Below are 57,671 nucleotides of genomic sequence, written 5' to 3'. Positions count from 1 at the left end.
GATAGTCACGGTCACCAACCGCGAACTGTACTTCGCCAGCAAGGATCATTTTGCCGAAGCCAAGATCGCGCACTGCCGCGGGCATTTTCTGCTGGAACCCGAAGGGCGCAATACGGCGCCGGCGATTGCGGTTGCGGCCCTAGCGCTGGCCAAGCGGCATGGCGAGGAGGCTGTCCTGGTAGTCATGGCGGCCGATCACCTGATCCAGGATGTGGAGGCTTTCCGACTGGCGACCGAGCAGGCCGTGCGCCTGGCTGCCCAAGGACACCTGGTGACGTATGGTATCCCGCCGACCGCACCCGAGACGGGCTTCGGCTATATCGAGACAGGCGAGGCACTGGACGAGCAGGAAGCGTGTCGGGTCGCCAGATTCGTCGAGAAGCCGGACCTGCAGACCGCCCAGGAATACCTGCGCAGCGGCCGCTTCCTTTGGAACTCCGGGATGTTCTGCTTCAGCATAGGCAGCATCCTGCGCGAGCTGCGCGCCCATGCCCCCGAGCTTCTGCAACTGGCCGAAGAATGCGTGGCCGCCAGCCCCGCTCACGACAGCGCGGGTGTGCTGTTGCAGGAGCTGGATGCTCGAAGCTTCGCCGAGCTTCCGGATATCTCGATCGACTATGCGGTGATGGAGCACTCCAGTTCCGTCGCGGTGGTGCCCGCGTCGTTCGACTGGAGCGATATCGGCTCCTGGGGAGCCCTGTCGCAACTGATTCCGGCCGATGCCCAGCAGAACCGGGTGCAGGGCGAGGCGATTCTCATCGAGACGCGCAACACCGTGGTGCTGGGCGAAACTCGTCTCGTGGCTACCGTCGGCCTGGACAATCTCATCATTGTCGATACCGCGGATGCGGTGCTGGTCGCCCATGCCGATCGTGCCCAGGAGGTGCGCCAGGTCGCCAAGCGTCTCAAGGCGCAGAGCCATGATGCCTACCGCCTGCATCGCACGGTTGCTCGTCCCTGGGGTACTTACACGGTTCTGGAAGAAGGGCCGCGTTTCAAGATCAAGCGCATCGTGGTCAAGCCAGGCGGCTCGCTTTCCCTGCAGATGCACCACCACCGCAGCGAGCACTGGATTGTCGTCAGCGGCATGGCCAGGGTCGTTAATGGTGAGGGCGAGTTGCTGGTCAATACCAATGAGTCGACATTCATTCCGGCAGGACACAAGCACCGCTTGGAGAATCCGGGCGTGATCGATCTGGTGATGATCGAGGTGCAGAGCGGCGAGTATCTTGGCGAAGACGATATTGTTCGCTTCCAGGATCACTACGGCAGGGTGCGCTAGTGCTGTCCTTGCTTGGCCGTGATCTGTGGATTTATCGCGGCTTTATCCTCAGTAGCGTCAAGCGCGACTTCCAGAGCCGTTATCGCAACTCTCTGCTCGGTGCCTTGTGGCCGTTGCTGCAGCCCCTGGCGATGATCCTGATCTATACGCTGATCTTCTCTCAGGTGATGCGTGCTCGGCTTGCCGGGGTGGACGATAGCCTGGCCTACGGCATCTTCATCTGTGTCGGCATCCTGACCTGGGGTTTGTTCGCCGAGGTGCTGAATCGCAGCCTGACGATGTTCCTTGACAACGCCAACCTCCTGAAGAAACTCAGCTTTCCTCGCCTTTGTCTGCCAGTGATCGTGTTCTTTTCGGCCCTGCTGAACTTCGCGATAACGCTGGGTCTGTTCCTCGTGGTGCTCGCCCTGATCGGCCGTCTACCGGGTGAGGCGCTAGTGGCGCTGCCTCTGTTGTTGGGGCTGCAGCTGTTGCTGGCGCTCGGCCTGGGACTGTTGCTCGGCGTGCTGAATGTGTTCTTTCGCGACGTCGGCCAGCTTTTTTCGATAGGCCTGCAGCTCTGGTTCTGGCTGACCCCCATCGTCTATCCGCTGAACATCCTGCCTGAGGCCTTGCAGCCCTGGTTGGCGCTCAACCCCATGAGCGGCCTGATGCAGGCCTACCAGGGGATCTTCCTGCATGACGCCTGGCCGAATTGGCCGGAGTTGTTGCCGGTAGGCCTGGTGGGTGTTTCCTGCTGGATCTTCGCTTTGCTGCTATATCGCGCCAAGAGCGCGGATATGCTGGATGAACTCTGATGGGTTGGGTGCGCGTACAAGGGCTGGGCAAGGCCTTCAAACACTATCCGACCCGTTGGGCGCGCCTGGCCGAGTGGCTGCTGCCCTGGTGTGGGCCGCGTCACGAACTGGTGTGGGCGTTGCGCGATGTCAGCTTCGAGGTCCGCCCGGGGGAGGCCATTGGCCTGGTCGGTATCAATGGCGCCGGCAAGAGCACTCTGCTCAAGCTGATTACCGGTACCAGCATCCCTACTGAAGGCAACATACGTTTCGAAGGGCGGGTGGCAGCCCTGCTGGAACTGGGTATGGGTTTCCACCCCGATTTCAGCGGCCGGCAGAACGTGCTCATGGCCGGTCAACTGCTGGGGCTGACGCTGGCGGAGATCGATCAGCTCATGCCCGAGATCGAGGCATTCGCCGAGATCGGCGCCGCTATCGACCAGCCCATTCGTACTTACTCCAGCGGCATGCAGATGCGCCTGGCGTTTAGCATCGCCACGGCCCGCCGCCCCGATATCCTGATCGTCGACGAGGCCCTGTCGGTGGGCGATGCTTATTTCCAGCACAAGAGCTTCGAGCGCATTCGTCAGTTCCGCCGTCACGGCACTACGCTGCTGATCGTTTCCCATGACCGCTATGCCATTCAGTCGATCTGCGATCGTGCACTGCTGCTGCATGGTGGTCGGCTGCTCCAGGAGGGGCCCCCCGATGGTGTGCTGGACTACTACAACGCCCTGATGGCAGACCGGGAAGGCAACTCGATCCGCCAGGAGCGGCTGGCATCGGGCCACACCCAGACGATATCTGGCAGCGGTGAGGCCAGCATCCAGGCGGTTCGCCTGCTCGACGAGCAGGGGCAGGCCAGCGAGGCGTTCGCGGTTGGGGAGCAGGCGGCGCTGGAGGTGGAGGTACTGGTTCACCAGCCATTGGCGCGCCTCGGCCTGGGTTTCCTGATCAAGGACCGCTTCGGTCAGGAGATATACGGCATCAACACTCATCGCCTGGCATTGAGCGAGGAGACGCTCGAAGTCGGTGAGCGCCTAGTGTTCCGTTTCGATTTCCCTGTGCGCCTCGGGAGTGGGAACTACTCGGTTTCCCTATGCTTGTCGCAAGAGGACTCGCATCTCGTGGGCAACTACGAATGGCGCGACTACAGCGTCGTGTTCCATGTGGTTAACCGTGATCAGGAAAACTTCGTTGGCTGCGCCTGGCTGGGCGCCACGGCCAGCTTGCAACGGCAGAGCTCCCTGCCCAGCGGAATCGTTCGAGAGGGGCAGTCTTGAGTCGTCTGTTATTCGAGTGCACCAACGTCTTCCGCAATCCCGGAGTCAATTCCGGTATCCAGCGTGTGGTGCGCAATATCGTCCGGCAGCTCGAGCCGGCATCGGGCACTGTCGAGTGTGTCCCCGTGCTGTTTGCCCACAATCGCCTGTACCGTGTGGCACAACTTACGCCGGGCAGTGAGGGCCGGACGTTGCCAGCCAAAGCCTACGCATGGCTTGAGCGTCTCAATCAGGCGTTCTGGCGGCTACACGGGCGATACGAGGGGCGTTGGCCAATGCGCCGCTGGCACAACGCACGACGCGTTTTCTTCGTGCTCTGGCGGCTGCTCGGGCTACCGCTGACTGTTGCCCTGAGGGCGCTGCGGCTGCTCGGCTACGATCCCTTGCAGCAGCGTGCGGAGCCTTTTGAGGCCCAGCCTGGCGATCAGCTGGTTCTGCTCGACTCGTCATGGCATTCCCAGCATTTTGCCCAGATCGAGGGGCTCAAGCGCCGCGGGGTGGGGGTGATTGCGGTCATATACGACCTGATCCCGGTGGTGCGCCCCGAGTTCTTCGAGGAGCGCCTGCGCAGCGTCTTCAACATGTGGTTCGACTGGGTAGTGCACCAGGCTGACGGCTACATGTCGATCTCGCAGAGTGTGAGCGAACAGGTACGCGATGAGATCACTCAGCGCCTGGGGGGCGATGCCGCCGCCGAACGCTGGTACGGCTATTTCCACCTGGGCTCCGAACTGGATCTGCGTGACGAGGCGGGCGCGCCGGCGGCAGAGCTGGTCGGGCTGTTCGAGTCCGGTCGCCAGGTTTTCCTGGCGGTGAGCACCATCGAGCCGCGCAAGAACCACGCCTATCTGCTGGATGCGTTCGAGCTGGCATGGGCCGAGGGTAGCCAGGCCTGCCTGTGCATCATCGGTCGTGTAGGCTGGAAGTGCGAGGCCCTGATCAAGCGCATTCGCGAGCATGCCGAGTTCGGTCGCCGCCTGTTCATGTTCAACGATGTCGATGACAACGGACTCGAGCTGGCCTATTCGAAAGCGGCCGCCCTGGTGTTCTCGTCTCACGCCGAAGGCTTTGGCCTTCCTCTCGTAGAGGCGATGCAGCGCGGCCTGCCGGCCATGGGCAGCGATCTGCCCGTGTTCCGTGAGATCGGCGGCGAGCATATGGCTTACTTCAGCCTGGATCGTCCGTCCGACCTTGCCGAGCTTGTCCAACGCTTCGAGTCGAGTGGTCAGTTCCCGGCTGACAAGGCGCTCTCGGGATGGCGATGGATAGATTGGCGCGAGAGCGCGGCACAGCTGATCGAAGGTGTCGAAACGGGCCGGGTGGGGCACCATGCGCGTAGCGCTTAACGTCAGCATCCTGCGGGCGCCACGCACCGGCATCGGCCACTATGTCGCCGAATTGTGCGAGGCGCTGCATGGCGAGGAAGGTCTCGAGCTCGAACTCTATGGCGGGTGGAACTGGGGGGGCGAACTGCCTTCCGCGCCCATGCCCGGATACTCGCGCCTCAGCAACCTGATCAAGGATTTGGTTCCGCAGGCGTATCGCCTGCGCCGTGCAATCGAACAGCGAGGCTTTAGCCGTGGCGTCCGGCGGCTTCGACCGGCGCTTTACCACGAGCCCAGCCTCTGGCCATTCGAGTTCGATGGACCGATGCTGATGACGCTGCATGACCTGGCGCATGTGCATTATCCGCATACCCAGCCGGCAGACCGGCTGCGTGAGATCGAGCGCCATGTGCAGACGGGGCTGCAGCGCGCGACCAGAGTTCTGGTCGACTCGCAGTACGTCGCCGATGAGGCCCGGCGCCACTACGGTATCGCCGCCGAAAAGCTGGTAGTCGCTCCTCTCGGTTACGCCGAACGGTTCCGGCCACGGACGGATGAAGAGCTGGCGCCGCTGTTGGCGACGATGGGGCTCCTGCCCCGCCAGTATCTGCTCTGTGTCGGTACCCTAGAACCGCGTAAGAACCTTGAGCTGGCGCTAAACGGCTACATGGCGCTTCCCGAGGCGATTCGCAACCGCTACCCGTTGCTGCTCGCGGGTATGTCGGGGTGGCACACCGAGCGGCTCCAGGGCAGCTTGCGTATGGCATTGTCCACGGGCCAGGTGCGCCTGCTCGGCTATCAGCCGGACGAGCAACTGGCCGAGCTGCTGGCAGGCGCGCGCATGTTGTTGTTCCCCTCTCTGTATGAAGGTTTCGGCTTGCCGGTGCTGGAGGCGATGGCCTGCGGCACGCCGGTGGTGCTCGGACGGAATTCCGCCCTGCCGGGAGTGGCGGGCGAGGCAGGTTGCTATATCGAGGATCCGGATCCGCAGGTCTATGCGCAGGTCATTCGGCGGCTGATCGAGGATCAGTCGCTCTGGCATCGATTGCGGGAAGCCGGCCTGGAGCGGGCCCGATTGTTTTCATGGCGGCGCTGCGCGCAGATCACCGCTGGTGTGTACCGCGAGGTAGTTGGCTAGTGCGAGTACTGCATTTCTTCAAGACCTACCTGCCGGAGACCGTTGGCGGTATCGAGCAGGTGATCTATCAGCTGTGCGAAAGCACCCGGCCCCTCGGTGTGGATAGCGAGGTGCTGACGCTCAGTGCGGATCGCGATCCGGCCGAGCTGATGGTCGGCACGCACAAGGTACATCGGGCCAGGCTCGATCTGCAGGTGGCGTCGACCGGCTTCTCGTTATCGGCACTGGGGCGCCTCAAGGCTTTGGCCCGCGAAGCGGATTTGGTGCATTACCACTTCCCCTGGCCATTCATGGACGTGCTGCATTTTGCCGCACGAATAGACAAGCCCTTCGTGGTTTCCTACCACTCGGACATCGTGCGCCAGAAGTATCTGCTGCAGTTATATCGCCCGTTGATGCACCGCTTTCTCTCCAGGGCCGAGTGCATCATTGCCGCGTCGCCCAACTACCTCGAGAGTAGCGAGGTACTGCAAGGCTTCCGTGACAAGACTCAGGTGATCCCTTACGGCCTGGATGAAGCTGCCTACCCGCAGCCATCCGAGGCCCGCCTGGAACATTGGCGGAGTCGGCTGGGCGCGCGCTTCTTCCTGTTCGTGGGTGTGCTGCGCTACTACAAGGGGCTGCACATCCTGCTGGAGGCGATGACGGATACAGGGTATCCGCTGGTCATTGCTGGCGCCGGCCCTATGGAGCAGGAGTTGCGCAGCCAGGCAGCCGCGCTGAAGCTGAGCAATGTCCACTTCGTCGGCCGGGTCGACGAGGAGGACAAATGCGCCTTGCTGCAGCTATGCAGTGCCTTTGTCTTCCCGTCGCACTTGCGCTCCGAGGCCTTCGGTATCTCCCTGCTCGAGGCTGCGATGTATGGCAAGCCTCTGGTCTCCTGTGAAATCGGTAGTGGCACCAGCTACATCAATGTTCATGGTGAGACCGGTCTGGTGGTGCCTCCGGACGATCCTATGGCCTTTCGCGAGGCCATGCGTGCCCTTTGGGAACAACCTCGGATGGCGCAACAGATGGGAGAGAAGGCCGCCACACGCTATGCCCAACTGTTCACTGCGGAGACGATGGGGCGGCAGGTGGCTCAGGTTTACCGAGAAGTGCTAGGTCGTTAGGCGAGTTGATTGCGGCTTTGCCCCTCGGGTCGAATTGCCGCAAATAGATCAGCAAATGCTTCTGCAGAGCTGATTGATCGAGGTAGGGCCCGGGCTTGAGCCCTTGGGTCTGCAATGCGGTAATCAGCCGCTGAGTGCGAGTGCCAGCACATGTGGAGCTGACATGGTAATAGGTGTCCAGCATGCAGCTATGGTCGAAGCGGCTCTGCTCTGGCTCCCCCAGAAAACTGAAGCCTTGGGCCTCGGTTAGTCGGCGAATGGTGGAGACGTACTCGCGTATCTGTCGATCGTACAGTTGGTAGCACTCATCGTCGTCTCGAGCCACTACGGCGGGCCACGCAAAGAATATCGTTGCCCCGCTGGTATCTCGCAGCTTGGCAAGGCGCTGCAGGTTGTTCCGAAAGGTTTCACTTACCTGCGGGAACTCGAACAATCCGAAAAGATAGTGATCACAGGCCAGCCCGCGTGTCAGCGCGTCTAGTTCCGGCCGCTCCGCAATCATCTCGCTGCCACGTGCGGACTGGCGTATCGCGTTTCCGAAGCGTGCCAGCGACTCCTGCGAGCTGACAGCGATATATGGGTTTCGTGACTCGAGTCCATGCAGCTGTGCGGCCGATTGCAGGCCAAGCCTGAAGGGAACGCTCTGGTATACGAAGCGGAAGCGCTCGGGCCAGCCCAGCTCCTTGTAGTAGAAGGCATTGGAGCCACGCTCATCCAGAATGGACTCGACATAGTCGGCAGGCAGTTTGGTGTCGGCACGATATTGCACCCACTCCAGTGGCAGGATGAGGGTGTCGTCCGCCTTAAGATGGTTGGCTAGGCGCTCTATCTTGTGGCTGAGCGGGTAGCCTGCGTTATCCGAAAGAATGATGGTTGGCCGCCCGAAGTGTTGTTCGAGAGCCTGGGCATCTACTGCATGGATGGAGTTGGAACCGCTCTCAACGATGATGCGGTTGGGAAGGTCATCGGTGGCTCGAAGCAGGAAATGGCGGTACGACACGCCCAAAGGATTGTCGGCTATTGCCAGGCGATCAATGAGCAGAAAGTACCCGACGCCCAGCAGCAGGAAGCTCGCCAGGCTGGCCAGGATGAATCTCGATTCGCGCATTGCCATGGCCATCGTCAGAAGTTGAAGTAGAGGAAGTCCGAGGGGGTGTTCTGGATCTGCGCGACTAGCGCATAGAAGAAGGCGAAGCCTACCAGCGCCGCCGCTACCATGCCCTCCCTGAAGCGCAGGCGGCCCTGATGCGGGACCAGACCGGCGATCTGCTGGGAGTTCGGCGCCAGGAAGGCCAGCAGCGCGGCGAGTCCGAGGCTCAGCAGCGCCTCGAGAGGCAGCAGGGCGCTGCCGAGTCCGCCTATGCCTCCACCGCTCAGGCCTAGCATGCTGGACAGCATGCGCTGTGCTGCCGGCAGATCCTCGGCACGGAAGAACACCCAGGCGAAGTTGACGAACAGGAAGGTCATTGCCCAGCCCAGCCAACCCGGCAGGCGCAGGCCCAAGTCCTGCCAGCAACGGTGCAGGACGACTGCACCGCCATGCAGCGCGCCCCAGATCAGGAAAGTCCAGCCCGCGCCGTGCCAGATGCCGCCAATCAGGAAGGTGGCGAACAGGTTGAAGTAGATGCGCGGCAGTGCGGCGCGCTTCCCGCCCAGGGGGATGTAGATGTAGTCGCGTAGCCAGCTGGACAGCGTCATATGCCAACGGCGCCAGAAGTCCTGGATGTTCTTGGCCTGGTAGGGCGAGTTGAAGTTCTGCGGCAGGCTGATGTTGAACATCAGGCCGAGGCCTATCGCCATGTCCGAATAGCCGGAGAAATCGAAATACAACTGGAAGCTGTAGAGCAGGCTGGTACTCCAGGCTTCGATCATCGTCAGTGTCTGCTCGCTGGCATAGCCGGCGTTGGCCCAGTGTCCCAGGTTGTCCGCGATCAGCACCTTCTTCACCAGGCCGATGGCGAAGACGAACAGACCGAGCGAGAAGTTATCGAGGCGGAAGCGCAGGTTGGTGGTGCTGGCGAACTGCGGCATCAGGTCCTTGTGGTGGACTATCGGCCCGGCGATCAGGTGGGGGAAGAAGGTCACGAACAGGGTGTAGTTGACCAGGCTGTAGTCCCGTACCCCCGATCTGCCGCAGTCCACCAGGTAGGCGATCTGGGTGAAGGTGAAGAAGCTTATGCCCAGTGGCAGCAGCAGGTTGAGGCTGGCGACCTGGCTGCCGGTCAGCGTATTGAGCGTTTCGATCAGGAAATCGGTGTACTTGAAGTAAACGAGGCCGGCGACATTCAGCAGGATGCCGATCAGCAAAAGCGCCTTGCTGCGCCCGGTGGGGCCGCCAGCGGCCATTACCAGGCGCGAGATACGAGTGCCGAGGAGGTAGTTGACGATGATCGACAGGCCGATCAGGAGCAGATACTTCGGCCCCCAGTAGCCGTAGAAGAACAGCGACGCGACGGCCAACCACAGGCGCGAAAGCGAGCCTTGCCTCAACCGGGCCAGCAGAAAATAGCCAGCCAGAGCCACGGGAAGGAACGCATAAATGAAAATGGATGTGCTGAAGAGCATGTGCAGCTTGTCCTGTTCGCGAGCGCAGCAGGATAACTGGCCGCGCTGAAACGAAAAACCCGGCATCGGCCGGGTTTTTCGTTATTCCTGAAGGCGTATTACTCGACCGCCTTGACCATATCTTCGATGACTTTCTTGGCGTCGCCGAAGACCATCATGGTCTTGTCCAGGTAGAACAGTTCGTTGTCCAGGCCGGCGTAGCCGCTGGCCATCGAGCGCTTGTTGACGATCACGGTCTTGGCTTTGTAGGCCTCGAGGATCGGCATGCCGGCGATCGGCGACTTCGGATCGTTCTTCGCGGCCGGGTTGACCACGTCGTTGGCGCCCAGCACCAGTACCACGTCGGCCTGGCCGAACTCGGAGTTGATGTCTTCCATCTCGAACACCTGCTCGTAAGGCACTTCGGCCTCGGCCAGCAGGACGTTCATGTGGCCAGGCATACGGCCGGCAACCGGGTGGATCGCGTACTTCACGGTGACGCCGCGGTGGGTCAGCTTCTCGGCCAGCTCCATCAGCGCGTGCTGGGCACGGGCTACCGCCAGGCCGTAGCCCGGAACGATGATCACGGTGTCGGCGTTGGTCAGCAGGAAGGCGGCGTCGTCGGACGAGCCGGACTTCACCGGACGGGCTTCCTGAGCGCCAGCCGGGCCGCCGGCATCTGCCGCGCCGCCGAAGCCGCCGAGGATCACGTTGAAGAACGAGCGGTTCATCGCCTTGCACATGATGTACGAGAGGATGGCGCCGGACGAACCTACCAGCGAGCCGGCGATGATCAGCATCGAGTTGTTCAGCGAGAAGCCGATACCAGCCGCCGCCCAGCCCGAGTAGCTGTTGAGCATCGACACCACGACCGGCATGTCGGCGCCGCCGATCGGGATGATGATCAGCACGCCGATGATGAACGACAGGGCCACCAGCACGGCGAAGGCGCGGATGTCACCGGTGAAGGTGAAGTACAGGCCCAGGCCGAGGATGGCCAGACCGAACACCAGGTTGACCAGGTGCTGGCCCTTGAATACCACCGGGGCGCCCTGGAACAGGCGGAACTTGTACTTGCCGGACAGCTTGCCGAAGGCGATCACCGAACCGGAGAAGGTGATGGCACCGATGGCCGCGCCGAGGAACAGCTCCAGGCGGTTACCGGCCGGGATGGCGTCGCCCAGGGCGTGCACGATGCCCAGGGACTGCGGCTCCACGACGGCGGCGATGGCGATGAACACCGCGGCCAGGCCGATCATGCTGTGCATGAAGGCGACCAGTTCCGGCATCTTGGTCATCTCGACGCGCTTGGCCATGATCGAGCCGGCGGTGCCGCCGACCAGCAGGCCGACCAGCACAAAGCCCAGGCCCTTGGCGGCGCCGCCCTCGGCCATTTCCGCGCCCAGCTTGAACACCAGGAACACGGTGGTGACCACGGCGATGGCCATGCCGACCATGCCGAAGGCGTTACCCTGGCGGGACGAGGTCGGGTGGGACAGGCCTTTCAGCGCCTGGATGAAGCAGACGGACGCCACCAGGTACAGCAGGGTGATCAGGTTCATGCTCATCAGTGCTTCTCCGCCGCCGCCTTGGGCGCCTTCTTCTTGAACATTTCCAGCATGCGGCGGGTGACCAGGAAGCCACCGAACACGTTGACCGCGGCCAGGGCCACGGCCAGGGTGCCCATGGACTTGCCGAGCACGGTCTCGGTCAGCGCGGCGGCCAGCATGGCGCCGACGATGACGATGGCGGAAATGGCGTTGGTCACGGCCATCAGCGGGGTGTGCAGGGCCGGGGTGACGTTCCACACCACGTGGTAGCCCACGTAGATGGCCAGCACGAAGATGATCAGGTTGTAGATGCTGGGGGAAATCAGTTCCATGTCTCTACTCCTTAGCCGTTCTTGCGCACGACTTCGCCGCCTTTGCACATCAGGCAGGCTGCGACGATGTCGTCTTCGAGGTTGAGCTGGAACTGGGCTTCCTTGTCGATTACCAGCTTGAGGAAGTCCAGCAGGTTGCGGGCGTACAGGGCGGAGGCATCCGCCGGCACCAGCGCGGCCAGGTTGGTGTGGCCGACGATGGTCACGCCGTGCTTGACCACGACCTGATCGGCCTCGGTCAGTGGGCAGTTGCCACCCTGAGCGGCAGCCAGGTCGATGACCACGGAGCCCGGCTTCATCTCGGCGACGGTCGCCTCATGCAGCAGGGTCGGCGCCTTGCGGCCCGGAATCAGCGCGGTGGTGATGACGATGTCGGCCTGCTTGGCGCGCTCGTGCACGGCCTTGGCCTGGCGCTCCATCCACGAAGCCGGCATCGGGCGGGCGTAACCGCCGACACCCTGGGCGCACTCGCGCTCTTCGTCGGTCTCGAACGGCACGTCGACGAACTTGGCGCCGAGCGACTCGATCTGCTCTTTAACGGCCGGGCGTACGTCGGACGCCTCGATCACCGCACCCAGACGCTTGGCGGTGGCGATGGCCTGCAGGCCAGCCACGCCGGCGCCGAGGATCAGCACGCGGGCGGCCTTAACGGTACCGGCGGCGGTCATCAGCATCGGCATGAAGCGCGGATAATGGTGAGCGGCCAGCAGCACGGCCTTGTAGCCGGCGATGTTGGCTTGCGACGACAGCACGTCCAGGCTCTGCGCGCGGGAGGTACGCGGGGCGGCCTCCAGGGCGAAGGCGGTGACGCCGCGGGCATTCATGCGCGCAATGGTGTCGTTGCAGAACGGGTTGAGCATGCCGACCAGCACGGCGCCGGACTTCATGTGGGCCAGTTCGGCCTCGGTCGGGGCGACCACTTTCAGCACCAGGTCGGCACCGAAGGCGGAGGCGTCGTTGCCGATGGTCGCGCCGGCGGCTTCATAGGCGCTGTCCGGAATGCTGGCGCTGATGCCGGCACCGGTCTGGACAGTCACCTGATGGCCTTGGCCAACCAGTTTCTTGACGGTTTCGGGCGTCGCGGCAACCCGCGTCTCCCCGGCGTGGGTCTCGAGAGGAACACCAATGTGCACTTCAAAATCTCCTGCGTGATCGTTCTGATGAACCGGCGCACTACGTATGGCACGCGGGTGTGTGGGATCAGCACAAAGCCGCACCGGAAGAGGGCGGGCGCGGCATTTTGCAGGCGAATGCCGAGGCCATCAAGAAATTCTGAAGCGATACTGGGTGATAACTACAAGTCATGGCGTGACTTGTAGTTCCTGCTGGGGTTCGCAAAGCGCCGTTGTTGCTGGGATGAGGGCGAATTTGCGGCAGATCACGGCGCAGAGCGGCATTCGGGGCGTGAATGGCCGTTCGTCGATTTGCCCGTGTATGGCGGAGTGCGGGAGAGGGGCGGCAGAAACGGTCGAGGAGGCGACGCCATGTAGTAGCCGGCGCAGCAGGACTACGCCTGTGCGCCGAGTATGGCGACCGACAGACTGTGACCGGTCAGGCGATGGCCTTGGGTTGGCGAATGCAGGTGGGGCCGGCGCGCCGCTCGACCGCCTCTTGCACCTCGGGACGCAGGCCGAGCAGGAAGCCCAGCTCGGCGACCACGAACAGCGGACCGACCACCAGGCCCATCAGGTCGTCGACGAAGGCGGGTTTGCGACCTTCGTAATAGTGGCCGACGAACTGGATGATCCAGCCCACCACGAACAGGCCGAGGCCGCCGCTCAGCCATACCAGGGTGCTCTGTTGCGCCAGCGCGGCGCCGGCCCACAGGCACAGGCCGAGCAAGGCGCTCATCAGCAGGCCGAAGCGCAGGTCCAGGCGCAGATAGAAGATGCCGGCGGCCAACGCCGTGAGCAGGGCCGGCGACAGCCACAGGCCGGCGATGTCCCAGCCCGGGCGCGACAGCAGCACGGCGACGGCGACCACGATCATCGGAATGCCGATGAAGTGGCTGAGGATGTTGCGCCGGTCGCGGTGGTATTCCGCGTACTGGCTGAGATGATCGACGAGGGTTTTCATTGTTGGGGTCTCAGCAAGGCAGGTTGGTGGCATGATCACGCCAGCCCCCGGTGCACGACTGTCAGTTAGGCGACAAAGCCATGTCCGAATCCCCCTCCCTCTATCGCCCCCTGCTGGAAAGCGGCCAGTGGTTCAGCCATCTGCCCGCTACCCTGCGCGACGAGCTGCTGGGCGAGGCGCGCCTGCTGCACTTGGAGCCGGGGCAGCGCCTGTTCCGCCGCGGCGATCCGCCCTGCGGCCTGTATGCCGTGTTGGAGGGGATGATGCGCGTCGGCGCGGTCAGTCGTGACGGCAAGGAGGCTTTGCTGACCCTGGTCGAGCCGCCCTACTGGTTCGGCGAGATCTCCCTGTTCGATGGCCAGCCGCGCACCCATGACGCCTACGCCGAGGGGCCGGCGCGCCTGCTGCAGATACCACAGGCGGCGCTGCTGGCCCTGCTCGCCCGCGAACCGGTGCACTGGCGCGACTTCGCCCTGTTGATGAGCCAGAAGCTGCGCCTGGCCTTTATCGCGCTGGAGGAGATGAGCCTGCTGCCAGCTGCCCCGCGCCTGGCCAGACGTCTGCTGATGATGGCCGAGGGCTACGGCGAGACCGGACCACGACGAGTGCTGCACCTGGCCCAGGAGCAGTTGGCGCTGATGCTCGGCCTGTCGCGGCAGACCACCAACCAGATCCTCAAGGACCTGGAGGCACGTGGTGCCCTGCGTCTCACCTACGGCGAAATCGAGATCAGCGATCTCGGGACTTTGCGCCAGGCCGCAGGCGTGACCTGAGCCTTGGGCTAAGCTGGCAGGAGGCGTTTCGCCAGCACTTTCCCTCCCGCTCCCAGGTCGTGTCGATGTCTGTCCTCCGCCGGCTCCTGCCCCTGCTGTGCCTGCTGCTGTTCTGCGGTGCCGCGCGAGCCGAGCTGCCACTGCTCGACCTGCGTCACGCCGATATCGATACGGTGCCCGGCGTGCGCCTGCTGGAAGATGCCCCCGAGCAGCTGGCGCTGCACCAGGCGCGCGCCCGCCTGCTCACCGACGGCCACGACCTGCAGAGCATTCCCTCGCTGGGCTGGAGCGACAGCGCCTGGTGGTTCGGCCTGCGCCTGCAGGGTCGCTCCGGCGAGCGCTACTACCTGTGGCTGGACCACACCTACCTCGACGACGTGCAGGTCTGGGTGTTCGCCGACGAGCGCCTGCAACTCTATCGCCAGCTCGGCGACCACCTGCCGTTCGCCCGTCGCGACGAGCCGCTGCGGGCCTTCCTGGTGCCGCTGCCGACGCTGGGCGTCGGCGCCCAGGAAGTCATCCTGCGGGTGCGCAGCACCTCCTCGATCAGCCTGCCGATCAAGCTGCTGCCGGCCGCCGACAAGGATCGCCTGCTGGCCACCACCTGGCTGAACAACGGCCTGATCGTCGGTGCGCTGCTGGTGATGGCGCTGTTTCACCTGCTCAAGTTCGTCGTCGCCCCGGACCGGCGCCTGGGCTACTACTGCGCGACCATCCTCAGCGTGGCCTGGTACAACGCCGCGATCAACGACCTGACCAACCTGCTGCTGTGGCGCAACTGGCCGCCGGCCATGCAGTTCGAGACCAACCTGTTCGGCGCGCTCACACTGATCTTCAGCACCCTGTTCATCAGTTCCTCGCTGCGCCTGGATGAGGGCCTGCCGCGGCGCCTGCGCGACCTGCTGATCGCGACGCTGGCCGGCGTGCTGGCGTGGGTGCTGCTGAGCCCGACGCACAGCCAGGCGGCGCAGGTGATGAACCTGATGATGCTGAGCACCGGCCTGTTCCAGCTCGGCCTGACCCTGCTCGCCCTGCACCTGCGGCGGCCCTACGCCGGCTGGTTCGCGCTGTTCTGGAGCGCCGCCATTCTGCTCATGCTGATGCTCGCCCTCAGCCGCGCCGGCCTGGTACCGCGCAACGCCTGGGTCGACGTGCTGCATGCCTGGCTGCCGGTGGTCTGCGTGTTCCTCTTCGGCGTGCTCAACGGTCGCCAGCTGGATGACGTGCGCCAGGCCCTGCTGGCCTCGCGCGAGCAGGCCATCGTCAATCTGGAGCAGTATCGCGGCCTGTTCCGCAATGCCGCCGAGGGCATCTTCCGCTGCAACCGCCAGGGCCTGCTGCTGGAGACCAACCCCAGTTTCCTGCGCCTTCTGAAACGTGAAGAGGCCGACGCCGAGCTGCTGCAGGCCCAGCCGATCCAGGGCCTGCTGGCGCCCGGCGACTGGCAGCGCCTGTGTGGCCAGCTCAGTGCGGAGCAGCCCACCGCCAGTGGCGAGGTGCAGCTGCAGACGGCCGACGGGCGCCACCGCTGGGTGCACCTGTCGCTACACGAGCAGGCCAACCTGCATTGCATCGAGGGCATAGTCGTCGACCTCAGCGAGCGCCGCGCCCTGGAGCAGCGCCTGGCGCGCCTGGCCGCGCACGACTCGCTGACCGGCCTGGTCAACCGCCGCGAGCTGGAGCGCCTGCTGCAGGGGAGCTTGGAGGGACATGGCCGGCACTTCAGCCATTTGCTGTTCCTCGACCTCGACCAGTTCAAGCAGGTCAACGACCTCTGCGGCCACTCGGCCGGCGACCAGCTGCTGCGCCAGTTGGCCGGCCACCTGCTCGGCTGCCTGCCGAGCCAGGCCGAGCTGGCGCGTATCGGTGGCGACGAGTTCGCCGTGCTGCTGGCCGGCTACGACCGGCCACAAGCGCTGGAGCAGGCCGAGCGCCTGCGCCTGGCGGTGGAGCAGTTCGTGTTCAGCTACGGCGGTCGGCCGTTCCGCCTGTGCGTGAGCATCGGCGTGCTGGAGCTGGAGTCCGGCGTGCGCGACTGGGAGGAGGCGCTGAACTGGGCGGACAACGCCAGCAGCATGGCCAAGGCCCAGGGGCGCAACCGCGTGCACCTGTTCAACCCGGCCGACGGCGCGCTGGTCGAGCACCAGCGCCAGCTGCAATGGATCACCCGCCTGCGCGAGGCCATCGAGCAGCAGCATTTCGAGCTGTTCTATCAGCCGGTGCGGCCGCTGCAGGGCGATGAAGCGGGCGCGCACTACGAGGTGCTGCTGCGCTACCGCGACCCGGCGTCCGGTGAGTGGGTGGCGCCGGGGCAATTCTTCTCCGCCGCCGAGCGCTACGGCTTCCTCGCCCAGATCGACCGCTGGGTGCTGCGCCGCTACTGCGAGTGGCTGGCGGCCAACCCGCGCCACCAGATGGTGCTGGCCCAGGTCAACATCAACCTCAGCGCGCCGTCGCTGCTCGATCCGGAATTCCACGCGCTGCTCGACGAGCTGCTCGACACCCATTGCCTGCCGGCCGACCGCCTGTGCATCGAGATCACCGAGATGGTCGCCCTGGCCGAGCTGGGCAGCTCGGCCGGCTGGATCGAGCGTCTGCGCCAGCGCGGCCTCAAGGTGGCGCTGGACGACTTCGGCAGCGGCTTCGCCTCCTACGCCTACCTGCGCCACCTGCCGCTGGACCTGCTGAAGATCGACGGCACCTTCGTCCTCGGTATCGAACGCGACCCGATCAACCGCGCGATGGTCGGCTCCATGGTGCAGATCGCCCGTCAGCTGGGCCTGCGCACGGTGGCCGAGTTCGTCGAGAGCGAGGCGGCGCAGAACTGCCTGCGCGAGCTGGGCATCGACTACGCCCAGGGCTACTTCATCGACCGCCCGCGCCCGCTGGGCGAGCTGGCCGACGCCCTGGACGCCGAGCAGCCGCTGGTGCGTTAGAACCTGTTTACGAGCTTCTGAATTAGAGCCAGACAAGGCAAAAAGCGCCGAGGAAGCGCAGCTTACGAATTGTAAATGAGCATTCCGAGGCGGTTTTTAACGCCGTATGGCCGACAGTCAGGAGATCGTAAGCAGGTTCTTAGGCCAGGCTGGTGGTGATCAGCGCCTTGCTCGACTCCAGCACTTCTTCCTGGCGCTGCGGGCTGGCCAGCATGCGCGCGACCACCAGCGCGCCGACGCACTGGGCGAGGATCGCCCAGGCCAGCTGCGGGTCTTGCAGCTCCTCGGCCCAGGCCTGTTGCAGGCGCACCAGCCAGTGCTCGGCCAGCTCGCGCACGGCGATGTCGGCACGGGCGATCTCGGCGCCCAGGGTGGGGATGGCGCAGCCGCTGTCCGGCTGCTCCACATGCTTCATGCTCAGGTAGATGGCCAGGCAGCGCTGCAGCTTCTTGCGGCTGGCCACGCCGCTGCCGAGCAGCTCCAGGCTGTGGCTCAGCTCGCGCTCGACGATGGCGGCGAACAGCTCGTCCTTGGAGGAGAAGTGGCCGTAGAAGGCGCCGCCGGTCAGGCCGATGGCCTTCATCAGACCATCCACACCGGTGCCGGCGAAGCCGCCGCGCTTGGCCAGCGCGCCGCTGCTGCTGAGCAGCTTCTCGCGGGTCTGGGCCTTGTGTTCGGCGGAATAGCGCATGACCAACTCCTGCTTGACGGATGCCGGAAGCGTAGCATAACGTCCGTTTACTAAACGAGCGTTTATCAAAAGGTGAGCGATATGAGCGACAACAACAACGACAAGAAAGTGGTGCTGGTGATCGGTGCCGGCGACGCCACCGGTGGTGCCATCGCCAAGCGCTTCGCCCGCGAGGGCTACATCGCCTGCGTCACCCGGCGCAGTGCCGACAAGCTGCAGCCGCTGGTGGACAGTATCCGTGCCGAGGGCGGTGAGGCCCATGGCTTCGCCTCCGATGCGCGCAAGGAGGAGGAAGTGGCGGCGCTGGTGGAGCAGATCGAGAGCACGATCGGGCCGATCGAGGCGTTCGTCTTCAATATCGGCGCCAACGTGCCGTGCAGTATCCTCGACGAGACCGCGCGCAAGTACTTCAAGATCTGGGAAATGGCCTGCTTCGCCGCCTTCCTCTCCGCCCAGGCCGTGGCCCGGCGCATGGTCAAGCGCGAGCGCGGCACCATCCTGTTCACCGGCGCCACCGCCGGCCTGCGCGGTGCCTCGCACTTCGCCGCCTTCGCCGGCGCCAAGCACGGCGTGCGCGCCCTGGCGCAGAGCATGGCGCGCGAACTGGGGCCACGGAACATCCATGTGGCCCACGTGGTGGTGGACGGCGCCATCGACACCGCCTTTATCCGCGACACCTTCCCCGACATGTATGCACGCAAGGACCAGGACGGCATCCTCGACCCCGAGCATATCGCCGACAACTACTGGTTCCTGCACAGCCAGCCGCGCGATGCCTGGACGTTCGAACTCGATCTCCGCCCCTGGATGGAAAAATGGTGATGTGCTCCGACCCGCTGCGCGACGCCCAGGCGTTGTTGGCGCAGCGGTGCGAAATGCTCATTGGCAGCAGCCAACTGCGCTTTCTCCCCGCTGCGCCGCCTAGCCTGAACGCCGCTCGCAGGGTCGCGAAACCTGGTTAGAACAATCAAAAAAAGAGAGAAGTCATTCATGAGCAAGACCGTCGAGTTCTACTTCGATTTCGGCAGCCCCACCACCTACCTGGCCTGGACCCAGCTGCCGGCGCTGTGCGCCGAGACGGGCGCGACTCTGGTGTACAAGCCCATGCTGCTCGGTGGCGTGTTCCAGGCCACCGGCAACGCCTCGCCGGTGACCATCCCGGCCAAGGGCCGTTTCATGATCCAGGACCTGGCGCGCTATGCCCGGCGCTACCAGGTGCCGATGCAGTTCAACCCGCACTTCCCGATCAATACCCTGCCGCTGATGCGCGCCGCCGTGGCGGTGCAGCTGCGCATGCCAGAGCGCTTCGAGGCCTTCCTCAAGCTGATCTTTGAAGCCATGTGGGTGCAGGCGCGCAACCTCGGCGACCCGGCCGTGCTGGGCGAGGTACTGGCTGGCGGTGGCTTCGAGCCGCAGCAGCTGCTGGCGCTGATCGCCGAGCAGGAAGTGAAGGACGCGCTCAAGGCCATTACCGACGAGGCGATCAAGCGCGGCGTGTTCGGCGCGCCGGCGATGTTCGTCGGCAACGAACTGTTCTTCGGCCAGGACCGTCTGGATTTCGTGCGCGAGGCCCTGGAGGCCTGACTCAGCGCACGTCGGTCAGGCGCGGCAACTGCTCCAGGGTCGCGGCGTCCAGGTGCAGCATGCGCGCGCTCTTGTGCTCGGCCAGTGGCGCGAAGGATTGCCCGGCGTCGAGCGGCGCGGCCTGGGCGGCCAGGTTGAGCACCAGCGCCTCGCGCGAATACACGCCGCTGCCCAGCTGGTAGACCGCGGCGATCAGCTGGCGCAGTTCCAGCGGCAGGCGCCAGCGGGTGCGCAGGGCCGAGCCGAACGGCGCCGCATGCTTGTGCAGCGCCGCTTCGAGCTGCGCTTCGTCGAGCGCGCCGCCGCGGCCATGCCAGTCCTGCAGGGTGCGCAGCAGGGCCAGGTCGCCCAGGCGGTGCAGCAGGCCTGCGGTGAAGCAGCGCTCGGCGTCGGCGCCCAGGCGGCAGGCCAGCCAGTGGGCCAGCTCGGCCAGACGCTGGGACTGCGCCCAGATCCTCAGGCCCGCGGCCATCAGCAGCGGATCGTCCAGGCTGGCACCGCGCTGCAGGGCCAGGCCCAGCGCCAGGTTGAGGCTGTGTTTGGTGCCCAGGCGATGCAGGGCCTGGGCCAGGCTCTGGCAGCCGCTGCCGCGATGTTCGGCGGCGCTGTTGGCGGCGGCGATCAGCTGGGCGGTGAGCTGCGGATCGTTGTGGAAACGCCGCTCCAGTTCGTCCAGGTCGGGCGTCGCCGGCCCTTGCAGCAGCTCCAGGGTCTCGTGCACCTGGTTCAGCAGCGGGGCGCCGGCGGCCGTTTCGCGGGCCTTGTCCAGATACTGGTCGAGGGATTCCTGCGGGGCCAGATCGGGCAGCGGGCAGCTGACTTCCTCACCCGGCTGCAGCAACACCTGGCGCAGGCGGCGCAGCAGGTCCTCGGCGTCGAACGGCTTGGCCAGGTAAGCGGTGGGTGCCAGCGGGGCGGCGGCGCGCACGCTGCTGGCGTCGATCTTCTCGGTGATCAGGAAGAACGGCAGCGGCGGTTGCGCCTTCTGCCTACGCACCTCGCGCAGCAGGTCGAGACCGCCGATGCCGGGCAGGCCGAAGTCGACGATCAGCAGCTGTGGCGAGGCCTGGCGGCATTGCTGCAGCACGCTGGCGCCATCGCCCAGGGCGACTATATCGGCGTCGCAGCGGGCGCTGCGCACCAGTTGGCAGATGAGGTCGGCGGTCCAGCGGTCCGCTTCGCCGATGATCACACGGGGCACCCGCTGCGACTGGGGCATGGCAAGTCTTCCCTGGGGATGGCCGCATGGCGACCGTTACCCAAGCAGCCTAGCCCATCGTGCGGGCAAAAAAAGACCCGCCGGAGCGGGTCATGAGGGAGTCGCCCGGCCTGGTGAGAGCCGCGGGCGAATCTGGACCGCCCCCATGCACTAGGGGCGGCACGCAGGATGTGGCCCCTCCCGCAAAGGCAGGGCCGTGACGCTTAGGCCAGCTCGTCGAAGCACTCGGCGACGATGGCGATGCCTTTTTCCAGCTGGGCGTCGGGGATGGTGACCGGCATCAGGAAGCGCAGCACGTTGTAGTAGGTGCCGCAGGACAGCAGGATCAGGCCCTTGTCGCGCGCCTTGGCGACGATCTTGCCGACCAGCTCGGCGGCCGGCTTGCTGTGGTCGCCGCCTTCGAACAGCTCGATGGCGACCATCGAACCCAGGCCGCGTACGTCACCGATGACCTTGTGCTTGGCGGCTATGGCGTTGAGGCCGGCCTTGAGCTTCTCGCCCACGGCTTGCGAACGCTCCAGCAGTTTCTCTTCCTCGAACACTTCCATCACGGCCAGGGCAGCGGCGCAGGCGATCGGGCTGCCGGCATAGGTGCCGCCCAGGCCACCCGGGGCGATGCTGTCCATGATCTCGGCCTTGCCGCACACGCCGGAGATCGGGAAGCCGCCGCCGACCGATTTGGCGAAGGTGGTCAGGTCCGGAACGATGCCCAGCTGCTCGGTGGCGAAGAAGGTGCCGGTACGGCCGGCGCCGGTCTGCACTTCATCGGCGATCAGCAGGATGCCGTGGGCATCGCACAGGGCGCGCAGGCGCTGCATGAACGGCTTGGAGTTGACGTAGAAGCCACCCTCGCCCTGCACCGGCTCGATGATGATCGCGGCGATGTCCTGGGGCTGGGCGTCGTTCTTGAAGATGCGCTCGATGCTGGCGATCGACTCGTCTTCGCTGATGCCGTGTAGCGGGCAGGGTGCCAGGGCGCGGAACACGCCGCCGGGCATCAGGCCCATGCCGGCGGAGTAGGGAACCACTTTGCCGGTCAGGCTCAGGGTCATCATGGTGCGGCCGTGGTAGGCGCCGGTGAAGGCGATCACGCCGGCGCGGCCGGTGGCGGCACGGGCGATCTTCACCGCGTTCTCGACGGCTTCGGAGCCGGAAGTGACCAGCAGGGTCTTCTTGGCGAAGTTGCCCGGCACGCGCTTGGCGATCTGCTCGCACAGGGCGATGTAGGGCTCGTAGGCCAGCACCTGGAAGCAGGTGTGGGTCAGCTTGGTCAGCTGTTCCTGCACGGCGGCGATCACCTTCGGATGCAGGTGGCCGGTGTTCAGCACGGCGATGCCGCCGGCGAAGTCGATGTACTCGCGGCCGTCGACGTCCCACACGGTGGCGTTCTCGGCGCGTTCGGCGACGATCGGGTGGATCTGGCTGACGCCTCGGGCCACGGCGGCCTGGCGACGTTGCAGGAGGGATTCGTTCTTGCTCATGTTGTCCTCATAAGCCGCTTATGGCGGCCCGGTCCAAGGATGATGACGGGGCTGGGTGGGCGTGACAGCTAACGATGATCGAACTGTCGCCTACCCGCTGGCCGTCGGCTGGGTTAGCCGGTGCCACCACCGGAAACGCCGACGCCGGGTGACCACGACTCCTGCCTGTCACCCGACACCCACGGATTCACTACCAGTGCGGTTTATACGCCGCCGAGGCACATGTACTTGATCTCGAGGTAATCCTCGATGCCGTACTTGGAGCCTTCGCGGCCGAGGCCGGAAGCCTTCACGCCGCCGAACGGCGCCACCTCGGTGGAGATCAGGCCGGTGTTGATGCCGACCATGCCGTACTCCAGCGCTTCCGCCACGCGGAACACGCGGCCCAGGTCGCGGGCGTAGAAGTAGGAGGCCAGGCCGAACTCGGTGTCGTTGGCCTTGGCGATCACTTCGGCCTCGTCCTGGAAGCGGAACAGCGGCGCCAGCGGGCCGAAGGTCTCTTCCTTGGCCACCGCGGCGTTGCTCGGCACGTCGATCAGGATAGTCGGCTCGAAGAAGCTGCCGCCCAGGGCGTGCGGCTTGCCGCCGGCGACCAGCTTGGCGCCCTTGCTGATGGCGTCCTCGATGTGTTCCTGGACCTTGGCCACGGCCTTGTTGTCGATCAGCGGGCCGGTGGTGGTGCCGTCTTCCAGGCCGTTGCCGATCTTCAGCTTGGCCACCGCGGTCTTCAGCTTGTCGACGAAGGCGTCGTACACGCCGTCCTGAATGTACAGGCGGTTGGCGCACACGCAGGTCTGGCCGTTGTTGCGGTACTTGGAGATCAGCGCGCCTTCCACGGCGGCGTCCAGATCGGCGTCGTCGAACACGATGAACGGCGCGTTGCCGCCCAGCTCCAGGGACACCTTCTTGATGTCGTGAGCGCATTCGGCCATCAGCTGGCGACCGATCTCGGTGGAGCCGGTGAAGGTCAGCTTGCGCACGATCGGGTTGCTGGTCAGCTCGCCGCCGACTTCGCCAGCGCTACCGGTGACCACGCTAAACACGCCGGCGGGGATGCCGGCACGCTGCGCCAGCTCGGCCAGGGCCAGGGCGGAGTAGGGAGTCTGCGAAGCGGGCTTGAGCACCATGGTGCAGCCGGCGGCCAGGGCCGGGCCGGCCTTGCGGGTGATCATCGCCGCCGGGAAGTTCCACGGGGTGATGGCCGCGGTCACGCCGATCGGCTGCTTGATCACGATGATGCGCTTGTCCGGCTGGTGGCCGGGGATGGTGTCGCCGTAGATGCGCTTGGCTTCCTCGGCGAACCACTCGATGAAGGAGGCGGCGTAGGCGATCTCGCCCTTGGCCTCGGCCAGCGGCTTGCCCTGCTCCAGGGTCATCAGGCGGCCCAGGTCGTCCTGGTTGGCCATGATCAGGTCGAACCACTTGCGCAGCTTGTTGGCGCGATCCTTGGCGGTCAGCGCACGCCAGGCCGGCAGCGCGCGCTCGGCGGCTTCGATGGCGCGGCGGGTCTCGGCGCGGCCCATCTTCGGCACGCTGCCGAGGATCTCGCCGGTCGCCGGGTTGTTCACGGCGAGGGTCTGGCCGCTGTCGGCGTTCAGCCACTGGCCGTCGATGAAGGCTTGCTGACGGAACAGCTGGGCGTCTTTCAGTTGCATGGTGGTCTCCAGGTGCGCGGCGCCGACGGGGCAGGCGATCAAGCAAATAGCGGGCAGCCGATTTCGCTGTCCGGCGTTTGAAATGTCAAACGAATCCTAGGGCCGGCGCCGACAAAGGGCAAGAGCTATGTTCGATAAAACCAACAAAATAACCAAAAAGAATGAATGCCGGGCGAGTCGCGGTTATTTCGTCGGCAACCTCGCGGGAGGCGAGATGGAGCGCGCGTTCCAGATGCTGGGCGGGCGTCGCGGGTCGATGATTCTTCTGTTCGATATAAAGAACGTTTGTGTCGAATGGCCTGTAGCCCCGTTCGCCACGCGCTACAGGTCATCCCTGTAGCGAATCGCGGTACTGGCTGGGGCTTTGCCCGGTCCAGCGCTTGAAGGCGCGGCTGAAGCTGCTGCTGTCGGCGAAGCCGAGCAAGTAGGCGACTTCGCTGATCGAGCAGTCGGCCTCGCGCAGATGATCCAGCGCCAGATCGCGACGGGTGTCGGCCAGCACCTGCTCGTAGCTGCTGCCCTCGTCGCTCAAATGACGCTGCAGGCTGCGCAGGCTCAGGTGCAGACCGTGGGCCAGGGCCTCGGCCGAAGGTTCGCCATTCGGCAGGCACTGCTCCAGGGCTCGGCGCAGGCGGCGCGCCACGGTGTCCGGCTGCAGCGCTTCCAGGCGCTTGCGCAGCACCGCCTCGTTGTGCGCGGCCAGCTCGGGGTTGCCGTCGCCCAGCGGGCGGTCGAGATCGGCCCGGGCGAAGCACAGCACGTCCTCGCTGGCGGCGAAGTGCACCGGCGCGCGGAACACCTCCTGCCAGGGGCTCGGATCGCTCGGCAGCGGCCGGCGCAGATGCACGGCCAGCGGTGCATAGTCGCGGCCCAGGCGATTGCGGCAGGTGCGCACGTAGATGGCGGAGAAGGCGTCGATGGCCTCGGGGGCCGGCGCCGGCGAACCGGGCGGCAGGCGCAGGTGCAGCTCGCACACTTCTTCCGTCTCGCGCAGCTCCAGTTCCAGGGCGTCGCTGACCACCTGGTGGTAGCGCACGATGCGCTCGAACACTTCGCGCAGGGTGCCGCTGGCCATCACCGCCATGCCCAGGGCGTGGAAGGTGGTCGGCGCGACGTGGCGTGAGGTGTGCAGGCCCAGGGTCGGGTCGCCGCTGGCGGCCACCGCCAGTTGCCACAGGCGCGTGGTGGCGTGCAGCGGGTAGCGCGCGTTGGCGTCGTCCAGCAGTGCCGGGTCGAGGCCGGCCTCGCGGCACAGGGCGGCGCTGTCCAGGCCGAGCGCGTCGAGCTGGCGGCGCAGGGCTCGGGTCCAGCTGGCCAGGGTGGAGGGTTCAGTCATGCAGGTTGGCATTCTCGGTCAACAGGTTGGCGTTGTCGGTCAGGCGGCGCGGCGCGGGGGCGCGCACTCTAGCCTGGCCTGATTCCAACAACGATCCGTGGCGCCCCGCATGGCGCCGCCACAAGAGGATGCGTGCATGACCCCGACTCCTGCAACCCACCAGCAACGCTCGGCGCATATCCGCGCCGTGGTGATGGCGCGTGGTGACGAACTGCGCCAGCGCTACCCGATCCTGCAGCACCAGGATGCCCTCGGTGCCGGCATCCTGGCTTTCGCCCTGGCCGGCATGATCGGCAGTGCCTGGCTGTATGCCGAGGGCGCCATCGCCTGGTGGGCGTGCCTGCTGGCCAATGCCTTCTTCGCCTCGCTGACCCATGAGCTGGAACACGACCTGATCCACTCCATGTACTTCCGCAAGCAGCGCGTGCCGCACAACCTGATGATGGCGCTAGTGTGGATGGCGCGGCCGAGCACGATCAACCCGTGGATCCGCCGCCACCTGCACCTGAATCACCACAAGGTCTCCGGCACCGAGACCGACCTCGAGGAGCGCGCCATCACCAATGGCGAGCCCTGGGGCTTCGCCCGCCTGCTGATGGTCGGCGACAACGTGATGTCCTCGCTCATCCGCTTCCTGCGCGCGCCGACCTGGGAGCGCCGCAAGATGATCGTCAGCCGCACGCTCAAGGGCTACGCGCCGCTGGGCCTGCTCAACTGGGGCACCTGGTACGTGTTCCTCGGCTTCCACCTGATCGACTTAGTCGCCTCCGTCGTCGGCGCGCCGATCGCCTGGTCGGCCACCACCCAGGCGGTGATGGATGGCGTGACCTTCGCCGTGGTGGTGCTGGTCGGCCCCAACGTGCTGCGCACCTTCTGCCTGCACTTCGTCAGCTCCAACATGCACTACTACGGTGACGTCGAACTGGGCAACGTGATCCAGCAGACCCAGGTGCTCAACCCCTGGTGGCTGTGGCCGCTGCAGGCGTTCTGCTTCAACTTCGGCAGCACCCATGCGATCCACCACTTCGTGGTCAAGGAGCCGTTCTACATCCGCCAGATGACCGCGCCGCTGGCGCACCGGGTGATGCGCGAGGCCGGCGTGCGCTTTAACGACTTCGGCACCTTCGCCCGCGCCAACCGCTGGGATGCGCCGAGCAAAGAGGCTGTTGCGCCGGTCCAGCAGACCGCCTGATCGTCCTTGTGAGCCCCGGTTTTCCGGGGCGCTTCCGGGGCCTGCGGGCCCCGCGCTTTTCGGAATACTGCATGAATATCCTGATCGTCCACGCCCACCCCGAGCCGCAGTCCTTCTGCACGGCGATGAAAGACCTGGCCGTCGCCACCCTCGGCGGCGCCGGCCACAGCGTGCAGGTCTCCGACCTGTATGCGATGAACTGGAACCCGGTGGCCTCGGCCGCCGACTTCCCGCAACGCAGCAACCCCGATTACCTGGTCTATGCCCTGGAGCAGCGCGAGGCGGTCAAGGCCGGCGCCATCGCTGCAGACATCGCCGCCGAGCTGGACAAGCTGCTGTGGGCCGACCTGGTGATCCTCAACTTCCCGCTGTTCTGGTGCTCGGTACCGGCCATGCTCAAGGGCTGGATCGACCGCGTGCTGGTCTCCGGCGTGTGTTACGGCGGCCTGCGTTTCTATGATCGTGGCGGCCTGGCCGGCAAGCGCGCGCTGCTCAGCTTCACCCTTGGCGGGCAGGCGCACATGTTCGCCGACGAAGCAGCTGTGCATGGCGATTGGGAACCGATGCTGCGCCCGTTGCAGCGCGGCACCCTGGCCTATGTCGGCATGAGCGTGCTGCCGCCCTTCGCCGCCTGCCACGTGCCCTACATCAGCCAGGAAGCGCGCGAGGAGATCCTGCGCCGTTACGGCGACTACCTGCTGCAACTGGAGTTCGCCGAGCCGCTGAGCTTCCCCTCGCTGGCCGACTTCGACCGTGGCCTGCATCCGCTGCAGCAGGAGATGACGGCATGAAAACCTGGATCTGCATCGTCTGCGGCCTGATCTATGACGAAGCCAAGGGCTGGCCGGACGACGGCATCGCCGCCGGCACGCCCTGGGCCGAGGTGCCGGACGACTGGCTGTGCCCCGACTGCGGCGTGAGCAAGGCCGACTTCACCATGCAGGAGCTCTGAGCGACAGGCCGCATGGACGCCCGCGAGGCGGATGCGTATGATTGCGCCCCGCAACGCATCCGTAGCTCAGCTGGATAGAGTACTGCCCTCCGAAGGCAGGGGTCGTGGGTTCGAATCCCGCCGGATGCGCCAAATACAGGTTTCCCTCTCTGCTGGAAACACCGCGAAAAGCCCGCCCTGCCGCGGGCTTTGTTGTTTCTGCGTTTTGCCACCGCGCCGGCGCAACGGCCTGCGCGCCCTCTGATCCAAGGGCTTCGGCCGCCGCCGAAGGGCCAATGCCGGTGGCAGCGGCATGGCTCGTCAAGTCTGGCGCTTCGCTATAGGATTCCGTCACAGCAGACAGGAAATGGGCGGCGCAGAAAATGATGGGTTCGGACGAAGAACTACGCGAGGCCGAAGAGCGGCTGCAGGGCGAATCGAAGGAGCCTGCCCAGGCCGACGATGCCGGGCCGGATGCACTGAACGATATCGCGCCGACCCTGCCGGAAGATGTGGCCAAGAAGATCCTGCGCGAAGCGTTCAAGCATTTCCCGATTCCCGGAAAAAAGTAACCCCTGCTTTTGGTGCGAGCCGGAGAGTCGGTGCCTGTTGGTGCACTGGAAAGCAAAAAGCCCCCTAGCCTGCGCTCGGGGGCTTTTTATTCTGGCCCATTCAGTCGAGAGGAACAGTCTTCTCGATCATCAGCTCCTTCTCCGGGGTGCCAACGCGGGGCGGCAGAGCCGGTACACCTTCCGGTATGTCCTGATCGGCGTAGCGCAGCTGTCGTTCACGGATGAAGTTGTACTTGCCCTCGGTCAGCTCGTCCGCATGGGCAAAGTCATTGATGATGGTTGGCTTGATGAAGACCATCAGGTTCTTCTTGCTGACTTCCTTGCGGTCGTTGCGGAACAGTTTGCCGATGACTGGAAGCTTGGCAAAGAACGGGACGCGGTCTCCGGAGTCGCGCATTTCGTCCGAGATGAGGCCGCCCAGCACCAGCGTCATGTTGTCCTTGATCAGCACCCGTGTCTCGATGGAGCGCTTGTTGGTCACGATATCGGCGGCACTGGTGTCGTTGGTGACGCTGGATATCTCCTGATAGACATTCAGAGTGACCGAGTCGCCTTCATTGATCTGAGGTTTGATCTTCAGGGTAATACCCACGTCCTGCCGTTCGATCGTCTGGAAGGGGTTGGTCGACGGGTTGGAGGCGCTGGTGGAGCTACCCGTAACGAAAGGTACGTTCTGACCGACGACAATCTTGCCCTCTTCGTTGTCCAGGGTGACTAGGTTGGGCGTGGACAGGATGTTCATCGAATCGTCAGTCGAGAGCATGCGCACCAGCGCGCGCAACGATCCGCTGCTGTAGAAGCCGAGGCTCAGGCCCGCATCCAGTTTGACCGGCGACCCCGGGAAGCTGTCGATGCCATTACCCTTCATGGATGACTTGAAGCCGCCGAATAAGCCGTCGCCGCCTATTGCCGCTTCGGAAGTTTTCCATTGCACGCCCAGGTCATTCACTTTGTTGTCCGAGACCTCGACGATGACCGCTTCTACCAAGACCTGCGCACGTCGGATGTCCAGGCGCTTAACCACGCCGTCGATGGTGGTCATGATGGCCGGTGGTGCGCTGATGACCAGTGCGTTAGTCGTATCGTTGGCCTGAATGGAGATCTCGGCGCCGCTGACCCCAACGTCCTTGTCCTGTTTCTGCACGCTGGTGGCGACGTTCTGCAGTACCTGGGCAACTTCCGATGCCTTCAGGTAGTGGAGGTAAATGACCTTGGTATCGCGAATAAGGTTGCCGGGCTTGTCCAGGCTGGCGAGTACATCGCGCAATTGCTGGCGCTTGCTGGGGTCGCCTGAGATGAGAATGCTATTAGTGCGCTCGTCGACAGAGACGTTGATCTTGCTGGCGCCTTCCTGCCCACCGCCTTGGGGGGTCAAAGTACCCAGCATGGTCGACAGCTCTTTGGCATTGGCGAACTTCAGCGGTATGACGTCAATCTCGAACTGGCCGGCCTGATCTATCTCGGCGACCAGCTTCAACAGTTGATTAATGTTGGAGGCCCGGTCCGAAATGATCAGGGCATTGCTATCCGGGTAGGCGGCCAAGTGGCCAACTTGGGGGACCATCGGGCGCAATATGTTTACCAGTTGCGTTGCTGGAACATGTTCCGAGCGTATCACTCGCACAACTTGCTGGTCGTCGTTGAGTTCATCGTCATCGACCAGTGGGACGCCGCTCTGCTTTGCGTTCGCATCGGGGATAACCTTGACCGCGCTATCCGATTCGATTGCGGAGAACCCGTGTACCTGCAAGACCGAAAGAAAGACTCGATAAGCCTCGTCGGGGCTCATGGAGCCATTGGAAATCACCGTTACTTTGCCAGTTACGCGAGGGTCGATGATGAAGTTCTTGCCGGTCGCCTTGGCGATCCACTCGATGAACGAGCGAATGTTTGCGTCCTGCATGTTGATCTTCACTTCCGCGCTTTCTGGGGAAGTTGGCTCTTCAGCTAGCGCCGAGTTGGACAGGAGGCAGAGAGACAGCAGCAGGGTAAGTAAGATACGGATGGGCACTTCTCTATCACTCGACTACTTATTCTGCGCAAGTTTGCGCTGAATGAATTGCTGGTATGCGGTGGGTGGTGATTCGGCTGACGCTGCAACGCTGGATGTTTCATTCGTTGATGCAATCGGAGACTCTGCCGGAGCTGTGGGCAGGCTATCCGGGGTAGCAGACTCTCCTTCGCCAAAGCCGCGGAAGCTAAGTTGTTCCAGTTTTCCATTGCGCTTGAAGGTAACTCTGTTGCTTTCGATCTTGGCGATGGCTATTCCGGGGCGGGCTTCTTCGCCAGGCTTCAAGATCAAGGTCTTGTTACCGTCTTCGAGGATGACGGAGCTCTCTGCTGGGGAGGTCATGAAGAAGATGGCGGAGATTTGCAGGTCCAGATTGCTTTCGGGCAATGCTTCAAGTCGTGTCTGTTCCGGCTGTTCCTGATCAAGGCTGCCGAAAATGCCGAGCAAATGCTTGTCGAGTAATTTCTTTGCTGGTTCGGATGACGAGGTAGCTGGGGCGATCTCAGCTATTAATGCTTGTTTCTGGGTTGTTTGGGCAAACTGGAATGCCTGCCAACCCAGAGTGGCCAGTATCAGTGCCGGCAACACGAGCCAGGCACCAAACTTGGCGCCTCTTGCCGCAAGTGGGCTGGATAATGTCTGAAGAAAGCTGGCCATGGACTCGTCCCTGTGATGGCGCGGCAATACTATCGACAGGCCTGTCGCATGCCTAGAAATGTGCTGTGCATCGCAACCACCCCGAGGTTACGTGAGATGCCTGTCACGCTTTCTTGTGCCTTATTCGCTTTAGTTATTTTGAACATACTTGAAATGAGCAATGGCAGTGTATAGCATTGGGCCATTGCAAGATTGAGTCTATCAGTTGGCTCATTCTGTATGTGCAAATTAAATGGAACTTTTTGTCGAATATGCTGCACGGATGCCGCCATATCGGTTTGCGCTACATGCTCGCTGCGCTCGTCGCGCTGCCAGCTGTCGCTTCCGCATCCCCGCAGTTCGACATCCGTGCCGCCGCGCCGCTTGGTAGTGCCGGCAACGCCGCTGAATACACCCTCTCCCTAGACGACTGTCGCGATCTGGCCGAAGTGCAGGTGGTCGCTACCGGTCAGCGCATGCTTCCTGCTGACGCTTTGCGTGATGGTGATTCCGCTCTCAGTTGCTCGTTCGCATTCCGCCTGCAGGGTGGCGAATTCCTGCAACCGTCCGTGAAGCTGGGCTTCGCCGATGGCAGCACGCAGGCGTACAGCGAGTCCTTCCAGGCCGAGGCTATGGCGCCAAGCCTGCAGCTGACCCAGCTGGCCTTCGACATGGAAGAGGGAGCTCAGTACCTGACTGCCAGCTTCGAGGCGACGGATGATACCGACCTCAGCTACCTGAGCATCTCCCTGACAGGATTGCGTGCCTCCGACCTGCGGGCAGCCGGCGGCGTGGTTAGCCAGGCGGAGCGCAAAGCGTTCCTGCGCATGGATCAGGCAAGGCGAGTGTTTCCGCGAGCCGATGGGCAGGCCAGCTTCAGCCTGCGACAACGTATAGAGCCCGCGCTGTCAGCGGAAGAAGTGGCGCGCAATGCCCTGGTGATGGTTCAGGCGAGCGCCGTCGATGCCTCCGGCAATCAGCGCAGCTTCTCCGACGTCCGCATGACCGGTGGCAGCGTCGATGAGGGTGTGCGAGCCATCAGCGTGCAGCCGGGCAGTCTGCTGTTCACCGATGCATTGCAGTCGGCGCGACTGATTCCCGAGGTCGATTTCGAGTTCCGCGGCCCCACGCCGTTGCCTGGCCTGGGGCATGGCGTCAGCTATCGCTCCTCCAACCCTGACAAGGTCTGGGTCAGTGCCGAAGGGGTGGTATACCCCATCCAGGAAACCGCCGGCGAGGCGGTTTTCGTCTATCTGAGCTATCCGGGCCTGGCCGAGATCAGTTTGCCGGTGCGTGTCGATTTCAGCCGTCGTCTGACGGCTCTGCGCTTTGCGGAGCAGGGCGTCGGTCAGGCGCTGGTACTGCCGCGGCTGAACAGCTTCGAGAAGCTGCCGCAGCTCTTGGCCGTGTTCGATGACGGCAGCGAGGCGCCATTGGCCGACAGCCTGGTCGTCGAACTGCAGTTGCCGGCTGGCAGTGACGCGGTGCTACAGGTCAACGAGGCGCATGCGCTGCTGGCCAAGGCTCAGATACCCGAGCAGAACCCGCTGAAAGTCCGGGCTCGCCTGCAGCGCTACCCGGAGATCGGTGTGGATCTGCTGGTGGCGGCCCAGGATGCTCCGCCGACAGTGGAGATGACGCCCGAGGCGACGGTCGCAGTCGGTTCCGTTCTGATGCTGGCCGCCAAGGCTGGCGACGACGTTGGAGTGAAGAGTGTCGAGTTCTGGCTGGATGACAGCATGGTCGGCCGTCGACTCACTCCTCCATACGCACTGAGCCTGCCCATCGAGCAGGAGCTGGAAGGGCGCAACCTGCGCGTGCGGGCAGTCGCCTATGACGGCAGCGGCAAGAACCAGAGCACGCCGGAACGCGTGGTTCGCGTCGTCGCGGAGAGCAAGCCGCAAGTGCCGGCCTTCGTGTTCGAGGCGCCAGTCGACGCTCAGCGAGTGATAGAAAATAGCCGGGTGCGCGCCACCATCAGCGCCTACCTGGGCCCGATGATGAGCGGCAACTACCAGAGCGGGATCAGTCAGGTCGAGTTCTTCATGGATGGGCGCAAGGTCGGCGAGAGCCGCTTCCCTGCGCTGGATCAGCGGCCAATGCCCAGCGATCCCAAGGAGAAGGAGCTCTACGAGCTGTGGCAGGTCGATCTGCCGATACCGGATATCTCGGTGCGCGAGACCAGCATCGGGCTTTCCGCCCGGGTACATAGCCGCAACGGTGGTGTTAAGGATGCTCCTGCCCGTCTGCTGCGGGTGCTGGAAAACCAGAAGCCCATTGCACGGTTGACCCAGCCGGCAGTCGGCAGCCAGGCAACCGTGGGGCAGACGATTGCCGTCACGGTCGAGGTCAGTGACGATACCCTGGACGGCGGCACGGACATCTTCCTGCTGGTGGATGGTGTGGAAGTGCAGTCGCACCATCATCAGCTGGACAAATACGACGGCAATGCATTCGGCATGCGTAGCCTCAGCCATACCTTCCAGCTACCGATCAAGCAGGAGTGGCTAGGGCGTACTCTCGAGCTGCGGGGGCAGGTGGCGGACCAGCACCAGCAGGTCAATCGCTCCGAGCGCCTGCTGTTACCGGTCAAGGGTGATCAGGTGCCCACCGTTGCGCTCAGCTATCCCGTCGAGGGCGCCCATCTGGTATCCGGTCAGGCGGTGGAGCTGCGGGCCAACGCAACGGACGACCTGGCCCTGCGCCAGGTGGATTTCTACGTCAATGGCAAGCTGGTCGGCAGCGACCTGAAGGCGCCGTTCGCGACCGTCTACCAGACTCCGGATGGTATCGAGAACGAGGTCCCGCTGGCTGTGCATGCCGAGGCCTTTGATAGTGCTGGCCAGATGGCGCGCAGCCCGGTGGTCAATGCCACGCTCGGCAAGGACGAGGACGATCCGGTCATCAACCTCGCCTCGCCCAGCATCACTGTCAGCGACGCCGGCTCCGACCTCGCTCCGGTGATAGAGAACAGCACCTTCGTCCTCAAGCTGACCGGCTACGACAATATCGGTGTCGAGCGCCTGGATCTGTATGGCGTTAAGAAGCAGGATGGCGTTGGCTATGTGCTTACCGGCAACCTCAACGACAAGCTGAGTAGCGCCGATGGCGAGCTACTTGTGCAAGCCATTCCCGGTGCGCTCAAGGCTTTCTCGACCCTGAAGGTCGTTGCCGCTCCGGCATTCAAGCATCTCGACGGGGTGCGCTACGATCGCTATCCGATCCGTGCGGTGGCCAGCGACAAGATCGGCAACGACTCCGAGCTGGAGGTGCTGATCGGTATCGCAGACGACAGCAAGCCGGAAGTGCGTGCGATCAGCCCGACTCAGAGTCGCCTGTATAGCCAGGACAGCCTGGTTGCCGATGTCGTTGCCCGCGATGACCGGGCCGTGCATGCCCTGGAGGCGAGCCTGTGGCTGGAAGGCGGCGCCTCGCCGCTCTGGGAGCGACGTATCGATGCCCAGTCCGGACTGATCCCCGGACCGGAGACGGTCAACAAGCTGACCATCGACCTGAAGCCGCTGGCGCTGGGTAACCAGGATCGCAACCTGCGCCTGCGAGTGGCCGCCGTGGACGACGGTGGTCAGCGTGGCGACGTCAAGGAAATCCCTCTACAGGTGATGGCGGATACGCTGGGGCCGCGCCTCGCCGTGGTTTCACCGATTCAGGGCTCGCCGCTCTACGCCGGTAATACGGTGCAGGTGAAGGTGCGTGGCGTGGATGACACCAAGCTGGTGTCACTGCAGGCCCTGAGCGGGGGGAGCAGCCTCTACAGCAACACCACCATCCAGAGCGCCAGCTTCGACGGCTCCTTCTCGCTCAAGGTGCCAGAGCAGGGCGAGGAACTGGTCATCGAGTTGCGTGGCCGTGACCAGTACGGCAACGAAGCCGAAGCCACTCTATGGCGCTTCGATATCGCGCGTGACATGCCGCCGCAGCTGAGTGTGCGCCTGCCTGCCCCTGGCGCCCGCCTCTATGAGGGCGAAGCCTTTACCGCCCAGGTACTGGCGCTGGACGATCGCCAGTTGGCCAAAGTCGAGTTCTTCCAGCGCCAGGGCAGTCAGACCAAGGTGCTGCACAGCGTCAACGGAACTGATGCGAATTTGCAGCGTGAGGGCTATGCCAGTGCCGCCCTGCGGGTGCCGACCCAGCAGGAGCCGCCGATCGTCATGGGCGCTCGCGCGTTCGATAGCGCCGGTCAGAGCAGCGAAGTGCTGTTCGACATGCAGATCATCGACGATGTCGAGGCACCGACCCTGCAGATGAACAAGCCCGTCAGCGACTTCAGCCTGGAGCCTGGCAAGAGCTTCGAGGTACAGGGTAGCGCAGGGGACAATCGCTATATCGATGCCGTCGACGCCATCCTGATAGATCCGCAGACCCGGGAAGAGCACGGCCTGGCCTGGGAAATATTCAGCCGCAAGGATCGCGTCGAAACCGTCAAGATCCCCAACCCAGGCACCCTGGGATCGATCATCGCCGGCGAACGCTTCTTCACCGACTTCGAGGCGCGACTGCGCTTGCCCACAGCGCTCGCTCGTCGCTATGCCGGTCAGGTCGTGCAACTGGTCTTCCGTGCCCGTGATCGTGGTGTCAACGAGAGTCGTACGGCACCGATCAATCTGCGCATCCTGGCCGATGAAGCGGGACCGAGCATCACCATCCAGTCGCCGGCGGAGAAGCTGTTCGAGCGTCAGGTGGCGGAGCTGAAAGTTTCCCTGCAAGACGAGACCGCGGTCGACTCCTACGAAATACGCCTGCTCGATGATCAGGGGCGAAATGATGTCGTGGCCAGCGCCAGTGGCGTAGGTAGCGCACAGGTCAGCATTCCCTCCGGCAACGCACAAGATCCGCTGGTGCTGGACATCGGTCGCTATCGCCCGACGAGTGAGCCCGCTGCACTGACGCTGGTGGTGAAGGCCAGGGACCTGGTCGGCAACGAGAGCCAGCAGACCCGCCGCTTGCTGATTCACCAGGACAAGGCTCCCACGCTGTCCTGGCGTGACGGCCTGCCTGCGGAACGGCAGGAGCGTGGCCAGCCGCTGCGCGGTAACCTGCTGGTGGAAGACGACTACAGCTCCAGCCAGTCGAAGGATCTGATCGACCATCTGCTGTTTGTCAGCTCGCTGCGTGGCTTGAGTCAGCAACGCGATCTGCGAGGCCTGGCGGTCTACGACAATGCGGCGCGTCGCAACCGTGCACAGATCGATTTTGCCTATCCCGAGGCCCAAGGCTGGCAGGGTGAATTGCTGCTGAACCAGAAGCCCTACCTGAGCGTACGTGACGATCGCATTCTGCTGGCCAGCGATATGGCCAGCATAGCGCCCGCTAAGCTGAAGTTGGGCAACCAGACCATGAGCTGGGCCGTGGAAACGTTCTCACGCGACCTGTGCCAGGTGCGCCCAGACATTCGCGAAGTTCAAGCCATCAATGGTGAGCTGGATCTCGAAACTCTGATCACGGCGAACACCACGCGCCTGGTGTTACGAGCCCGCGCTGGCGTACCGGCCTTCATCCGCGAACTACAGTTCAATGCGCGCGAGTCCATGGATGCCGATCTGCAGACGGCGGCCGGTAGCAAGATCCGTGGCCGCTACGCCCTGAGCCTGTTGCTGCAGGACGGCAGCGAAACCGCGTTCCTGCAGTATGCGAGCAACGGCTACCAGAGCTCCGTCAGTGCGCGTTATGCGCAGCTGATGCCGATCCCGGCCGAGGGCACCAGCAATGTCGTGACCCTGGTCGGCCATGCTGTCGACAGGCTTTCCCTGGAGCGTGGCGCCCAGTCGTTGCAACCGCTGCTGCAACAGCCGCTGGTGCTGGACGAGCAGGCACCGACCACGAAGATCCTGTCACCGGCACCTGGCACCGTGGTGCTGCCCATGCAGCAGCTCAACCTCAACGTGGAGTTCGCCGACGACAGCCAGGCATTAAAGAGCCTGCGCCTCTTGGAGAACCGTAGCCGGACGGTGCACGAGCTCGGAGTGAACTTCGGCCAGAAGAGCTGGGTGCTGCCCTACCGGGTGCCCAAGCCCCTCGACAGTGGCGAACTGGAGCTGACCCTGCTGGCCGAGGACTGGAGTGGTCGTAGCAGCGAACACAGCATGGTCTATCCGCTGCAGGCCAATGAGAAGCCCGAACTGACCCTCAAGGGGTTCAATACCTACCTGGTCGGAAGCCAGTATAAGAAGTCGATTACCGAACCTTCTCGCCTGAACTATGGCGAGTTCTGGGTGCGCACCAACGAACGTTTCCGCCTCGATACCCATTTGCGTGACGATGCTGGCCTGGCCTCCTACAAGGTGCTGCGCCTCAAGCGCGATGGCTCGCTCGGTGCCGTGGTCTATAGCCGCAACTTCCCTGCCCCCTGCCCGGAGGCGCCGCTACTGCAGGCCGAGGACAAGGCGGAGATCCAGTTCGACCAGACCGAGCCCACCGAGTACCGCATCGAGCTCACCGATACCTACGGCCATGTCAGCCAGCGCTCCATGCTGATCCATCCGCTGGTGAACCTTGTGCCGGAGGTACGCATAACCGCGCCCGCCGAAGATCAGGACATCGCAGCGGGCACCTTCCGTATTCGCGTCGGCTTGGCGGCTGCCGACGATCGCCTGCTGGATCCGAACAAGTTGCGGGTCTTCGCCAATGGCGTGCCGTTGCCGGTGTTGTCGCAGAAGGAGCCTACGGCGGCGGGTGGCGAGCACGCCATCGATAGCGCCTTCGCCAGCATCCACGACAGCTTCCAGGCGCACTACGATGCCTCACAGGCCGATGACTACGGCCGCAGGAATAGCCCCTATGCCTTGGAGCGCACCTTCGTGCTGGAGGTCCCGCAGGGCCTGATTCGCCACAACGAGAAGCTCAAGCTGACGGCCCAGATCACCGATGCCGATGGTGCCGTCGGGTTGTCCGAGCGCGCGTTCAACGTGGCAGCGGACACCATCAAGCCGGAAGCGCTGATCAAGCGGCCTCAGGTCGGCTTTGGTGCGATCGAGGACAGCGACTTCACCCTGACCGTGCAGGCCTATGACAACGTTAAGGTCAACCGGCTGCTGATGTCGCGTGCCTATGGCGTGCTCAAGCGCGATGGTTCCTATATCAAGAAGGACTTCGTCCTCCAGCGCGACATCGCCGGCATCCCGGCCGAAGACTACGAGCCGGTCACCACCCTCAATATCGACTCACCGGAATACAACCAGGTCCTGCACGTGGACCGACTGCACCAGATCCTGGGCAGCTTCGGCCTGACCCACGACGAGGTCAGCCGCGTCGATGTCTGGGTGCGGGTGGAAGCCTTCGATGTGGCCAACAGCCAGGCCCGGGAGGTGAGCTTCCCGGTGCGGGTAGACGAGCGTCCGGTGCTGGATGTGGTCGAGCCGCTGGCCGGCGCCAAGGTGGTCGAGGGCAACCCGCTGTACGTCAACGTCAAGGCGTTCGACGATGTCGCCATCGAGTACGTGAACCTGCGGGCCACCTACGGCAACGGTCAGGTGCCATACGAGATGCGCCTGCGCGCCGCGCCGTTCAATTTCTCCGTGCCGGTGCCGGCCTTCGACCCGGCCAATCCGGCAGCCAACCGCGTGTACCTCAGCATTGAGGCGGTCGACAACTATGGTGTCGCCCACGGCGATCTGGACGCTCACCGCGCCGAAGAAGAGCTGGAGGTCGAGATCGTCCAGGACCAGGCTCCCAGTGTGGTGATCGGCGAGCCCAGGGATAACAGCGAGGTCGATGAAGGCCAGTTGATGCTGGTGCAGGTCAACGCGGTCGACGATGTCGGCGTGGACCGGGTCGTACTGAACGTTGCGGGCCTCAAGGGCGGCGACCGCAGCTTCACCGACATGGTCTTCCCCTACGAGTTCCTGGTCGAGATCCCCTATGGCCAGGCCGGTACCGACCTCCAGCTGACGGCCAGCACCCTGGAGATCCGCGCGTCGGGCCAGCCGCGCAGCGTAGCCACGGCCCGCCCGGTCCGGGTGAAGGTATTCAAGGACATCAAGGCCCCGGAGATGCTGGTCAAGCTGCCGGTCGCCACCGGTGCCAGCGTCTCCGAGAAGCGCACGCTGCCCTATCAGCTGGAAGTTAGCGACAACGTGCGGGTGGGCTCCGTCAGCCTGGGTCTGTATGTCGATCGCGATGACAACGGCACCTACGCCGACAACGAGCGGGTCATGGATCGCATGCTGATCAGCCAGCCGTTCATCGGCAGTGTCCCGCTGAATTCCATCGCCGATTATCTGGGCCGCACCGACAATCTGCCGGATGCGCTGCCGATGCAGCTGCGCATTACCGCGCGTGATGCGGCGGGCAACGAGACGCGCGAAAACATTGTCGTGACGCTGCGCCGCAACCAGCGCCCGGAAGTGAACGCGATCAAGCTCCTGGACGCACGCGGCTTCGCCATGGGGCCGGTGACGGAGATCACTGAGGGTCGAGGTCTGGTAGTGCAGGTGCAAGCCAGCGATCCGGAAGTCGGCGTGCAGAATGCCTCGCTGTTCTACTCCATAGGCCCGGCCGATGCGCAGCCGGTATTCCAGGCGCTGGGCGTGGATTCGGCGGCTCCCTTCCAGTTCCACTTCAAGGTGCCCAACGAGCGTGTTGGCCAGGTGTTGCGCTTCCGTGCGCAGGCCAGGGACCTGGACGGCTACGATTCGGTCATGGTCGATCTGCCGGGCAGCCTGACCATCAAGGCCGACCAGCCGCCGCAGGCGCGCATCATCAAGCCGGACAACGACAACAGCGTGGTGATCGACGGCGAGGATGTGGAAGTCTTCGTCGAAGCCTTCGACGACCTGGGGCCAGACGGCATCGACCGGGTTACCTTCTATGTCAACGGCCTGCCGGTCTACAGCAGCGAGCAGAGTTACGGCCAGCAGACCGGCAGCCATGCCCAAGATCACGTCTACCGGGCAATGATCCCCGCGCCGGCTGGCGTGAACGGCTTCACCGTGCAGGCGGTGGCCTACGATCAGCTGGGGCAGGCCGGCGCCTCCCAGACCGTGCGCATCGGCCGGCTCGAGGACACGGTGGTGCCGCGCGTATCGGTGCTGGCACCGATCGACAAGGATGTCCTGACCATGAGCGAGAGCCTGCGCGCGGTGGTCGGCATCGAGGACATGGGCGGTGCCATCCAGGACGTCAGCATGCTCTGGCAGCGTCAGTACCAGACGGAAAGCGGCGAATGGAAGGTGGCCGACGAATACCCGCTCAAGCTCTTCCGCGATGACACCCGCACGCCTGGCGACAAGACGCCGGTGAGCCAGCCGGACAAGCACTACTTCGTCTACTGGGCCGACTTCAGCCAGGGCAACGTGCTGCGTCGCACCGGGCTGCGCAACGAGCGGCTTTACGTCCAGACCAAGGTGGTCACACCCAATCACACGGTGAAGCGCGAGACCTTCCACGAAGTGGGTTGGCCGCTCAGCGAGCGACGTTTCATCGCACCCACGCTGGGCAACCAGCAGGCAGCCAAGACCGTGCACTACACCGCCGTGGATCAGTACCGCTCGCTCGACCGCAGTGGCGCCATGCTGGCCGCCTGGTCCAGCGTCGACCCGCTGCGGATCGAGCAGGGCCTGGGGCTGCTGGGCAAGGATGAGCTGGAGAAGCCGCTGCCACCCGCCCGTACCGGTATCTTCATCATGGATGCGGTCGACGAGACGCAGAGCAACCAGAGCGGCGACTTCTTCGCCTTCTCACCACTGCTCAATGGTGCCGCCGAGATGTTCAGCGGCAGCATCGGCGAACTGCTCTCGGACGAGAACATCGTGCTGGCGGCCAAGTCCGGCCTCAAAGGCGGAAAGTGTAGCGACATCACGCCGGAATGCTCCTTCATCAACAGCATGGAGCAGGAGATCCGCAAGGACTGGGTCGGCGGTGACCGACCGAGCGAAGGCACCGGTGCCCTCTACCTGGACAATGATGCCGGCGAGCTGCTGCTGTTCGGCCAGAAGAACGGCGACGGCCAGTTCGGCCTGCCCTACCTGATGATGGGGCGTGTCGACATGCCTTATCCGGATGTCTACGGCCTCACCCGCAGTGGCAACCTGGTGCTGGTCGCCAACGGCCATGGTGGCGTGCAGGTGGTCGACATCAGCAACATGAGCGCGCCCTACCACGTCGGCTACATCAAGCCCAACGGCTTCACTCGTGACGTCAAGGTCCGCGGTCATTACGCCTATATCGCTGCTTCCGAAGAGGGCGTGGTGGTGGCCGATCTCAGCACGCCGGCCATGCCGATCGTCGCGCGTGTCGATACCCTCGGCGTGGCCAACCGCCTGCATCTGGCCGGTAGCCAGCTGTTCGTCACCGACATGGCGGGTGGCGGCGACAGCGCTCGCCTGTCGCGTATCGATATCAGCGAGCCAGACCAGCCGCGTCTGGCCCAGGTCGTCGAGGTAGGGCCTCATCGCCCGGACCTGGCCGCCGATGGTCTGTACGACGTGCACCTATCCGGCAATTTGGCCTACGTCACCCAGCTGCTGTCCGATCAGTCGGACCGACCGACCCAGAGCCTGGTGCAGATCATCGACCTGGCCCGCGTCGGCGAGAGCGGCCTGGACGCCAGCGTTCCGGTCATGCTGCGGCGCAATGCCACCGCCGACGACTTCGCCGTGCGCGGCGTAACCCTGGCCCGTGGCGGCATCCAGGTCGCTGCCGGCAAGGGCGGTATCGGGCGTATCGACCTGCCGGCACTTACCGTTCTGCAGCACAACCCGCAGTACGGCGAGAACGATGTCAGTACCCAGCTTCCGGCAATCCTCATCGAGCTGTCGGCCGTGGTGCCGGACAGCACCGTGCTGAGCGACTTCGTGCAGGTGCTGGAGGGCGACGCGCAGATCGGTCGCGACATCACCGCGCAGTTCGACCTGTCATTCGCCGCGCGTGGCACCGATGTCACCAAGCGCCGGATCCAGCTGACCCGCAAGGAAGGCCAGAACCTCCTGCCGCGACAGCGCTACTTCGTGCGGGTGAAGCAGGGACTGACCCCGATCACCGGCCAGCCGATGGCTGCCGACTACCTGTTCAGCTTCACCACCGCGCCGGCAGATGCCCTCTATCCGGACATCCAGAGCATCTGTACCCGCGAGAGCCGCGAGAGTGGTGCCTGCGTGAATGTCGGCGACGTGCGTGGCGGTACCGAGCTGGTCGTGCGTGGTCTGCACTTCGGCGACCAGCCGCGCCTGCTGGTCGGCGGCGAGCCGCTGGTGGTCGAGCGCCGTGAGGTGGATGCCGAGACGGGTGTAGTGGCGCTGTACGCCAAGACCGTACCGAACTATCCCGGCCCTGCCACCGTCATGCTGCAGACCGAGGCTGGTCTGACCGACACCGTGCTGGGTGGCTTCGTCTTCGTGGACGAACTGTCGATTTCCCACCTGACGCCGGCGGTGGTACGAGCCAAGCAAAGCGGCAGCAACGACCGCGTCGAGCTGGTCGGCAAGGGCTTCCACGCCGGCATGACTCTGACCGCCTACAAGAGCGGTGAGCCGGACAGCACCCAGACCTTCAAGGTCGGCTCAGCTGAGCTGCGCCTGTACAGTGGCGAGCGCATGAACTGGGTGGTGCCGGATCTGCGGGATGACGAGGGTGGCGGTTACCGCGGCTTCATCGATATCGAGCTGTCCGACGAGCTGGGTCGTCGTTATGTTCAGCGCAATGCGCTGTTCTACGGTCGCCTGCAGATGGATCGTGGTCTCGAGAGCGAGCCACCGATGTCCCGGGAGACCATTGAAAAGCGGCTCAAGATACTGGCGAACGGCGGGCTGACCGACTACGTACCTGATCCGCTGAAGCTGCCGCCGGGCAACATCGTTGACCTGGCCGTGGATAGCGACCTGCGTATGGTTTATGTGCTGGGCCGTGGCGAACTGGGTGAAAAAGTTCCAGCGCCGGGTTCGCTCAGCAGTCTGGAAGAGTTCCAGCACCTTTATGCACCGGGCTGGATCAGCCTGGTCAAGTACGATCCGGCGCGGATCGACCAGGCCGCGCCGCGCCATGGCCTCGGCTACTACAACCTGCCCCAGGATCTGCAGCCGAGCGCCATGGCGCTGGCCGAGAAGCAGCTCTATGTGGCGGCGCGGGGTTACGATTTCCCCTATCTGAATACCGAGAACGAAGGCCGCAGCCTGCTGCTGGTCTATGATCGCGAAATTCGCGACCCGGAAGATCTGACCGAGCAGCCGCCGGGCAAGGACCGTGGAATCCGCTTCAGCCTGCCGCTGCCGTTCAACGAGGTGGTGCAGGAGGTTCTGGTTCATCAGGGGCTGGCGCTGGTGGCTGGTCGCAAGGAGGGCGTTGCGGTGGTCAGCCTTGCCGACCCGCTGCGCCCGAGCGTGATCCGCCGTATCTCCCAGGCAACCCTGAATGGTCAGGTGCGGAATCTGGATGATGTGCAGGATATCGCCGTGATCGGAGACACCCTGCATGTGGTCAACGGAACGCGTCGTGTCGCCTTTGACCTGAGTAAGCCGTCGCTGCCGCAGCTGGGCGATGGCAAGGCCAGCGGCTTCTTCGGCCTGAGTGCGGATGGTAGTCGTTATGTCGGCAGCGATGACCTGAAGCTCTACGATGCCAGTCGTCCTGCCTATGTCCGCGAGATCGGAGCATACGAACCAGGCGGCTTCAGCGTACCGGGTGCCAGCAGGGGCATTCATGCGCAGGCCACCACCTGGCTCGGCCTGACCACGGCCTCGGTGCCGGACAAGACATGCATGGAACACCCAGCTGGCTACCTGGGCTTCTACGATTTCAGCCGTCCGGACAATATTTCCCTGCTGGATGCCCTGGTACTGCCGGACCGCTGCCTGAAGCGCAACAGCGGTCTGCTCAGCAAGGCTGGCGAGAGCCTCCCGCTACTGGTGACGGACCAGGGCATCGGGGTGTTCTCGGTTCCGTTCCTGCGCGATGAGACAACGATTTCCCGCCTGGGGATGATCGACCTGCTGACGCTGGAGCTGGTCCGCAGCCTTCCGCGTGACCAGAGCGAAGGTGTTCCACTGGATAGCGCCCTGGAGCTGCACTTCACCCGCCCGCTGACCCAGCTCGATGACGATGAGCTACGTGAGTACCTCCAGTTGCAGCGTGATGCGCTGGCCGGGCAGAGCCCCGAGCAGGTTCCGTTCGCCATCGAGCGCAGCGAAGACCAGCGCTCTCTGCGCCTGACTCCTGAGCAGGGCCTGGCCGCCGCCAGCGGCTACAGGATCATTCTCAAGGGCGATCTCGCCAGCCGCCGCACCCGTGGCCTGATGGAGCACGTCATTCGTTTCCGTACGGGCCTGGCAGCTGGTCCGCAGGTTGCCATCGAAAGCGTCGCACCGGGCACGCTGGACATCGTCGGCGGTGACTTGGACGTGGTGCTCTCAGGCAGCACCGGCCAGCCGCAGTTCAGTCTTTCCGGACAGGTCGCCAGCGCTACGCTGCTCGAGCACCTGGCTGATGGTCGCGCACGCTTCCGTGTGCAGGCCCCTGCCAGCCTGCCGGGGCCGGCCAGCATGCAGGTCATTGCCGGCAACGGCAGCAAGGCCTCGAAGGTTGGCGCCGTACAGTTCGTCGAGCCGCTGCTGGTGCGCTCGCTGAGCCCCGCCCAGGGCTCGTTCAACGGCGGCACCCGTGTCCTGATCAAGGGCCAGGGCTTCCGCAGCGATCCGGGGGCCATGTCGGTGCTGTTCGGCGAGCTGGAGGCGACCCAGTACAAGGTGCTCGACGCCGAGACGATCGAGGTCATCACCCCGGCGGGCTCGCTCGGTACCGTTGACGTTCTGGTCAAGCTGAACGGCAACGGGCAGCAGGGCTTGCTGCGCCAGGCCTTCACCTATCAGCAGTCGCCGCAGGCGCAGATCCGCGACAAGGGCCGCATCTACGACCTCGCCCTGGACCCCACCGGCAGCTACCTGTTCGCAGCCCAAGGCGCTGCCGGCGTGCTGGTATACCGAATCAACGCCGGCGATCAGGTGGTCAACCCGGATGCCCTGCTGGGTATGCTCGACCGGAACGGCGACAACAGCGACGATCGCATCGTTTCCCGCGTTGTGCTGCCCAACAAATTCATCGCCATGGGCGTGGAGCCGTTCTTCGAGCGCGGTAGCGATCGGGCCTACATCACCGGTGTGCTGCTTAATACTGACGGACAGCCTATCGAGGCTCGCCTGTTTACCGTTGCCTTTGACCAGATCAATCCGGCCAACAGCACGGTGATTGGTTCTCTGGAATTGCCTAGCAAACTGGTGCGTGGCCTGCGCGTGCGCAATGCCCGGGTGCTGCTGGGCATGGGCGAGGCAGGCATCGGCATAGTCGACTCCTTCCTGCCGAACAAAACCTATCTGGTCGAGAGCCTGGCTGCCAATCCGCGTCTGCCGCTACTCGATGTAGCGACCCAGGATGCCGTGGCAGGGGATGCAGGAGTTCTGGTCGGGGTCGGTGGAGAGTTCAATGTGTCCGGCAACCGGCTGGTCACTGCCGAGGCCAATGGCAGCGGCGGCTTCTATGTATTCCGCCAGGACAAGAGCCTGGGCCTGCGCCAGCTGTCCAGTCTCGACCTGCCAGGCACCCGCGTTTCGCTGCAGGGTCGTTTCGCCTACGTGGCCGCCGGTGCGAGCGGCGTTGCCGTGGTCGACCTGCAGGACCCGAGTGCGCCGCGCATAGTCGCGCGGGTCAACGACATCGGTTATGTCTACGACCTCGACTTCAATGGCAACACCCTCTATGTCGCGCGCGGCGACAAGGGCATTCTGACCATCGACGTCACTGATCCACTGCGCCCCCAGCCCGGCCGCAGCCTGAATGCACCGACTGGCGGTACAGTGGAAAGCGTGGTGGCGGATGCCTATTCCGTGCTCGGTGGCGGTGTAGAGACCAACGGCAGTGTCGTGCAGGTGATGCCGGATGTCTTGCTGCGCCTGCACACGGTGGATCCGCGCAACGGCATTCTCGACCGCCAGCCCGACGGCAGCCTGCAGGTCATGGCCCGCTTCAGCAAGGCGATCGACCAGTATCCGGCGAACCTCCAGCATTTCAGTCTGCTGGGCCCGCAGGGCGACACGCTGGCCGTGACCACGCAGATCACCAGCAACGATGCCAAGCTGGTGCTGGATGCCGCGAGCGCCGCGCGCCTGCAGGTCGGCGATCGTCTGACTCTGCTGGTCAAGGCCGGTCTAGCCTCGGTCAAGCCTATTCCTGGCAGGGAGCCGCTGGTGCTGCAGCGCCTGGCGCAGGACCAGCGAGTCGCGCTGACCTATCGCGGCGCCCGTGCCGACGCACTGTCGATCGAAGCCGTGGTACCGAGGAGGGTGGCGCGCGATCAGGCTAGCCTGGTGACGCTCAGTGCCCGCGGCCTGCCGGAAAACCTGGCACAGGTCCATGTCTATGTGGGCGATCAGGCGGCGCAGATTGAGGGAATCAGCCGCGAGGGCGAGAACGCTCCTGCGGTGCTGACCGTCAGCGTGCCGGCGATGCCGCATGCCGGTCAGTACAACCTGACCGTGGCGGCGATACGCGACGGCGTGATCCAACAGGCGGTTCTCGAGGGGGCCCTGCTGGTGGATGCCCCGGTGCGCCTGGACCAGCTCTCGCCGTTCTGGGGACCGGTGAGCGGCGAAACCTCGGTTACCCTGCTCGGCGATGGTTTCGAGCCCGGCAACAGCGTGATGGATGGTCTCAAGGTACGCTTCGGCGGTATGCCGGTCGGACGTATCGAGGTGCTGTCGAGCACCCGCATGCGGGTGACCACGCCGCGCGGCGCGCCCGGCAAGGTCGAAGTGCTGGCCGAGGATCGCTATGGCAACCAGTCGCGCATCAGCGGCGACAAGAGCTTCGGCTATGGCCTGCGCAAGCTATCCGAACTGCATCCGGCACTGATCTATCCCAGCGATCTTTGGATCGATCAGGAAACCGGTGTTGCCCTGACCAACGGCGGCCACATGACCGATGGATACGGTAAGTACAACCTGCCCATCGGCGGCTGGCTGCCGGAGAACTACCGTGCCGCTGCATTCTCCGTGCAGAATCCCAGCCAGCCCCTGTTGGTCGGTGGCTCGCCGGCGCTCCCAAGCGATTCCCGGCGCATCGACCTGAAGATGCAGGCACTGAAGATCAACGAGCGTCTTGCCCGTGACTTTATGGCCACTGGCAACTGGAATCCGACCCCGGAAGAGCAGCGGGTTCTCGATGTCCAGGCCGCCCAGGAATTCCGCGTAGGCTTCGATTCGCTGCAGATCCAGCCGTCGCAGGAGTGGGAAGAGAACACCTGGCGCAAGCGCCTGTATGTGGCCAGCGGCCTGGGTGGTATCGCGCGCCTCAACCTGGACGAGCAGAACGGCCTGCAGCTGATCAACGAGGAAGTGCTGGAGAAGCCGGTCAGTCGCGTCCTCAAACAGGGGGATGGCCTGTTTGCGGCGGACGCTTCGGTGGACGCCGAGCCACCGAAGAGTGATACCTGCGCGTCCAAGATTGGTGATTCCAGCCCCGAATCGCTTATGGCCCTCAATTACCGCGATGGTGAGGACCCGATCCGAGTCGCAGCATCCGTCGGCATCAAGGGGAGCGGGCTGTTGCGTCTCGACGGTGGCTGGCTGATGGCTGGTGGTGCCATTCGTAGTGCCAAGTGGGTGATGTGCCCCGGCTGGGATGAGTCGCTGGTACAGGCGAAGGATGGCACGGCAGGGAGCATCGAGTCGGTCAACCTGTTCGACCCGGCGCAAAAGCGCAACTATGACTTCACGGCCAACCCGCAGGATGCCCTGGTCTACGGTCGCTACCTGCTGGTGGCGCTGGGTACCGGTGGCCTGGAGATCGTCAACCGGGATCAGCCCTTGGAGCGCGTGCATGTGTCGCTCGGTGAGCAGCTGCAGTCCGTGGCCGGTCGTGGCCTGCGCCTGCACCTGGCCGGCAGTCTGTTGTTCGTGGCCGCGGAAAGCGGCGGTGTGGTGGTGCTGGATATTCGCGAGCCGCTGCAACCCCGAGTGATCTCCGCGGGCAACGTCGAGCGCATCGAGGCGCTGGACCTGTTCAACAATCGTCTGGTCGCAGGTTCGGGCAAGAAGGGCCTGACGCTACTGGAGCTGCCGGGTGCCGTGGTGATGGCGGCCAGCGTTCAGCAAGGTGGTGTCCTGGCTGCCGGCGAGCAGGCGTTGCAGCTGACCTTCAACGAGCCCGTGACCCTGGAATCCCTGCGTGCGGAGGGGACCTTGTTGCTCAGCGAGCTTGCCGATGGTGCGGCGCCGCTGCCAGCACCGGTGGTCGAAGCATTGAACGGTGACGGCCAGTCGGCCAGCCGTATCGCGCTGCGCTTCACGCCGAAGCCGGGAGCCCAGCTGCGCCTGCAGCTGAGGGGCGCGCGCAACCTGCGCGGCGGCGGTCTGTGGGCGCCCTTCCAGGTCGACTTCCGCACAGCGCCCGCGGGTGCCAGCCAGCCGCGGATCAAGTACTTGGAGAACGCCAGCTTCCATCGCGGCGCGCAGGATGTCGTGGTGATCCACGGCTCCGGCTTCTCGCCGTCGGTGAAGGCCTTTATCAACCAGTACCCGATCCAGGTCCAGTGGGTCAGCGCCGAGCGCCTGGAGATCGCCGCCCATGCGCTCGATCTGCTGCCGCTGTCGCCGGGACAATGGCACCTGCGCCTGGATGACGGCGGCCTGCGTGATGACTACCTGGGGGCGCTGCTGGTCGGCGCGGAGCAGCCGCTGAACCAGGTCAAGTTCACTGTTTCGCCGGATTCCGCGGGCAAGCAGGGCGGCCAGAGGGTTTCCATCGGGGCCAGCCACGAGATCCTTATGCCTGGTACCCGCGTGGTACTGCGTGCCCGTCATGGCGATACCGAAATCTACACCGGCCGCAGCCCGCTGGATGAGGCCGCGGGCGTGACTACTATCGATCTGCAAGATGACGTGCGGACTCAGACGGCCTTCACCTTCACCCTGCCCGGTGTAATCGATCCGGACATCTACGACATCTTCCTGCGCATTCCCTCGGGCGCCACCGTACACGAGATCAAGGTCGGCTCCCTTTCCTATACCCTGCCCAAGGGGCTCGGCGTCGTGCTGCCGAACTATCCGCCTATGCAGATCGGTGCCGTCCAGGCCATCGAGGATCTGCTGTTCGTGGGCGTCAAGGGCGGCGCCCAGCCTTCGGCCAGCAACCGCTTCCTGATGCCGGGTGGCCTGGAGATATACGATATAGGCCTGTGGGAGCGGCCGATCCGTCTGTCGCAGCTGCGCCTGGATGACCCGGTGCTGGGGCTGGAGGTCGTGGACAAGGTGGTCTACCTGGCCAATGACCGCCGTGGCGTCAGCGTCGTCGATATCAACAACCTCGGCCAGCCGCTGCTGGTTTCCACCCTGGCGCTGCCGAACCACCGCGCGCTGGATGTGGCCGTCGAGACCGAGCGGAGGGTCCTGGCGGTAGCCGCCGCCAACGACCTGGGTACTGGCTACCTGCGCTTCCTGCCGCTGGGTCGCGACGAGCTGGGTGCCCCGGCGCCACTGCCGAACATTGCCTTCGACGGCAGCCTGCGGGCCGACCTGCTGGGCGCCCCGGTTGACCTGCAGTGGCTGAACGGCGAGCTGTACGTACTGTTCCTGCGAGACAAGCAGCTGTACCTGGCCAGTTTCAAGGACTTTGGCGAGCGTCTCGACTACCGTGTGCAGGCGATCGAGCGCGGCAAGGTCGATGCCGAGTCCATCGGCCAGGCGCTGCTGCTGCCATCCCTGCAGGTACAACAGGGCCTTATCAGCGTCGCCACCGGTGACAGTTATCTGCTGCTCGAAGCCAACGCGCAGGGCCAGTACGAAACCATTTACTGGCAGAAGGGCAGCGGCGAACTGCTCGGTATGGGTGGTCAGGTGATGCAGGGCAATGGCAAAGGGGTGGAGATCAATACCCAGCCCTACCTGGCCGTGGCGTCCAGCACCCCGGGCAATGGTGCAGTGATCGGGGTCAACGAGCCGGTCCGGGTTACCTTCAACAATCTGATCAACAGCGACGCCGCTCATCTGGCGCAGGCCATCCGGGTGCTGGATGGCGAGGGCCAGCCGCTGGCGGCATCCGCCTATGAGCTGAGCGGTAGCAATACCCTGCGTGGCGGCCAGATCGAGCTGCGCTTCAAGGGCGACTACCAGGGTCGCCTGCGCATCGAGATAGGACAGAGCCTGCTGGACCTGCAAGGCCACGGCCTGCGTCAGCCATTCGTCCTGCAGCTGGAGCGCCGCGTCGGCCAGCGTCCGCTGGTGACCCAGATTCATCGGGAGGTCGACGGCGTTGTCGGCCTGCACTACTTCCATGCAACCGGCGGCGAGATCGCCCTGCTGCGCGGCTCGGGCTTCGGCGTCGCCGCCGAGCAACTGGTGGTGTGGATAGGCGAGACCCGCCTGCTGCCGGAGCAGATCGTCAGTGTCGCCGACGACCAACTGCGCGTGCAGGTCCCGGATCTGCAGCTGCGTGGCTCCAGCGCATCGCTGCCGGTCAAGGTCGAGCGTGTCGACCAGAACCTGGCCTACATCCGCCAGGGCGGCATCACCGTGCTGCCGCAGATCGAGATCGATGACCTGCAGCCGAAGACCGGCCCGCCGCAGGGCGGCAACGTCGTGACTCTGCATGGTCGTGGCTTCAGCCACCACATGAAAGTGCGTTTTGCCGGTGGCCTCGCGGGCGATCTCAAGGTCATCAGCAGCAACCGTATCGAGGTACGTGCACCGGCAGGCAGCTTCGGCAAGGCCAAGGTCGTGGTGGAGAACCTGCTGTTCCAGGGTGAGCAGACAGAAGCTGCGGTGGAGTACTTCTATACCGGCGTACCAACCGGCTCGGTCAACCTGCCGCCGGAAGTGGCCGCGCCGATTTCCGCCATCACGCGCCTCGACAACGCCAGCTCGCAGTTGCTCTATGCCATTACCGGCGGCAGCTTCGACAAGCTCGACAATCAGGGGCGGGTTTCCCGCATCACCAGCAAGGACGCGCGGCTCATCGTGGCCGATATCAGCGACCCGGTGCATCCGGTCATCCTGACCAAGAAGTTCCTCGACAGCGAGAAGTACTACCACTACGAAGCCAGCCTGGCACCGCGCGGCTTCGTCGACATGACCATCGCGAACAATCAGCTGTTCGTGGCCGGTGCCCGCAAGCTGATCCAGTTCGACCTGACCCTGCCGGCGGAGCCGGAGCGCATCACCGAACTCGATCTGCCGGCCGATATCAACGCGCTGGCCAGCGGCGACGGCCTGATCTACGTCGCCTACCAGCAGGGTATCCGCATCTATCGCCTGACCAACGAGCTCAAGCTGATCGACCTCGGTCTGCTGGACAACGCCAAGCTGGGTGGCGCTCCTGGCCGCCTGCGTCTCGCCGGCTCCAGCCTGTGGCTGACCCTGCCGGAGCAGCGCCAACTTGTGGAAATCGAGCTGGCGAGCGGCGAATACCGGGTGCAGCGTCGCGTTGACGCGCGCAGTGCGGCGGGCTTCAGGTTCCGCCCGGAAGACATGCTGGTGCTGCCGGAGCAGCTTCTGGTGTCCAGTGGTGACAGTGCCACCGTGCAGCTGTTCGCCTTGGACAGCGAAACCACCGCCAGCCCGATCACCGACCTCAAGCTGGCCTACCTGGTCAGCCGCGGTGACCTGTTCGCCGGCCAAATGCAGCTGGCCGGCCAGACTCTCTATGTGGCCGGTGGCCAGGGCGATGTGCAGCTGTTCGACATCTCCCCGTGGCTCAACGGCCAGGTGCGCGAGAACATCGGGCTGCGCGACTACTTCAGCGTACTGGGCAACGTCTCCAGCCTGTCACTGGGCAGCCAGGCTCTGTATGCCGGTAGCTCCTTCGTCTTCGTCAACGGCGAGCCGCGCGAGAACCCGCTGGACGATCTGGCGTCCGCCACCCAGCTGGGCGGCAGCCTGAACACCCTCGTCTACCAGAATCTGGCCATCCTGTCGCAATCCCCGCGCCCGGCCGGCCGCCTGCCGCGCAACAGCGCGATCGAGGTGCAGTTCAATCGCCTGCTGGACAACCAGCAGCTGCGTGACCAGGGCAGCCAGCTGGTACAGCTGCGCCTCGATGGCGTAGTGGTACCGAGCCAGATTGCCCAGGTGGGTTTGGGGCGTCTGGTGATTCGCCCGAGCTTGCTGACGGCGGGCAAGCAATATGAAGTGGTGCTGTCCGGCGAGCTGCGGGACCAGCAGAAGCGCAGCCTGGGACACGACTACCGCTTCCGTTTCATCGCCGATAGCGAAGAGCAGCCGCAGCTGGATAGCCTGAGCCCGCGCCAGTCCAGCTGGCGCGGCGGCGGTGAGGCCATCCTGCGTGGGCATGGCTTCGGCGAGAACCTGATCATCGAGGTGGGTGGCCTGCGCGTGCCGGCCAGCGACATTCTCTACCGTGACGAGAACGAACTGCGCTTCCGCCTGCCTGCCCTGAGTGCCTCGCCGAGCAGCAACCTGCTGGTTGGCCTGCGCCTGCGTCAGGGCGGGCAGGAAGTGTTCCAGGCAGCCGCGCTGACCTATGTCGCCGATCCGCGGATCGATGTATCGGGAGAATACAACCGTACCAGCGGCACCCTGGCGGCGAGCAACAAGCGCTTCATCTTCAACGCCGGTCAGATTATCGGCCTGCAAGGGCGTGGCTTCGGTGAGGCCACCCAGGTGCGGGTGAACGGCCGCCTGCGCAGTGACGTCCGCCTGGAACGTTCCGACCTGCTCAGCTTCACCGTGCCGGACGACACCCTGGGCACCCTGAATGTGGAGCTCAGCAACCAGGGCTTCGCCAGCGATGTCGCCGCAGACACCAGCCTGCGCATCAATCTGCCGTCGCAGTCGCAGCTGAAGGATGTATCGCTGTTCCGTCGCCAGGGCGATCTGATGCTCACGGCGAACCTCAAGAACCTGCAGCTGTTCAGCCTCCGTGATGGCAGCAAGCCTCAGCTGCTGGCCAAATGGCAGAGTGGTGCCGATGCACAGGACATCGCATTGGGCGATGGCTATGCCGCCGTTCTCGACAAGAATGCTCAGATCACCACCTACGATCTGAGCAACCTCTACGCGCCGCGCCTGCTGACCTCGCTGCCCAATAGCCGGAAGGTTGCCTATCAGAACCTGGAACTTGCCGGTGACCTGTTGCTCGCCAAGGCCGGTGCCCGCGTATTCCATGGTCAGGTGCAGGGCGCCGAGCTGCAGGAGCTGACTCTCGAGACCCCTGCGGACCTGGTGCAGGTGGAGCTGGACAGCCGTGCCATCTACCTGCTCTACAAGAACCGTCTGGAAGTGCGCAGCGCACGCGATCCGCAGCAGGTGCTCAGCCGTCACAACCACGCGCTGAATGCCGTGCAGCGCCTGTGGGCGGATGGCAGTCGCGTCTACCTGCTCGGTGGCAGTTCGCTGCAGATCCTGCATCGTGCAGCCCTGCTGCGTGGCCGCGGTGACCCCCTGCTGGGAGAATTGAGCGTAGGGGCCAGCCCGGTTACCGCGCTGGGCGATCTGTTGGTACAGCAGTCCGGTTCCGATCTGCAGGTATATGACCTGAACCTGGGCGCGCCCTACGTGCTGAGCCGCAAGCCGGTCGCCGTGGTGCCCGCCAGCGCCCAGATCGATCAACTGGAGATGCACGGCAACCTGCTGGAGTGGCGCAGCGCCGGCTCCTATGCCAATGCTGTGCTGCCGCTGAACAACGTCTGGGAGGTTGCGCCGGAGAGCCTGGCGGCCGCGGATGAGCCGATCGGCCTGCGCCTGAATGGCCCGGGCTTCGCCTGGCAGACCGCCAGCACTCGTCTGAGCGACCTGGCAGGTGGATCGATTGCCGCCGTCTCGCAGGTGCAGGGCAGCGAGCTGCGTACGGTACCTCAGCAGGCAGCATTCGAACCTGCCGGCCTGTATCGCCTGAACATCGAGACCGCACCGCTCGACTGGCTGCAGGGTGGCGAAGTGAAGTTCGACCTGCCCTGGCTGGTGGACTCCGCGGACTTCTTTGGCGCGACGCAGGTGCGTCTGGATGCGTTGCAGCCTAACCGTGGCCTGGCCGGTCAGGCAGGCAGCTATGTATTGCAGGGCCGCCAACTGCAGATGATCGACGAACTGCAGATCGGCGAGCGGGTACTGGGTCGTCAGCAGCTGCAGGTCAATTCCGCCGGCGACCAACTGCGCTTTGTCGTGCAGCTCGATCAGGCCGGGCTCTACGCCTTGCAGGCTCGCTATGGCCAGCAACGGGCGATGTTGCCGGTGGCGCTGGCCATTTCCGCGCCTCTGTTGATCGAAAGCGTTACTTCCGGCCGCGCCGATCCCTCGACCGTCAGCGACAGCGGCGGCACCGCCATTCAGCTCAAGGCCCAGGGACTCTCCGAGGGTATTAGCCTGCACTGGTTCCCGGTCGAGCAGGGCATCCAGCCGAATGCCACCAACCGAGTCGACTTCACCCTGGGCAGCGAGGGCCTGAGCTTCGTCACGCCCCCCAGCCAGGCCGGATGGAAATACCAGGTCAGCCTGGTGCGCGAGTCCAGCGGCGAGCGGATCGACGCACAGCCGGCACAATGGCTGACGGTGGTGGACGACACGGCACCCAAGGTGCGTGTCGTGCGCGCGCTAGATGCGGCCAACCCACTGATTCTCGAGGCCGGCTCGCCGCTGAGTTACAGCAGCTTCAGCGTGCTCAAGGAGTTCAAGGACTACGACAGCCATGTGCAGCCGAAGGAAGATATCAGTGCCCGCTTCCTGGCGCCTGTTAGCACAGGTAACCGCCTGGAGCTACGCCTGCGAAGTGATGCACAGCTGGAGCCCAACGCCCAGTACGAAGTGCGCCTGAGCGGGCTGCGTGATGCGGCAGGCAACCTTGCCATCGGTGACGTTTCGCAGCCTGGCAACTACCTGGCCATCTACAAGGCCGAAGATCGCCTGCCACCGCGCGCCGACTCCCTCAAAGTGAGCCTGGCGAGCGGGCAGCCGTTGACCCCGGCTACTCAGCTGAAGGTCGGGAACACATACGGCTTTAGCGTGGTAGCCGAGGACAACATGCTGGCCGCGGACAAGCTGAGTTACGCCTATCGCCTGTCCAGCGACGGCGGCAAGACCTACAAGACCGACTGGGTCTCGATCGGCAAGCAGGCCTTCAGTCTCACTCTGGCAGGCGAGTTCCAGGGCTTCAGCCTGCTACTGCGGGCCAGCGACGGGGTGAACTTCAGCGAGCGCCGCTTCGATGCCCAGGTCAGCACACCGAATCTGCGCCTGCGTCAGTTCTCCACGCTGCCCGCTGCGGTCGAGGAAAGCTCTAGCGCCAAGCTGCGCTTCGAACTCGAGGGCGATCTGGATCAGGTGACCGAGACCCGAGTTCGCCTGCAGGATGGCAGCTATGTTGTCGCAGCATTTGATCGGCAGAGCGGCCTGATCAGCCTCGACCAGGCCCACCCGCGCCTGCGCGACCTGCCGGGCAGCCCCTCTGCGCCTTATCCGCTGACCGCCGAGCTGCGTGTCAGCCTCGGCGAGGGCCTGAACCAGTACTTCCAGGGTCGTTATGATCTGCTGGCCGACCAGACTCCGCCGCAACTGGCCATCGTTTCGCCGATGGATGGCGAGTTCGTGCCGCGCGGCGAGGTCACCGAGGTCGTGCTGCGCAGCACCGATCGCTACGGCATCGACCGCGTCGAGGCATGCATCGACAGCCAGGCCGCCGATCCCTTTGCTAACACTCAGACCTGCCAGCGCCTGGCCGACCCGGGTCGTCTGCGTGTGCCGGTCGCGGCGGATGCCAACCAGCCAATCCGCGTGGTAGCGCGCGCCATCGACCTGAACGGGCTGGTCAGCGCGACTGCCAGCATCAACCTGCTGCCATATGACGGCAAGAAGGGTGCCCCGGAGCTGAGCATCGTCGACCCGGCCGACGGCCTCACGGTGCATGCCGGCGAGCAGCTGGCGGTGCGCGTGCGGATGCGGCAGCTCGAGCAGGCCATGCTGCACCTGGACATCGCCGGCGACAGCCAGAATCCGGCCAACCCGGCTCCGCGTACCGTTACCCGTGCGGCGAACGACGACGAGTACCTGGACCTGCAGGTCCCGGCACCTCAGGTGAATGTCGATGGCGTGCTGGTCCTTCGCTTGCAGGCAACCTGGCAGGGCCAGACCCTGCGGGCCCAGCGCATCCTCAATCTGCGCGCCGATGACGGCATAGCCGAGGCGGCGACCCTGGATCTGCAGCCGTCCCAGACGCTGCTGGCCGGCAGCGAGCTCTGGCTGCAGTCGCCGCCGCCGGCGAACATGCCGGACTTCAGCAGCGATTCGCGCATCGACCTGTTCGACCCGGCCAGTGCCGCGACCCCGCAGCGCCTGGCATTCAATGCCGCGCGCCAGGTGATCGAGAGCCGTGCCGAGGGTGACTCCCTGCGCCTGGATGCCGTGCTGCGTGACCGCTCCGGCCACGAGAAGAGCACGCCGCGCAGCCTTGCCAAGCTTGGCTACCTGCAGGGCGAGCAGCGTCGGGAATCCATCGACAAGGGCCATCGCGCCACGCTGCTGATCGCACTGCCGGGCAATCCGCAGGCAGCGGCCTGGGTCGAGAACCGTACGGGTGGCGGCTATGTCCTGAGCACGCTGACCGGCGCCGTGGATAGCAGTGATAGTGGCCGCGTGCTGCGACTGTTCCATACCGGAGCCGGCCTGGTGGCGCAGATTCGCCGCGACGGCGACGACTTCCTGCGCTACTGGTCGTGGCAGGCCGGCGCCTGGCAGCCAGCCATCGAGCGCGGCATCGCCGGCGATCTGGTCGGTGGCAGCGGCAACCTGCTGTTTATTCGCCATGGCCAACTGTTCTCCGGCTACGCCGTCAGCGCCCAGGGCTTCGCCGAGCTGGTCGGCCTGAGCCTGAGCGGCGAGATCCGCCAGACTCAGGTCGACGGCCAGCGACTGGCGGTACTGACCGATGCGGGCCTGGAGTTGCTGCAACTGGGCGTGGGCGAGGTGCCCGCACTGCAGTCCGTCGCCAGGCTGCCACTGGCCAATCGCAGCGGCTTCGCCCTGCAGGGCGAGCGCCTGCTCAGCTGGAGCGCGGCAGGTGCCGAGCAACGCAGCCTGACGAAGGGCACCGATGGTTGGGTGCTGGGAGATGCGCAGACCCTGGCCGTTGCAGGCTCCGTGAGTGACGCGCGCTTCGATGGTGAGCTCAGCTGGCTGCTGGTGAGCGAGACGCTGTACGGCAATGCCTGGCAGGCCTGGCGCAATGGTGAACGTCTGGGTGCGCTGGGTGGCACCTACGAGGCCATGGCCTTCGCTCCGGGCAAGCTGACATCGCTGCAGCGCCACGAGGGTCAGCAGGAGCTGGTGGTCGAGGCCCTGGCCGTGGCAGCACCGGCGACGCCCGATATGTCGAGTGTCATCGTCAAGCGCCTGCCCAATGGCGTCCTGGTGGGCGGCCTGTCGAATGCCGCCCAGGCCGCCCTCGGCCTGGCCGATGTCAGCTTCCGTGACGACAGCGGCAGCGTATTGCCGGCCCATGAACTCTGGTACCAGGGCGAGCTGGATGCCGCACTGGGCGAAAGCTTCCCCGCGGGACGTGCCTGGTTGCTTGCTGGCGCGCCGGCAGGCCTGCACCTGCGAGTGCAGGACCACGCTGCGGTTCGTGACCTGGAACTCGATGTTCCGGGCGCTACCGCCCAGGCCGCTACTCTTGCCCCGGCCAGCGCCTCGGTCATCAGTGCCGGTGCCCGCCTGCCGCTGGTGGCTGCGTTCCCGCCGGGCAGCATGGCCGATGGTGCCGATCTGCAGCGCAATGGTGGGTCGCTGCCGGCAGTGGCCACCGCCCAGCAGCTGTTCCACTGGATCGAGCTGCCGGAAAACGGTGAGGCGCGCTATCAGTGGCAGGATGCCGCGGGAGCACGCGAGCTGGCGCTCTACACCAAGCCCAACGAGCCGACGGCGACCCTGACCCTGAGCGGTGCCGGCAACAACCAGATCTTCGCGGAAGGCAGCGCCCTGTCGCTGGGCTATCAGGTCAGCGAAGCTCCGGCCTGGGTCGAAGTGGAGCTGCGCAGCTTCAATGGTCAGACCATGGCGCGCGTGTTCGCCAAGGGGCAACAGGGCCAGTTCAGCCTGCGCCTGCCGCAGGTGGCCGTTCAGGAAAGCCTGGTACTGCGTGCCCGTGCGTACTTCTCCGGCGACTACCATTACAGCGAGCAGCAACTGAACCTGCGTGTGGCGCCGCTACAGCAGATGCCGCAGCCAGTGCTCAGTGGCCTGCCCAGCCAGCTCTATGCCGGCAGCCAGGTGGAGCTTCGCCTCAGTGGTGTGGATCTG

General features: G+C 64.6%; 29 protein-coding genes and 1 tRNA gene (2 of these 30 only partly in view). 17 read left to right on the top strand and 13 right to left on the bottom strand.

Annotated features, from left to right (window positions below; all coding sequences use genetic code 11):
- The 6 genes in view from OH686_RS11710 to OH686_RS11685 are tightly spaced (each overlapping or abutting the next) and all read left to right on the top strand, a layout consistent with a single transcriptional unit that may run on beyond the window.
- Positions 1-1,282, top strand: partial view of a mannose-1-phosphate guanylyltransferase/mannose-6-phosphate isomerase gene (locus tag OH686_RS11710; protein WP_289532752.1) — the 3' portion only. It extends 161 nt beyond the left edge of the window; only the last 1,282 of its 1,443 coding nucleotides appear in the window; its start codon lies off the left edge, out of view; it ends in the stop codon at positions 1,280-1,282.
- Positions 1,282-2,079 (top strand): ABC transporter permease, encoded by a 798-nt coding sequence (locus tag OH686_RS11705; RefSeq protein ID WP_289532751.1) that lies wholly within the window; start codon positions 1,282-1,284, stop codon positions 2,077-2,079. The genes OH686_RS11710 and OH686_RS11705 overlap by 1 nt, the downstream gene beginning before the upstream one ends.
- Positions 2,079-3,341 (top strand): ABC transporter ATP-binding protein, encoded by a 1,263-nt coding sequence (locus OH686_RS11700; protein ID WP_289532749.1) that lies wholly within the window; start codon positions 2,079-2,081, stop codon positions 3,339-3,341. Before OH686_RS11705 ends, OH686_RS11700 begins: the two co-directional genes overlap by 1 nt.
- Entirely contained in the window at positions 3,338-4,687 is a 1,350-nt protein-coding gene (locus tag OH686_RS11695; RefSeq protein WP_289532747.1) for a glycosyltransferase family 4 protein, read from the top strand. Before OH686_RS11700 ends, OH686_RS11695 begins: the two co-directional genes overlap by 4 nt.
- Positions 4,671-5,804: a glycosyltransferase family 4 protein gene (locus OH686_RS11690; RefSeq protein ID WP_289532746.1), complete on the top strand. Its 1,134-nt coding sequence runs from the start codon at positions 4,671-4,673 to the stop codon at positions 5,802-5,804. The genes OH686_RS11695 and OH686_RS11690 overlap by 17 nt, the downstream gene beginning before the upstream one ends.
- Complete coding sequence (locus OH686_RS11685) at positions 5,804-6,916, top strand: glycosyltransferase family 4 protein (protein WP_289532745.1); 1,113 nt, start codon at positions 5,804-5,806, stop codon at positions 6,914-6,916. Before OH686_RS11690 ends, OH686_RS11685 begins: the two co-directional genes overlap by 1 nt.
- Here the strand turns inward: OH686_RS11685 and OH686_RS11680 are convergent.
- From OH686_RS11680 to OH686_RS11655, 6 genes are all read right to left on the bottom strand, one after another.
- Positions 6,855-8,030, bottom strand: a complete 1,176-nt coding sequence (locus OH686_RS11680; protein WP_289532744.1) for a hypothetical protein — start codon at positions 8,028-8,030, stop codon at positions 6,855-6,857. The genes OH686_RS11685 and OH686_RS11680 overlap by 62 nt on opposite strands.
- Before the next feature lie 8 nt (positions 8,031-8,038).
- Complete coding sequence (locus OH686_RS11675) at positions 8,039-9,481, bottom strand: MBOAT family O-acyltransferase (RefSeq protein WP_289532742.1); 1,443 nt, start codon at positions 9,479-9,481, stop codon at positions 8,039-8,041.
- A gap of 98 nt (positions 9,482-9,579) precedes the next feature.
- Positions 9,580-11,028, bottom strand: a complete 1,449-nt coding sequence (locus OH686_RS11670) for an NAD(P)(+) transhydrogenase (Re/Si-specific) subunit beta (RefSeq protein ID WP_137973809.1) — start codon at positions 11,026-11,028, stop codon at positions 9,580-9,582.
- Positions 11,028-11,342, bottom strand: a complete 315-nt coding sequence (locus OH686_RS11665) for an NAD(P) transhydrogenase subunit alpha part 2 (protein ID WP_137973808.1) — start codon at positions 11,340-11,342, stop codon at positions 11,028-11,030. The genes OH686_RS11670 and OH686_RS11665 overlap by 1 nt, the downstream gene beginning before the upstream one ends.
- Before the next feature lie 11 nt (positions 11,343-11,353).
- Complete coding sequence (locus OH686_RS11660; protein WP_137973807.1) at positions 11,354-12,475, bottom strand: Re/Si-specific NAD(P)(+) transhydrogenase subunit alpha; 1,122 nt, start codon at positions 12,473-12,475, stop codon at positions 11,354-11,356.
- Positions 12,476-12,893: 418 nt separating this feature from the next.
- Positions 12,894-13,418 (bottom strand): Mpo1 family 2-hydroxy fatty acid dioxygenase, encoded by a 525-nt coding sequence (locus tag OH686_RS11655; RefSeq protein WP_289532738.1) that lies wholly within the window; start codon positions 13,416-13,418, stop codon positions 12,894-12,896.
- Positions 13,419-13,498: 80 nt separating this feature from the next.
- On the opposite strand from OH686_RS11655, the gene OH686_RS11650 reads away from it, so the two are divergent.
- Both OH686_RS11650 and OH686_RS11645 read left to right on the top strand, forming a co-directional pair.
- On the top strand, positions 13,499-14,191 hold the full coding sequence (locus OH686_RS11650; protein WP_289532737.1) for a Crp/Fnr family transcriptional regulator: 693 nt from the start codon (positions 13,499-13,501) through the stop codon (positions 14,189-14,191).
- A 65-nt stretch (positions 14,192-14,256) separates the two neighbouring features.
- Positions 14,257-17,127: an EAL domain-containing protein gene (locus OH686_RS11645; RefSeq protein ID WP_289532735.1), complete on the top strand. Its 2,871-nt coding sequence runs from the start codon at positions 14,257-14,259 to the stop codon at positions 17,125-17,127.
- Positions 17,128-17,266: 139 nt separating this feature from the next.
- On the opposite strand, the gene OH686_RS11640 is transcribed toward OH686_RS11645, so the two are convergent.
- On the bottom strand, positions 17,267-17,818 hold the full coding sequence (locus OH686_RS11640) for a TetR/AcrR family transcriptional regulator (RefSeq protein WP_289532733.1): 552 nt from the start codon (positions 17,816-17,818) through the stop codon (positions 17,267-17,269).
- An 81-nt stretch (positions 17,819-17,899) separates the two neighbouring features.
- Here OH686_RS11640 and OH686_RS11635 point away from each other — a divergent pair, with 81 nt between their 5' ends.
- A complete protein-coding gene (locus OH686_RS11635) occupies positions 17,900-18,640 on the top strand; it encodes an SDR family oxidoreductase (RefSeq protein WP_289532731.1) in 741 nt (246 codons plus the stop codon).
- Between the two features lie 168 nt (positions 18,641-18,808).
- Positions 18,809-19,402, top strand: a complete 594-nt coding sequence (locus tag OH686_RS11630; protein ID WP_289532730.1) for a 2-hydroxychromene-2-carboxylate isomerase — start codon at positions 18,809-18,811, stop codon at positions 19,400-19,402.
- 1 nt (position 19,403) lies between these two features.
- Here the strand turns inward: OH686_RS11630 and OH686_RS11625 are convergent, their stop codons facing one another.
- The 3 genes from OH686_RS11625 to gabD all read right to left on the bottom strand — a co-directional run bounded on the left by OH686_RS11625 (position 19,404) and on the right by gabD (position 23,757).
- Positions 19,404-20,621, bottom strand: a complete 1,218-nt coding sequence (locus OH686_RS11625) for an HDOD domain-containing protein (protein ID WP_289532729.1) — start codon at positions 20,619-20,621, stop codon at positions 19,404-19,406.
- Between the two features lie 203 nt (positions 20,622-20,824).
- Complete coding sequence (gene gabT, locus OH686_RS11620; protein ID WP_289532728.1) at positions 20,825-22,102, bottom strand: 4-aminobutyrate--2-oxoglutarate transaminase; 1,278 nt, start codon at positions 22,100-22,102, stop codon at positions 20,825-20,827.
- A gap of 203 nt (positions 22,103-22,305) precedes the next feature.
- A complete protein-coding gene (gene gabD, locus OH686_RS11615; RefSeq protein ID WP_289532727.1) occupies positions 22,306-23,757 on the bottom strand; it encodes an NADP-dependent succinate-semialdehyde dehydrogenase in 1,452 nt (483 codons plus the stop codon).
- A gap of 127 nt (positions 23,758-23,884) precedes the next feature.
- Here gabD and OH686_RS11610 point away from each other — a divergent pair, with 127 nt between their 5' ends.
- The gene (locus OH686_RS11610) at positions 23,885-24,097 is read left to right on the top strand and encodes a hypothetical protein (protein WP_289532726.1); all 213 of its coding nucleotides are present in this window, start codon (positions 23,885-23,887) and stop codon (positions 24,095-24,097) included.
- Here the strand turns inward: OH686_RS11610 and OH686_RS11605 are convergent.
- The gene (locus OH686_RS11605) at positions 24,086-25,093 is read right to left on the bottom strand and encodes an AraC family transcriptional regulator (RefSeq protein ID WP_289532723.1); all 1,008 of its coding nucleotides are present in this window, start codon (positions 25,091-25,093) and stop codon (positions 24,086-24,088) included. The two genes, OH686_RS11610 and OH686_RS11605, sit on opposite strands and share 12 nt — an antisense overlap.
- A 136-nt stretch (positions 25,094-25,229) precedes the next feature.
- On the opposite strand from OH686_RS11605, the gene OH686_RS11600 reads away from it, so the two are divergent.
- From OH686_RS11600 to OH686_RS11580, 5 genes are all read left to right on the top strand, one after another.
- Entirely contained in the window at positions 25,230-26,285 is a 1,056-nt protein-coding gene (locus tag OH686_RS11600; RefSeq protein ID WP_289532721.1) for a fatty acid desaturase, read from the top strand.
- Between the two features lie 71 nt (positions 26,286-26,356).
- The gene (locus tag OH686_RS11595) at positions 26,357-27,076 is read left to right on the top strand and encodes an NAD(P)H-dependent oxidoreductase (RefSeq protein WP_289532719.1); all 720 of its coding nucleotides are present in this window, start codon (positions 26,357-26,359) and stop codon (positions 27,074-27,076) included.
- A complete protein-coding gene (locus tag OH686_RS11590) occupies positions 27,073-27,237 on the top strand; it encodes a rubredoxin (protein WP_289532717.1) in 165 nt (54 codons plus the stop codon). The genes OH686_RS11595 and OH686_RS11590 overlap by 4 nt, the downstream gene beginning before the upstream one ends.
- A gap of 55 nt (positions 27,238-27,292) precedes the next feature.
- Positions 27,293-27,369 (top strand) — tRNA-Arg (locus tag OH686_RS11585).
- Between the two features lie 233 nt (positions 27,370-27,602).
- Entirely contained in the window at positions 27,603-27,788 is a 186-nt protein-coding gene (locus OH686_RS11580; protein ID WP_289532716.1) for a hypothetical protein, read from the top strand.
- 100 nt (positions 27,789-27,888) lie between these two features.
- Here the strand turns inward: OH686_RS11580 and gspD are convergent, their stop codons facing one another.
- Both gspD and OH686_RS11570 read right to left on the bottom strand, forming a co-directional pair.
- On the bottom strand, positions 27,889-29,799 hold the full coding sequence (gspD, locus tag OH686_RS11575) for a type II secretion system secretin GspD (RefSeq protein WP_289532714.1): 1,911 nt from the start codon (positions 29,797-29,799) through the stop codon (positions 27,889-27,891).
- Positions 29,800-29,814: 15 nt separating this feature from the next.
- A complete protein-coding gene (locus OH686_RS11570) occupies positions 29,815-30,456 on the bottom strand; it encodes a type II secretion system protein N (RefSeq protein ID WP_289532713.1) in 642 nt (213 codons plus the stop codon).
- Positions 30,457-30,743: 287 nt separating this feature from the next.
- On the opposite strand from OH686_RS11570, the gene OH686_RS11565 reads away from it, so the two are divergent.
- Positions 30,744-57,671 carry the 5' portion of an Ig-like domain-containing protein gene (locus tag OH686_RS11565; protein ID WP_289532712.1) on the top strand. 15,852 nt of this gene lie beyond the right edge of the window, so only the first 26,928 of its 42,780 coding nucleotides appear in the window; its start codon is at positions 30,744-30,746; its stop codon lies off the right edge, out of view.

Origin of the sequence: Pseudomonas sp. SO81, assembly GCF_030374125.1 — a bacterium.
In the GTDB taxonomy this organism is placed as follows: domain Bacteria; phylum Pseudomonadota; class Gammaproteobacteria; order Pseudomonadales; family Pseudomonadaceae; genus Aquipseudomonas.
The sequence above is the reverse complement of the archived record's forward strand: the minus strand, read 5'-3'. Positions and strand labels throughout refer to the sequence as shown.

Bases quoted from the DNA above. Each gene is read 5' to 3' on its own strand.
- OH686_RS11605 (WP_289532723.1), bottom strand. From the start codon at position 25,093: ATGACTGAACCCTCCACCCTGGCCAGCTGGACCCGAGCCCTGCGCCGC.
- OH686_RS11680 (WP_289532744.1), bottom strand. From the start codon at position 8,030: ATGGCAATGCGCGAATCGAGATTCATCCTGGCCAGCCTGGCGAGCTTC.
- OH686_RS11625 (WP_289532729.1), bottom strand. From the start codon at position 20,621: ATGCCCCAGTCGCAGCGGGTGCCCCGTGTGATCATCGGCGAAGCGGAC.
- OH686_RS11670 (WP_137973809.1), bottom strand. From the start codon at position 11,028: ATGAGCATGAACCTGATCACCCTGCTGTACCTGGTGGCGTCCGTCTGC.
- OH686_RS11645 (WP_289532735.1), top strand. From the start codon at position 14,257: ATGTCTGTCCTCCGCCGGCTCCTGCCCCTGCTGTGCCTGCTGCTGTTC.
- gabD (WP_289532727.1), bottom strand. From the start codon at position 23,757: ATGCAACTGAAAGACGCCCAGCTGTTCCGTCAGCAAGCCTTCATCGAC.
- OH686_RS11700 (WP_289532749.1), top strand. From the start codon at position 2,079: ATGGGTTGGGTGCGCGTACAAGGGCTGGGCAAGGCCTTCAAACACTAT.
- OH686_RS11690 (WP_289532746.1), top strand. From the start codon at position 4,671: ATGCGCGTAGCGCTTAACGTCAGCATCCTGCGGGCGCCACGCACCGGC.
- OH686_RS11630 (WP_289532730.1), top strand. From the start codon at position 18,809: ATGAGCAAGACCGTCGAGTTCTACTTCGATTTCGGCAGCCCCACCACC.
- OH686_RS11600 (WP_289532721.1), top strand. From the start codon at position 25,230: ATGACCCCGACTCCTGCAACCCACCAGCAACGCTCGGCGCATATCCGC.
- OH686_RS11580 (WP_289532716.1), top strand. From the start codon at position 27,603: ATGGGTTCGGACGAAGAACTACGCGAGGCCGAAGAGCGGCTGCAGGGC.
- OH686_RS11665 (WP_137973808.1), bottom strand. From the start codon at position 11,342: ATGGAACTGATTTCCCCCAGCATCTACAACCTGATCATCTTCGTGCTG.
- OH686_RS11570 (WP_289532713.1), bottom strand. From the start codon at position 30,456: ATGGCCAGCTTTCTTCAGACATTATCCAGCCCACTTGCGGCAAGAGGC.
- OH686_RS11675 (WP_289532742.1), bottom strand. From the start codon at position 9,481: ATGCTCTTCAGCACATCCATTTTCATTTATGCGTTCCTTCCCGTGGCT.
- OH686_RS11610 (WP_289532726.1), top strand. From the start codon at position 23,885: ATGTTCGATAAAACCAACAAAATAACCAAAAAGAATGAATGCCGGGCG.
- OH686_RS11650 (WP_289532737.1), top strand. From the start codon at position 13,499: ATGTCCGAATCCCCCTCCCTCTATCGCCCCCTGCTGGAAAGCGGCCAG.
- OH686_RS11640 (WP_289532733.1), bottom strand. From the start codon at position 17,818: ATGCGCTATTCCGCCGAACACAAGGCCCAGACCCGCGAGAAGCTGCTC.
- OH686_RS11655 (WP_289532738.1), bottom strand. From the start codon at position 13,418: ATGAAAACCCTCGTCGATCATCTCAGCCAGTACGCGGAATACCACCGC.
- gabT (WP_289532728.1), bottom strand. From the start codon at position 22,102: ATGAGCAAGAACGAATCCCTCCTGCAACGTCGCCAGGCCGCCGTGGCC.
- OH686_RS11595 (WP_289532719.1), top strand. From the start codon at position 26,357: ATGAATATCCTGATCGTCCACGCCCACCCCGAGCCGCAGTCCTTCTGC.
- OH686_RS11635 (WP_289532731.1), top strand. From the start codon at position 17,900: ATGAGCGACAACAACAACGACAAGAAAGTGGTGCTGGTGATCGGTGCC.
- OH686_RS11590 (WP_289532717.1), top strand. From the start codon at position 27,073: ATGAAAACCTGGATCTGCATCGTCTGCGGCCTGATCTATGACGAAGCC.